The 57,671-nt window shown below is 36.5% G+C and carries 53 protein-coding genes and 1 tRNA gene (1 of these 54 cut by a window edge); 48 read left to right on the top strand and 6 right to left on the bottom strand.

Annotated features, from left to right (window positions below):
* The 29 genes from D612_RS0102075 to glnA all read left to right on the top strand — a co-directional run.
* A protein-coding gene (locus tag D612_RS0102075) for an ABC transporter permease (protein ID WP_017753820.1) crosses the window boundary here: on the top strand, positions 1 to 929 show its 3' portion. 115 nt of this gene lie to the left of the window's left edge; the window shows 929 of its 1,044 coding nt (coding positions 116–1,044); its start codon lies off the left edge, out of view; the stop codon is at positions 927 to 929.
* Positions 929 to 1,888: an ABC transporter permease gene (locus D612_RS0102080; protein ID WP_017753821.1), complete on the top strand. Its 960-nt coding sequence runs from the start codon at positions 929 to 931 to the stop codon at positions 1,886 to 1,888. The genes D612_RS0102075 and D612_RS0102080 overlap by 1 nt, the downstream gene beginning before the upstream one ends.
* A gap of 327 nt (positions 1,889 to 2,215) precedes the next feature.
* Entirely contained in the window at positions 2,216 to 3,499 is a 1,284-nt protein-coding gene (gene yfmF / locus D612_RS0102085) for an EF-P 5-aminopentanol modification-associated protein YfmF (protein WP_017753822.1), read from the top strand.
* A gap of 1 nt (position 3,500) precedes the next feature.
* Positions 3,501 to 4,784, top strand: coding sequence for an EF-P 5-aminopentanol modification-associated protein YfmH (gene yfmH / locus D612_RS0102090; RefSeq protein WP_017753823.1), 1,284 nt, complete (start codon positions 3,501 to 3,503; stop codon positions 4,782 to 4,784).
* 60 nt (positions 4,785 to 4,844) lie between these two features.
* Positions 4,845 to 5,561 (top strand): elongation factor P 5-aminopentanone reductase, encoded by a 717-nt coding sequence (ymfI, locus tag D612_RS0102095; RefSeq protein WP_017753824.1) that lies wholly within the window; start codon positions 4,845 to 4,847, stop codon positions 5,559 to 5,561.
* 60 nt (positions 5,562 to 5,621) lie between these two features.
* Positions 5,622 to 5,867, top strand: a complete 246-nt coding sequence (locus D612_RS0102100; protein ID WP_017753825.1) for a DUF3243 domain-containing protein — start codon at positions 5,622 to 5,624, stop codon at positions 5,865 to 5,867.
* 169 nt (positions 5,868 to 6,036) lie between these two features.
* Positions 6,037 to 6,834 carry a DUF3388 domain-containing protein gene (locus D612_RS0102105; protein ID WP_026092358.1) on the top strand — a complete coding sequence of 266 codons (798 nt, stop codon included), beginning with the start codon at positions 6,037 to 6,039 and terminating at the stop codon, positions 6,832 to 6,834.
* A gap of 15 nt (positions 6,835 to 6,849) precedes the next feature.
* Positions 6,850 to 7,785: a helix-turn-helix domain-containing protein gene (locus D612_RS0102110; protein WP_154649411.1), complete on the top strand. Its 936-nt coding sequence runs from the start codon at positions 6,850 to 6,852 to the stop codon at positions 7,783 to 7,785.
* Between the two features lie 74 nt (positions 7,786 to 7,859).
* The gene (gene pgsA, locus D612_RS0102115; RefSeq protein ID WP_017753828.1) at positions 7,860 to 8,438 is read left to right on the top strand and encodes a CDP-diacylglycerol--glycerol-3-phosphate 3-phosphatidyltransferase; all 579 of its coding nucleotides are present in this window, start codon (positions 7,860 to 7,862) and stop codon (positions 8,436 to 8,438) included.
* A gap of 14 nt (positions 8,439 to 8,452) precedes the next feature.
* A complete protein-coding gene (locus tag D612_RS0102120; RefSeq protein ID WP_017753829.1) occupies positions 8,453 to 9,697 on the top strand; it encodes a competence/damage-inducible protein A in 1,245 nt (414 codons plus the stop codon).
* A 178-nt stretch (positions 9,698 to 9,875) separates the two neighbouring features.
* On the top strand, positions 9,876 to 10,922 hold the full coding sequence (gene recA, locus D612_RS0102125; protein ID WP_017753830.1) for a recombinase RecA: 1,047 nt from the start codon (positions 9,876 to 9,878) through the stop codon (positions 10,920 to 10,922).
* 344 nt (positions 10,923 to 11,266) lie between these two features.
* The gene (gene rny, locus D612_RS0102130; protein WP_017753831.1) at positions 11,267 to 12,826 is read left to right on the top strand and encodes a ribonuclease Y; all 1,560 of its coding nucleotides are present in this window, start codon (positions 11,267 to 11,269) and stop codon (positions 12,824 to 12,826) included.
* Positions 12,827 to 13,169: 343 nt separating this feature from the next.
* Positions 13,170 to 13,964 (top strand): TIGR00282 family metallophosphoesterase, encoded by a 795-nt coding sequence (locus tag D612_RS0102135; protein ID WP_017753832.1) that lies wholly within the window; start codon positions 13,170 to 13,172, stop codon positions 13,962 to 13,964.
* Between the two features lie 117 nt (positions 13,965 to 14,081).
* Positions 14,082 to 14,342 carry a stage V sporulation protein SpoVS gene (spoVS, locus tag D612_RS0102140; protein WP_003211281.1) on the top strand — a complete coding sequence of 87 codons (261 nt, stop codon included), beginning with the start codon at positions 14,082 to 14,084 and terminating at the stop codon, positions 14,340 to 14,342.
* A 93-nt stretch (positions 14,343 to 14,435) separates the two neighbouring features.
* Positions 14,436 to 15,365, top strand: coding sequence for a dipeptidase (locus D612_RS0102145; protein ID WP_017753833.1), 930 nt, complete (start codon positions 14,436 to 14,438; stop codon positions 15,363 to 15,365).
* A gap of 194 nt (positions 15,366 to 15,559) precedes the next feature.
* A complete protein-coding gene (locus tag D612_RS0102150) occupies positions 15,560 to 17,299 on the top strand; it encodes a 2-oxoacid:acceptor oxidoreductase subunit alpha (protein WP_017753834.1) in 1,740 nt (579 codons plus the stop codon).
* A 1-nt stretch (position 17,300) separates the two neighbouring features.
* Complete coding sequence (locus tag D612_RS0102155; protein ID WP_017753835.1) at positions 17,301 to 18,167, top strand: 2-oxoacid:ferredoxin oxidoreductase subunit beta; 867 nt, start codon at positions 17,301 to 17,303, stop codon at positions 18,165 to 18,167.
* A gap of 202 nt (positions 18,168 to 18,369) precedes the next feature.
* A complete protein-coding gene (miaB, locus tag D612_RS0102160; protein WP_017753836.1) occupies positions 18,370 to 19,923 on the top strand; it encodes a tRNA (N6-isopentenyl adenosine(37)-C2)-methylthiotransferase MiaB in 1,554 nt (517 codons plus the stop codon).
* Positions 19,916 to 20,362, top strand: a complete 447-nt coding sequence (locus D612_RS0102165) for a RicAFT regulatory complex protein RicA family protein (RefSeq protein WP_017753837.1) — start codon at positions 19,916 to 19,918, stop codon at positions 20,360 to 20,362. Before miaB ends, D612_RS0102165 begins: the two co-directional genes overlap by 8 nt.
* A gap of 212 nt (positions 20,363 to 20,574) precedes the next feature.
* Positions 20,575 to 21,144, top strand: a complete 570-nt coding sequence (locus D612_RS0102170; protein WP_017753838.1) for an outer spore coat protein CotE — start codon at positions 20,575 to 20,577, stop codon at positions 21,142 to 21,144.
* Positions 21,145 to 21,247: 103 nt separating this feature from the next.
* Positions 21,248 to 23,854, top strand: coding sequence for a DNA mismatch repair protein MutS (mutS, locus tag D612_RS0102175; RefSeq protein WP_017753839.1), 2,607 nt, complete (start codon positions 21,248 to 21,250; stop codon positions 23,852 to 23,854).
* 10 nt (positions 23,855 to 23,864) lie between these two features.
* Positions 23,865 to 25,835, top strand: a complete 1,971-nt coding sequence (mutL, locus tag D612_RS0102180) for a DNA mismatch repair endonuclease MutL (protein ID WP_017753840.1) — start codon at positions 23,865 to 23,867, stop codon at positions 25,833 to 25,835.
* 101 nt (positions 25,836 to 25,936) lie between these two features.
* The gene (gene miaA / locus D612_RS0102185; protein ID WP_017753841.1) at positions 25,937 to 26,893 is read left to right on the top strand and encodes a tRNA (adenosine(37)-N6)-dimethylallyltransferase MiaA; all 957 of its coding nucleotides are present in this window, start codon (positions 25,937 to 25,939) and stop codon (positions 26,891 to 26,893) included.
* A gap of 31 nt (positions 26,894 to 26,924) precedes the next feature.
* A complete protein-coding gene (gene hfq / locus D612_RS0102190; RefSeq protein ID WP_017753842.1) occupies positions 26,925 to 27,149 on the top strand; it encodes an RNA chaperone Hfq in 225 nt (74 codons plus the stop codon).
* Positions 27,150 to 27,369: 220 nt separating this feature from the next.
* Positions 27,370 to 28,317, top strand: coding sequence for a stage V sporulation protein K (spoVK, locus tag D612_RS0102195; RefSeq protein WP_017753843.1), 948 nt, complete (start codon positions 27,370 to 27,372; stop codon positions 28,315 to 28,317).
* Positions 28,318 to 28,634: 317 nt separating this feature from the next.
* Complete coding sequence (gene hflX, locus D612_RS0102200) at positions 28,635 to 29,897, top strand: GTPase HflX (protein ID WP_017753844.1); 1,263 nt, start codon at positions 28,635 to 28,637, stop codon at positions 29,895 to 29,897.
* Between the two features lie 21 nt (positions 29,898 to 29,918).
* A complete protein-coding gene (locus D612_RS0102205) occupies positions 29,919 to 31,187 on the top strand; it encodes a methionine gamma-lyase family protein (protein WP_017753845.1) in 1,269 nt (422 codons plus the stop codon).
* Positions 31,188 to 31,374: 187 nt separating this feature from the next.
* Positions 31,375 to 31,770, top strand: a complete 396-nt coding sequence (locus tag D612_RS0102210) for a MerR family transcriptional regulator (RefSeq protein WP_017753846.1) — start codon at positions 31,375 to 31,377, stop codon at positions 31,768 to 31,770.
* Between the two features lie 48 nt (positions 31,771 to 31,818).
* Positions 31,819 to 33,153 carry a type I glutamate--ammonia ligase gene (gene glnA, locus D612_RS0102215; RefSeq protein ID WP_017753847.1) on the top strand — a complete coding sequence of 445 codons (1,335 nt, stop codon included), beginning with the start codon at positions 31,819 to 31,821 and terminating at the stop codon, positions 33,151 to 33,153.
* A 112-nt stretch (positions 33,154 to 33,265) separates the two neighbouring features.
* Here glnA and lexA read toward each other — a convergent pair whose 3' ends face one another.
* The gene (lexA, locus tag D612_RS0102220; protein ID WP_017753848.1) at positions 33,266 to 33,889 is read right to left on the bottom strand and encodes a transcriptional repressor LexA; all 624 of its coding nucleotides are present in this window, start codon (positions 33,887 to 33,889) and stop codon (positions 33,266 to 33,268) included.
* A gap of 165 nt (positions 33,890 to 34,054) precedes the next feature.
* Between lexA and D612_RS0102225 the strand changes: the two genes are divergently transcribed.
* The 8 genes from D612_RS0102225 (at position 34,055) to D612_RS0102260 (ending at position 40,555) form a co-directional block, all read left to right on the top strand.
* Positions 34,055 to 34,297 carry a DUF896 domain-containing protein gene (locus tag D612_RS0102225; protein ID WP_017753849.1) on the top strand — a complete coding sequence of 81 codons (243 nt, stop codon included), beginning with the start codon at positions 34,055 to 34,057 and terminating at the stop codon, positions 34,295 to 34,297.
* A gap of 125 nt (positions 34,298 to 34,422) precedes the next feature.
* Positions 34,423 to 36,429, top strand: a complete 2,007-nt coding sequence (gene tkt / locus D612_RS0102230) for a transketolase (protein WP_017753850.1) — start codon at positions 34,423 to 34,425, stop codon at positions 36,427 to 36,429.
* Between the two features lie 161 nt (positions 36,430 to 36,590).
* Entirely contained in the window at positions 36,591 to 37,034 is a 444-nt protein-coding gene (gene sirA, locus D612_RS0102235; RefSeq protein WP_017753851.1) for a sporulation inhibitor of replication protein SirA, read from the top strand.
* A gap of 88 nt (positions 37,035 to 37,122) precedes the next feature.
* Positions 37,123 to 37,335 carry a YneF family protein gene (locus D612_RS0102240; RefSeq protein ID WP_017753852.1) on the top strand — a complete coding sequence of 71 codons (213 nt, stop codon included), beginning with the start codon at positions 37,123 to 37,125 and terminating at the stop codon, positions 37,333 to 37,335.
* A gap of 138 nt (positions 37,336 to 37,473) precedes the next feature.
* The gene (mnmH, locus tag D612_RS0102245) at positions 37,474 to 38,544 is read left to right on the top strand and encodes a tRNA 2-selenouridine(34) synthase MnmH (RefSeq protein WP_017753853.1); all 1,071 of its coding nucleotides are present in this window, start codon (positions 37,474 to 37,476) and stop codon (positions 38,542 to 38,544) included.
* 184 nt (positions 38,545 to 38,728) lie between these two features.
* The gene (locus D612_RS0102250) at positions 38,729 to 39,436 is read left to right on the top strand and encodes a cytochrome c biogenesis CcdA family protein (RefSeq protein WP_017753854.1); all 708 of its coding nucleotides are present in this window, start codon (positions 38,729 to 38,731) and stop codon (positions 39,434 to 39,436) included.
* Between the two features lie 97 nt (positions 39,437 to 39,533).
* Positions 39,534 to 39,896: a response regulator gene (locus D612_RS0102255; RefSeq protein WP_017753855.1), complete on the top strand. Its 363-nt coding sequence runs from the start codon at positions 39,534 to 39,536 to the stop codon at positions 39,894 to 39,896.
* Positions 39,897 to 40,063: 167 nt separating this feature from the next.
* Entirely contained in the window at positions 40,064 to 40,555 is a 492-nt protein-coding gene (locus tag D612_RS0102260; RefSeq protein WP_017753856.1) for a CcdC family protein, read from the top strand.
* A gap of 94 nt (positions 40,556 to 40,649) precedes the next feature.
* On the opposite strand, the gene D612_RS19660 is transcribed toward D612_RS0102260, so the two are convergent.
* Positions 40,650 to 40,793 carry a hypothetical protein gene (locus D612_RS19660; protein ID WP_017753857.1) on the bottom strand — a complete coding sequence of 48 codons (144 nt, stop codon included), beginning with the start codon at positions 40,791 to 40,793 and terminating at the stop codon, positions 40,650 to 40,652.
* A 49-nt stretch (positions 40,794 to 40,842) separates the two neighbouring features.
* Positions 40,843 to 41,268 (bottom strand): DUF2621 domain-containing protein, encoded by a 426-nt coding sequence (locus D612_RS0102270; protein WP_017753858.1) that lies wholly within the window; start codon positions 41,266 to 41,268, stop codon positions 40,843 to 40,845.
* Positions 41,269 to 41,448: 180 nt separating this feature from the next.
* On the opposite strand from D612_RS0102270, the gene D612_RS19665 reads away from it, so the two are divergent.
* Positions 41,449 to 41,601, top strand: coding sequence for a hypothetical protein (locus D612_RS19665; protein WP_017753859.1), 153 nt, complete (start codon positions 41,449 to 41,451; stop codon positions 41,599 to 41,601).
* A 332-nt stretch (positions 41,602 to 41,933) separates the two neighbouring features.
* A tRNA-Sec gene (locus D612_RS19335) sits at positions 41,934 to 42,030 on the top strand.
* 191 nt (positions 42,031 to 42,221) lie between these two features.
* Here D612_RS19335 and D612_RS0102280 read toward each other — a convergent pair.
* Entirely contained in the window at positions 42,222 to 43,526 is a 1,305-nt protein-coding gene (locus D612_RS0102280) for an ABC1 kinase family protein (RefSeq protein ID WP_017753860.1), read from the bottom strand.
* A 656-nt stretch (positions 43,527 to 44,182) separates the two neighbouring features.
* Here D612_RS0102280 and D612_RS0102285 point away from each other — a divergent pair.
* The 8 genes from D612_RS0102285 to D612_RS0102320 all read left to right on the top strand — a co-directional run bounded on the left by D612_RS0102285 (position 44,183) and on the right by D612_RS0102320 (position 53,695).
* A complete protein-coding gene (locus D612_RS0102285; RefSeq protein ID WP_017753861.1) occupies positions 44,183 to 45,820 on the top strand; it encodes an N-6 DNA methylase in 1,638 nt (545 codons plus the stop codon).
* Positions 45,820 to 46,629: a site-specific DNA-methyltransferase gene (locus D612_RS0102290; RefSeq protein WP_026092359.1), complete on the top strand. Its 810-nt coding sequence runs from the start codon at positions 45,820 to 45,822 to the stop codon at positions 46,627 to 46,629. Before D612_RS0102285 ends, D612_RS0102290 begins: the two co-directional genes overlap by 1 nt.
* A 120-nt stretch (positions 46,630 to 46,749) precedes the next feature.
* Entirely contained in the window at positions 46,750 to 47,643 is an 894-nt protein-coding gene (locus D612_RS19670; protein ID WP_017753863.1) for a hypothetical protein, read from the top strand.
* A 15-nt stretch (positions 47,644 to 47,658) separates the two neighbouring features.
* Entirely contained in the window at positions 47,659 to 48,138 is a 480-nt protein-coding gene (locus tag D612_RS0102300; protein ID WP_017753864.1) for a hypothetical protein, read from the top strand.
* 208 nt (positions 48,139 to 48,346) lie between these two features.
* Positions 48,347 to 49,162: a pyruvate, water dikinase regulatory protein gene (locus D612_RS0102305; protein ID WP_017753865.1), complete on the top strand. Its 816-nt coding sequence runs from the start codon at positions 48,347 to 48,349 to the stop codon at positions 49,160 to 49,162.
* Positions 49,163 to 49,164: 2 nt separating this feature from the next.
* Positions 49,165 to 51,810: a pyruvate, phosphate dikinase gene (gene ppdK, locus D612_RS0102310; protein ID WP_017753866.1), complete on the top strand. Its 2,646-nt coding sequence runs from the start codon at positions 49,165 to 49,167 to the stop codon at positions 51,808 to 51,810.
* A 255-nt stretch (positions 51,811 to 52,065) separates the two neighbouring features.
* Complete coding sequence (locus D612_RS0102315; RefSeq protein WP_017753867.1) at positions 52,066 to 52,683, top strand: DUF47 domain-containing protein; 618 nt, start codon at positions 52,066 to 52,068, stop codon at positions 52,681 to 52,683.
* A 13-nt stretch (positions 52,684 to 52,696) separates the two neighbouring features.
* A complete protein-coding gene (locus D612_RS0102320) occupies positions 52,697 to 53,695 on the top strand; it encodes an inorganic phosphate transporter (protein WP_017753868.1) in 999 nt (332 codons plus the stop codon).
* A gap of 83 nt (positions 53,696 to 53,778) precedes the next feature.
* On the opposite strand, the gene D612_RS0102325 is transcribed toward D612_RS0102320, so the two are convergent.
* Positions 53,779 to 54,705, bottom strand: a complete 927-nt coding sequence (locus D612_RS0102325; protein WP_017753869.1) for a sulfite exporter TauE/SafE family protein — start codon at positions 54,703 to 54,705, stop codon at positions 53,779 to 53,781.
* A 405-nt stretch (positions 54,706 to 55,110) separates the two neighbouring features.
* Here D612_RS0102325 and D612_RS0102330 point away from each other — a divergent pair, with 405 nt between their 5' ends.
* The gene (locus D612_RS0102330; RefSeq protein WP_017753870.1) at positions 55,111 to 56,220 is read left to right on the top strand and encodes an HD-GYP domain-containing protein; all 1,110 of its coding nucleotides are present in this window, start codon (positions 55,111 to 55,113) and stop codon (positions 56,218 to 56,220) included.
* A gap of 151 nt (positions 56,221 to 56,371) precedes the next feature.
* On the opposite strand, the gene D612_RS17710 is transcribed toward D612_RS0102330, so the two are convergent.
* The gene (locus D612_RS17710; RefSeq protein ID WP_017753871.1) at positions 56,372 to 57,199 is read right to left on the bottom strand and encodes a GDSL-type esterase/lipase family protein; all 828 of its coding nucleotides are present in this window, start codon (positions 57,197 to 57,199) and stop codon (positions 56,372 to 56,374) included.
* Between the last annotated feature and the right edge of the window lie 472 nt (positions 57,200 to 57,671).

Consider the following 57,671-nt stretch of genomic DNA (forward strand, 5'->3'; position numbering starts at 1 on the left):
CATTACTATTTGGGTCATTTGGGGATTCCTATTATATTGGTGAGACGATTCGTCAAGTAACCCCTTATATATTAACAGGTTTAGCTGTTGCTTTTGCTTTTCGAACCGGACTTTTTAACATTGGTGTGGAAGGTCAATTATTAATGGGGTGGTTAGCTTCAGTTTGGGTTGGTTTAGTAGTTGAGCTTCCAAAAATTATTCATTTACCTTTAGCTATTTTAGCTGCAGCACTTGCTGGAGCCCTTTGGGGACTGGTTCCCGGATACCTAAAAGCTCGCTTTGGTGTGCATGAAGTAATTGTAACGATTATGATGAATTATATTGCTTTATCAGTGCTCAATGCAATAGTGGCATCATACCTTGCTGTTGATGGATTTCGAACGAATCGAATTTATGATTCAGCATCATTACGATCTGAATTTTTACAGGGGATAACCGATTATTCATCGTTACATTACGGGATCATAGTTGCACTCATTAGTGCTTTCATAATGTGGTTTATAATAGAAAAGACATCAGCAGGCTTTGAACTTCGCTCAGTTGGGTTTAATCAGCACGCATCAAAGTATGCCGGAATGAAGGTAGAAAGAAATATTATTTTAGCTATGGTCATTTCCGGAGCCTTTGCAGGGACTGCCGGTGCAATGGATGGGTTAGGAACGTTTGGAAGCTTAAATATAAAATCCGGTTTTACCGGGGCGGGCTTTGATGGAATTGCGGTAGCGCTATTAGGTGGTAATCAAGCGTTTGGGATCGTATTAGCTGCAATATTATTTGGTGCCCTAAAGGTTGGGGCGCTAGAAATGCCAATGGGTGCTGGTGTACCAACAGAGCTAGTCGATATTGTTATTGCCTTAATCATTTTTTTTGTAGCCTCTAGTTATTTAATTCAGCTTATTTTTAGGCGCTTTAAAAAGGGGGCAAATTGATGTCTGTCTTGCAAATGCTTGAAATCATTATTCCTTCTGCAATTTTTTTCTCGGCTCCCTTGATCTATACAGCATTAGGTGGCGTGTTTTGTGAACGTGCTGGAGTTGTCAATATTGGTTTAGAAGGATTAATGGTAGTTGGAGCTTTTACTTCAATTGTTTTTAATTTAACCTTTGCTCCTAGCTTTGGCGATTATACACCATGGCTAGCGATTATTGCTGCAATGTTCATTTCTGCACTTTTTTCCCTATTACATGCCGTTGCTTCAATTTCCTTTCGTGCTGACCAAGTTGTTAGCGGTGTTGCGATAAACTTTTTAGGATTAGGATTATCAATGTTTCTCGTTAAATTATGGTATGGAAAAGGTCAAACTGATCAAATTCGAGAAGGCTTCAATAAAATAGATTTGCCCATTTTAAGTAAGATTCCAATCGTTGGGGAATTGTTATTCTCTAATGGATATTATCCTGCCTATTGGTCATTTGTAATCGCTGTTTTAGCATGGTATGTCGTGTTCAAAACTCCGTTTGGCTTAAGGCTTAGAGCTGTTGGTGAACATCCGCTGGCAGCCGATACTATGGGTATTAATGTAACTAGAATGAGGTATATAGCAGTTTTTTTGAGCGGTGCATTAGCTGGAATTGGCGGAGCAGTTTTCGCCCAGGTTATCTCTAGGATTTTTACTCATACGACGATAAGTGGTCAAGGGTTTATCGCCTTAGCCGCGATGATATTTGGAAAGTGGCATCCTATAGGAGCGATGGGAGCAGCTTTGTTTTTTGGTTTTGCTCAAAGCTTAAGTATTGTAGGACAAACCATTCCATTTTTAAAAGGGATCCCTTCTGTATATTTTTATATTGCGCCATATGTGTTGACAATTTTAGCACTAACTGGTTTCATTGGTCGGGCTGAAGCGCCAAAGGCGTCAGGAACTCCTTATATAAAAGGAAGAAGATAAGGGGCTGTCAATAGTGGCAGCCTTTTTTTTAAGATAAGAAAGTATATAATTTTGCGCTTTGGAATCCAGCACGAGCGCCCAGCGACTAGTAAACTTCGCTCATCTCTTTTGCGATAAGTCAACATCGACTCGTCTCTCGACGTGTTTCCTTTATCTCAGTCGGTGCGCTCTTATTTTTACGTCGCTAATCAGGGCGCTTGCGCCTTTTTAACTTGAAATTATAAGTAACATAGAGTTATATTGGGAATACTTATAAGATTAAATTTGCAAAAATAGACAAAACTTACATATAGTAAACTAGATTGAACACATAGAGGAGGTATTTAAATGACTCTTGTAAAAGAGAAAAAATACTCGATAAATGGATTTAAACTTCATGGCATAGAGACATTAAAATATAAGACCAATACAATTGTCTTAAAATTGAAATCTCCATTACGGGAAGAGAATGTAACAACTAGAGCGCTCCTTCCGTATGTTTTGCAGAGTGGTACGGCTATGTATCCGTCAGCTCGAGAGCTGCGTACACAACTGGATGAACTTTATGGAGCTACCTTTAATGTTGATGTTTCAAAAAAGGGAGAATACCAAATCATTACATTCAGAATGGATATCGCAAACGAAAAATATTTATCCGACTCAACTCCTTTGCTTGAAAGTGGTTTAAAGCTAATGTCCGAAATATTATTGAAGCCAGCACTGAAGAATGACTCCTTTCGTGAAGATATTGTTGAGAAGGAAAAAAGAGGGTTAAGACAACGAATTCAAGCTATCTTTGATGATAAGATGCGTTATGCCAATATGCGGCTTGTTCAGGAAATGTGTAATGAGGAGCCTTATAGGCTAAATGCTTATGGAACAATTAATGATATTGAAAAAATAACTGCGAGATCCCTATATGAATATTATCAAACTGTACTTAGTAATGACGAGGTTGACCTTTACGTAGTTGGTGATCTTAACGTTGATCAAGTAAAAGATATCGTCGAAAAGTCCTTTTGTTTGCCAACTAATCGTTCCAATGAATATGAAAACTCTACTATAATTCAAAAGCGACCTGCGGAAATAAAAGAAATTTTTGAAAACCAAGATATTAAGCAGGGAAAGCTCCATATTGGTTGCCGTACAAATACAACATATCAGGATGAGGATTATTTTGCTTTACAAATGTTCAATGGAATTTTTGGTGGTTTTTCCCATTCGAAACTATTTATAAACGTCCGTGAAAAAGCCAGTCTAGCTTATTACGCGGCTTCACGATTTGAAAGTCATAAAGGATTATTAATGATCATGAGTGGAATTGAGTTTGGGAATTATGAACGTTGTGTTGCGATTATTAAAGAGCAGCTGAACCATATGAAAAACGGCAATTTTACTGACGAAGAGATTGAACAGACAAAAGCAGTTTTAAAAAATCAAATTTTAGAAACAATTGATACAGCATATGGGTTAGTTGAAATATTATATCATAACGTAGTTGCAGGTTTTGAGCGGCCGTTAGACGATTGGCTTACTAAAGTAGATGCGGTAACAAGGAAGGATATTCAAACTGCATCCCAAAAAGTGGAGCTCGATACTATTTACTTCCTTAAAGGATTGGAGGGAGCATAATATGGAGAAAATTACATTTGACCAATTAAAAGAACAGCTTTTTCATGAAAAGCTACCCAATGGTCTCGAGGTTTTTTTGTTACCCAAGGAGGGCTTCAATAAAACTTATGCAACATTTACCACGAAATACGGAAGTATTGATAATCGTTTTGTCCCGTTAGGACGAAGTGATGAACAACAAGTTCCGGATGGAATTGCCCATTTTTTAGAGCATAAATTGTTTGAAAAGGAAGATGGTGATGTATTTGCTGAGTTTAGTAAGCATGGAGCTTCGGCTAATGCGTTTACTTCATTTACGAGAACAGCTTACCTATTTTCTAGCACTTCAAATGTAAAGGAAAATTTAGAAATATTATTGGATTTCGTACAAAGTCCTTATTTTTCAGAGCAATCAGTTGAAAAAGAAAAAGGGATAATCGGTCAAGAAATTACAATGTATGATGACAATCCAGATTGGCGTGTGTATTACGGGCTAATTGAGAACATGTATAAGAATCATCCAGTAAAAATTGATATTGCAGGAACGATAGAGTCAATTTCAAACATTACTAAGGACCTATTATATACGTGCTATGAGACGTTCTATCATCCAAGCAATATGCTGTTATTTGTTGTAGGTCCTATTAATCCAGAGGAAATGATCCAACAAATACGGGATAATCAGGCTAAAAAGCAATTTGCACGAGCACCAGAGATAAAGCGCTTCTTTGATCCTGAACCACTTGAAGTTGCTGAAGCAAAACGTATTCTAGCAATGCCTGTACAAACTTCAAAATGCTTAGCAGGCTTTAAAACAAAAAATCCGACGCGCCAAGGGATAGAATTGCTTCAGCACGAATTAACTGTTAATGTTTTATTAGATTTATTGTTCGGTAAAAGCTCCTCTAATTATGAGAAATTATATGATGAGGGCTTAATAGATGATACGTTCTCATTTGATTATTCAGAGGAGTATGGATTTGGGTTTGCGATGATTGGGGGAGATACAGAAAATCCAGATGAGCTGTCAAAGCGTATTCAAACGATTACTCTTAACTTTGATGTAAACAGTATTTCTAAGGATTATTTATCGAGAATAAAAAAGAAAAAGATTGGTGCCTTCCTACGAGCATTAAATTCACCGGAATATATAGCGAATCAATTTACAAGGTATCAATTCAATGGCATGAATTTGTTCGATATCGTATCTGTATTAGAAGATATTGAAATGGCTAGGCTTGATGAAGTGGCAAAAGAAATATTTGATGAAAAATGTTTTACAGAATTTCAAGTTGTGCCAAAATAGAAAGTAACAATTTGCGCCCGAGCGGGCGCTTTTAGCTTTTTTACATATGGAGTGATAATCTTGGGTAAATGGGCACTGATTACAGGAGCTAGTGGGGGAATCGGCCAAGAAATTGCGAGAAGTTTGGCTGATGATGGATATAATCTTTATTTGCATTTTAATCAAAATCAGAAAGCAGTAGAAAATTTAGCAGCAGAACTTGATGTAAACTATGAACTTATCTGTGCCGATCTTTCTAATTCTAATGGTGTGTATGACATACTAGCGAAAATCTCTAATCCGTTAGAGGTGCTAATACTTAATGCGGGCACAAGCTATACAGGTTTAATGACAGACATGACGGACAAAGAAGTATTTGAAATGGTACAGCTTCATATTACAAGCCCATTTTTATTAACGAAGAATTTACTAGGATCAATGGTACACAATAAAAGGGGGAAAATAATTGTAATTTCCTCTATTTGGGGCTTAACGGGGGCATCATGCGAGGTTTTGTATTCAATGGTAAAGGGTGGACAAAATACTTTTGTGAAGGCACTAGCGAAGGAAGTTGCACCTTCCGGGATAAATGTAAACGGAATTGCTCCAGGTCCAATTGAAACTAGAATGATGAAAGCTATTTCTGATGAAGATAAACAAACTATTCTTGCCGAAATACCAATGGGACGGTTTGGTACGCCAGAAGAGGTAGCCCATGCAGTTTCTTTTTTAGTTTCAGATAAATCTAGTTATATTAACGGAGAAATAATCTCAATTAATGGAGCATGGTATACGTGAATATTTTTTTTATAAAGTGACATGATAAGAAATGATCATATTCTTAAGGAGAGTGATATCATGTCAGTTCTTGATAATTTTGAACAATGGAAAGACTTTTTAGAAGACAGATTAAATCAAGCAAAAAGCAATGGAATGGACCAAGATACTATTTCCAATATTGCAGTAGAAGTTGGAGACTACTTAGCTAAGCAGGTCGACCCGAAAAATGATGAAGAACGACTATTGGCTGAGCTTTGGAAAGTCGCGACCCCTGAAGAACAAAAATCAATTGCTAATATGATGGTAAAGCTCGTTCAAAAATAAAGGATTAGAGAGGTTCTATGTGACCTCTCTTTTAATTTTGTCGAGAATTGCCGATAAATCTTTTCTATTATTAGAAAATCATTTATTATAGTAGTAGTTGGAAAAAATATGATTGGTGAAGAATATCATTTTGACATAAATATATTTCTCGATGGAAGCAGGGATGCCGATGGAAAAACAAGAATGGTATCTTGAATATGAGATTGTTATAAATCGCCCAGGGCTTCTTGGTGATATTTCATCATTATTAGGTATGTTATCGATTAACATTGTTACAATAAATGGTGTAGAAGATAGTCGCCGTGGTTTGCTTATACTAAGCAAGGAAAACAAACAAATTGAACGACTTGAATCTATTTTAAATACAATTGATAATATAAAAATAAGAAAATTACGAAAACCACATCTGCGTGATCGTATCGCTGTCAAACACGGTCGATATATACATCGTGAAAAGGATGATAAAAAAACATTTCGATTTGTACGAAGAGAACTAGGGATATTGGTCGATTTTATGGCAGAGCTTTTTAAGAAAAATGAACATAAATTAATTGGTATTCGAGGAATGCCACGTGTTGGGAAGACCGAATCAATTGTAGCTGCCAGTGTTTGTGCAAACAAAAGATGGCTATTTGTGTCATCGACACTCTTAAAGCAGACGATTCGCAGCCAGTTAATTGAAGAAGAATATCAAAATGATCATTTATACATATTGGATGGAATTGTTTCTACGAAAAGAGCTTCTGAACGTCATTGGGAGTTAGTTCGCGAAATTATGCGGCTAGATGCTGTTAAGGTTGTGGAGCATCCTGATATTTTTGTTCAGTACTCAGAATATACACTAGATGACTTTGATTATATTATCGAGCTCAGAAATGATCAAGACGAAGAAATTTCATATGATATCGTTGAAAATCGAAAGTTTTCATCTGATTCTAGTTTTGGTTTTTCAGACTTTGATTTTTAATTTAAATATTGGACGGTGTTATCATTGACGGAACTCGGAAAACGGTTAGAGGAAGCTAGAAAACAAAAAAATCTTACCCTTGATGAATTGCAATCTATTACAAAAATTCAAAAGCGTTATTTAAAAGCAATTGAAGAAGGGAATTATGGGATTTTACCTGGAAAATTTTATGCGAGGGCATTTATTAGGCAATATGCAGAAGCTGTCGGCCTTGATTCAGAAAGGATTTTTGATGAATTTGTATCTGACATCCCAAAATCTGAAGTAGAGGCTCCAAGCGGTTTATCATCAAGAACCCAAACAAAGAGAACACCTGTGTCATCAACTTCCTCTGTCTTGTTTGCGATTTTGCCGAAGTTGCTAGTTTTTGTTCTTGTTGTCAGTGTAGCTGTATTTATTTGGTTGTATATGCAAAAACTAGATATTGCTAAAAATACTGATAACGACTCGGTTAATACAGTTGAAAGTCAAACCGATGAGAATATTACAATTGTTAATCAAGACGATGAAGAAGGAACGGAGAACCCTAACGAGGAAACTAATACAAATGATCAACAAACCGAAACACCAAATGACAATGCCCCAACTCAAGAACAACCAACTGAAGAAGATGATCAGCAATTACTTGAACTTGAAAAGCTGGATGGCCGGACGCCATATACGACGTATGAACTTAAGGGTACCGATCAATTTATAGTGGAGCTTTCCTCAACTGGAAGAAGTTATATCGGAATTATAAATGGTATCGGAAAGTCTTTTTATGGCGGGGAGCTAGGCAATGGTGAAAAGCTAAATTACGATTTTTCCGCTGAAGAAGAAATCGAATTTAATATAGGCCGTACTCTTGATGTGCAGTTGAAAATTAACGGACAACCTGTTAATTATCCATTTCCGCCAACTGAAAAGGTTCATCAAAAAGTAAAGATCATTTTTAATAAGGTAACACAATAGGGCTAAAGAGGTTAGAGTCATCATAGCTATTGATGACTCTTTTCATGCATACATTTTGATTGGGGGGATATACTTTGAATTTACCTAATAAAATAACGATTTTAAGAATAATATTGATACCTGTTTTTTTAATTTTCATGGTCGTGCCAATGCCATTTGGGGAACTATTTTTCTTTAATGATGTATTGCCTGTTTCTCATTTTATTGGTGCATTAATTTTCATTATAGCATCGGCAACGGATTGGATAGACGGCTATTTAGCTCGAAAACACAATTTAGTCACGAATTTAGGGAAATTCTTAGATCCTTTAGCTGATAAATTATTAGTTTCTGCTGCTTTAATTTCTTTAGTTGAACTTCAGCTTGCCCCTGCTTGGATGGTAGTTGTAATAATAAGCCGAGAATTTGCTGTCACTGGCTTGAGGTTAGTAGCTGCTGGTGAAGGAGAAGTAATGGCAGCTGGTCAGTTAGGGAAGATAAAAACGGTCACACAAATCATTGCGATTTCTGCATTATTGTTACATGATATTCCTTTTTCCGGTATAGGATTTCCGTTAGGTGATGTTTTCTTATGGATCGCCGTATTTTTTACTGTTATATCAGGTTGGGATTACTTTGCGAAAAATAAGCATGTATTTGTGAATTCTAAATAACGGGGAGGTTGTTGATGAACGCGGAAATCATTTCTGTTGGAACAGAGCTATTGTTAGGACAAATCGTAAATACAAATGCTCAATTCCTATCGAGAGAGTTAGCACAAATTGGTATTAATGTTTTTTATCATACAGCCGTTGGTGACAATTCCACTAGGCTTACGCAAGTACTTGCAAACGCTCAAAAACGATCAAATTTAATAATTATAACAGGCGGACTTGGCCCGACAAAGGATGACTTAACGAAGGAAACTGTTGCAGCATGTTTTAATAAAAACCTTTTTCGTGATGAGAAGTCATATGAAAAAATGTCTCGTTATTTTGCGAAAATATCTAAAAAGATGACTGAAAATAATATAAAACAGGCATTTGTTATTGAAGGTTCAAATGTTTTGCCAAATCATTTTGGAATGGCTCCAGGCATGGCTTTTTGTTATGAAGGTTGTATATATATGCTTTTACCTGGTCCACCATCTGAACTAATGCCGATGTTTGAATCTTATGGACGGGTATTTTTATTAGATCAGCTAGAGAATAAACAATACATTGAATCTCGAGTGCTGCGTTTTTTTGGAATTGGTGAATCCGAATTAGAAACAAAGATAGAAGATTTGATTGATTTACAAACGAATCCAACGATTGCCCCACTAGCAGTTGGAGATGGTGAAGTCACATTGCGATTAACAGCAAAGCATCCATCACTTGATCAGGCAATGGAAATGCTCGATCAGCTCGAAAAAAAGATACAACCACGTGTTGGCGAGTTTTTCTTTGGATATAATAATTCTAGCTTATATGAAGAAGTATTTTTGTTATTACAACAAAAAGGTTTAACCATATCTAGTGCCGAAAGTTTGACAGGGGGAGCGTTTGCTAAAGAGATTACGAACATAGCTGGATCGTCTGCTGTTTTTAATGGTAGTATTGTTTGTTATCAAACTGAAGTGAAGCGAAATGTATTAAATGTACCACAAGATGTTATCAATAAGCATGGTGTCGTAAGCTTTGAATGTGCTAAATATATGGCAGAAAACGTTCTGGAAATTCTTCATACTGATATTGGTATAAGCTTTACTGGTGTTGCGGGTCCTAGTGAGCAGGAAGGAAAACGAGTTGGAACGGTGTTTGTGGGGATAGCAGTCAAGGATAAGGAAACGAAAGTATATCCGTTAATCTTGTCTGGTAGTCGTAGTGCGATCCGAACGAGAACAGTGAAATATGGTTATTATTACTTATATAAATATTTACGTGAAAAATAAGAAATTAGTTTTTCAGAGGTTTTTTCCTCTGAATTTTTAATTTTCTCTTAAGGAATTTTCAATTTTCCGGGCTTATTTACCACTAAATTTTATCGAATAAATGTTCGTTAAAAAGTTGGCAAATTAGAAAAAAAGAGGTATGATATTGATAGTTTACAAGAAGGAGGAAGGTAATGTAATGAGTGATCGCAAAGCCGCTCTTGAGCAAGCGCTAAAACAAATAGAAAAGCAATTTGGTAAAGGTTCTATTATGAGATTGGGTGAACAGAGCGAACGAAAGCTAGCAACAATTTCAAGTGGCTCTTTGGCATTAGATATTGCACTAGGTATCGGTGGTTATCCTCGTGGAAGAATTATAGAGGTATATGGTCCAGAGTCGTCTGGTAAAACAACGGTAGCACTCCACGCTATTGCTGAAGTCCAAAAGCAAGGTGGTACAGCAGCATTTATTGATGCTGAACACGCATTGGATCCAATTTATGCAGAGAAATTAGGTGTTAATATTGACGAACTGCTATTATCCCAGCCGGATACAGGAGAACAGGCGTTAGAAATTGCTGAAGCCCTAGTTCGAAGTGGTGCAGTTGATATTGTTGTTGTTGACTCTGTCGCTGCTTTAGTACCAAAAGCTGAAATTGAAGGTGATATGGGGGAATCACATATGGGCTTACAAGCTCGCCTTATGTCACAAGCATTACGTAAGCTTTCTGGTGCGATTAATAAATCAAAAACTCTTGCCATTTTCATTAACCAAGTTCGTGAAAAAATTGGCGTTATGTTTGGGAATCCTGAAACAACTACAGGTGGACGAGCGCTTAAGTTTTACTCGTCGATTCGTTTAGAAGTACGACGTGCTGAAACAATAAAACAAGGTAATGAAATGGTTGGTAGCAGAACAAAAATTAAAGTTGTGAAAAATAAGGTAGCACCACCATTTAAAACAGCAGAAGTGGACATTATGTATGGTGAAGGTATTTCTATTGAGGGTGAAATCTTAGATATAGCCTCTGAACTTGATATTGTCCAAAAAAGTGGTGCATGGTACTCATATAAAGAAGAACGTCTAGGTCAAGGGCGAGAAAATGCAAAGCAATTTCTTAAAGAAAATCCAGATGTTAGTAAAGAAATTCAAATGCAAGTGCGTTCACATTATGGTTTAGATAATCCAGTTGGACTTGCTGAAGCTGAAAATGCAGCTGGACAGGACGATCTATTTACTGAATAATATTTTTTCTAAGGAGCGTTCAAATCTTGAACGCTTCTTAATTTTTTGCTGTGTTATAATGATATAGCGACGGGCAACGATTCCAGAGGGTCAACAATAACATATAACATAGCCAAACATTAAATAACTGTCCAAATGTTTACTTCCTTTCCGAGTTACTTGACAATGGAAATGTCCACCTTTACAATTAGAATGTATAATTTCACTATTTTTTGATAATGAAAATTATGAGAACATTGTGCTGTATGTTGAAACCTTAGATGTAGCAATGTACATGCCGACATCAAAACGAGAAAACTATTCATTAAGAGATGTACAAGTCGATAGCAAGAGGAGGTGAAGTGATGGATGCAATTCTAATCATCTCCATTTTGCTGGCCACACTTGTCGGTGCAGTTGTTGGATATTTTGGTCGAAAAACCATTGCAGAAGCGAAAATTTCTAGTGCAGAACATGCAGCGGAGCAGATTCTTGAGGATGCCAAACGTGAAGCGGAAGCATGTAAGAAAGAGGCGCTTCTTGAAGCAAAGGATGAAAATCATAAAATTCGTACAGAAGCGGAACGTGATATCCGTGAGCGAAGGAGCGAGTTACAGAAGCAAGAAAATCGATTAATGCAAAAAGAAGAGATTCTTGACCGTAAAGGTGAAACCTTAGATAAGCGTGAGTTAATGCTAGAAAGGAAGGAAGATTCTCTTACCCAAAGACAACAGCATATTGAAGAGTTGGAAAGCAAAATGGAAGAAATGGTTCGAAAGCAACAAGGAGAACTCGAACGCATTTCAGGTTTAACGCGAGAGGAAGCAAAAGCAATTTTACTTGATAATCTTGAAAAAGAGCTTTCACATGAAACAGCCGTTATGATTAAAGAGGTTGAAAATCGCGCCAAAGAAGAAGCTGATAAAAAAGCAAAGGAAATCCTTTCTTTAGCAATTCAGCGGTGTGCTGCTGACCATGTTGCAGAAACAACTGTTTCGGTCGTTAATTTACCTAACGATGAAATGAAAGGTCGGATCATCGGACGAGAAGGACGAAACATTCGTACGATTGAAACTCTGACAGGAATTGATTTAATCATTGACGATACACCAGAAGCAGTAATCCTATCAGGTTTTGACCCAATTCGTCGTGAGACTGCAAGGCTTGCGCTTGAAAAACTTGTTCAGGATGGTCGAATCCACCCAGCTAGAATTGAAGAAATGGTAGACAAATCTCGCAGGGAAGTGGATGAGTATATTCGTGAAGTTGGAGAGCAATCCACATTTGAAGTTGGGGTCCATGGTTTACATCCTGATCTAATTAAAATATTAGGTAGGTTAAAGTATCGGACAAGTTATGGGCAAAATGTGTTGAAGCATTCGATGGAAGTAGCGTATTTAGCCGGATTAATGGCATCAGAATTAGGTGAGGATGCAACTCTTGCGAAAAGAGCAGGTCTTCTCCATGATATTGGTAAAGCAATTGATCATGAAGTCGAAGGAAGTCACGTTGAGATTGGTGTTGAACTTGCAACGAAATATAAGGAGCATCCTATAGTCATTAACAGTATTGCTTCTCATCATGGTGATACAGAGCCAACATCAATTATTGCCGTTTTAGTAGCTGCAGCAGATGCACTTTCTGCCGCAAGACCTGGTTCAAGAAGTGAAACGTTGGAAAACTATATTCGCAGACTTGAAAAACTTGAAGAAATTTCTGAGTCCTATGAAGGTGTAGAGAAGTCATTTGCTATTCAAGCTGGTCGTGAAGTTCGAATTATGGTTAAGCCTGATTCGGTTGATGACTTGCAGGCACATAAACTGGCTAGAGAAATTCGCAAAAGAATTGAAAATGAATTAGACTATCCTGGTCATATAAAAGTGACCGTTATTCGTGAAACTCGAGCAGTCGAGTATGCTAAATAAACAAATACACAAAAAAGTGGTGATCATCACCACTTTTTTATTTTTGTTTAGGAAATTATAAAATTTGATCCTGTGGATAAATACTATAGCACAGAGAGTAGTCGTCCAGCGCAAGCGCCTTAGCGACTAGTAAACTTCGCTCATCTCTTTTGCGATAAGTCAACATCGACTCGTCCATCGACGTGTTTTGTTTATCTCAGTCGATGCGCTCTTAGTTTATACGTCGCTAATCAGGCCCCTAAAGCTTTTGTTCTGTCCAAAAAATGTGAACAGTGTTGCTTTGACAATATAAATACTGTATGTGAAACTAAACATATAAATTAGCAAAGATTGGAGTTTAACGATGAGAATATTATTTATCGGCGATGTTGTCGGGTCGCCAGGTCGTGATATGGTAAAGGATTACTTGCCTAAATTGCAGGCTAAATATAAGCCAAACGTAACAATTATCAATGGGGAAAACGCTGCAGCAGGGAAAGGGATAACTAATAAAATTTATCGATCATTTTTAGAACAGGGCGCACATGCAATTACGCTTGGCAACCATACTTGGGATAATAAAGATATCTTTGAATTTATTGACGATGCCAAATGCATAGTAAGACCTGCTAATTTTCCAGAGGGGACCCCTGGGTCGGGGGCATTATTGCTTAATATAAATGGGACAGAAATTGGCATTATTAACCTTCAAGGGAGAACTTTTTTACCGCCGCTCGATTGTCCCTTTAAAAAAGCAGATGAACTAATAACCGCCATGAAAAAACGAACAAAGATTATATTTGTAGACTTTCATGCTGAAGCTACAAGTGAGAAAATTGCAATGGGCTGGTATTTGGATGGTAAGGCTTCTGCAGTCGTTGGAACACATACTCATGTACAAACAGCTGATAACCGTATATTGCCGAATGGTACAGCATATATAACAGATGTTGGAATGACAGGACCATATGATGGAATACTCGGTATTGATAAAGATGTTGTACTGAAAAGATTTTTAACAAATCTTCCTGTTAGATTTGAAATTGCATCAGGTCGTGTCCAACTAAGTGGAGTTATAATTGAGATTGATTCAAAGACTGGGAAGGCTCAAAAAATAGATAGAATCCAGATAAATGAAGACCATTCCTTTTTTGAGTGAATTTTTTAAGTTTTTCGAAAAATTATCTTAAACTTAGCAGGAATAACAGCAAATTTCTGGAATATAGTAGAAGAGGAATTGATTTTTTGATTTATTCATTACGAGGAGGAACCAGGAATGGAAATATTAAAAGTTTCAGCAAAATCTAATCCTAATTCTGTAGCTGGAGCACTTGCGGGGGTTTTACGTGAACGTGGCGCTGCTGAAATTCAGGCAATTGGCGCAGGTGCACTAAATCAGGCCGTAAAGGCAGTCGCAATCGCACGAGGGTTTGTAGCACCGAGTGGAGTAGATTTAATATGTATTCCTGCTTTTACAGATATTTTAATTGACGGTGAAGAACGCACTGCGATAAAGTTAATTGTTGAGCCACGCTAAGTTAAATGAAAGTAAATAATAGGAATATTGGAAGAGGCTGTCCCGATAACTGTGGGATAGTCTCCTTTACTTTTATTGGAAGGGGGATTCCCGTTGAGAAAGATTTTTGATGCTCATTGTGATGTACTATATAAAATGTGGATGAATCCAAATATTTCCTTTGAGGATGGAGAAAGCTTACAAGTAAACAATAAATATTTAAAACAAGCCGGGAGCAAAATTCAGTGCTTTGCCATCTATGTTCCTGAGAGTGTAAGGGTAGCAGATCGTTTTAATGTAGCACTTGAAATGATTGATATTTTTTACGAAAAAATTATGAAAATCCACCCTAATCTGCAACTAATACTAGAAAAGGACGATATTCATAAGCTACAGGATGGTGAAATAGGCGCAATTCTTACTCTTGAAGGGTGCGACGCAATTGGTGCAGATATCGTTAAGTTAAAGACATTACATCGACTCGGAGTTCGTTCGGTTGGTTTAACATGGAACTTTGCGAATGCAGTTGCCGATGGGGCACTGGAAAAAAGAAATGCTGGTTTATCCAATTTTGGAATTGAAGTCGTGAACATAAACAATCAATTAAAAATTTGGACTGACCTATCACACTTAGGAGAAAAATCGTTTTGGGATACAATAGAAATTGCTAGGTTTCCGATCGCCTCGCATTCTAATGCGTACTCCTTATTTTCACATCCTAGGAATCTAAGAGATGAACAAATAGAAGCATTAATAGAGAAGGACGGTATTATTGGAATTACATTTGTGCCTTACTTTTTAAGTAAGAAAACGAGCGATGCAACTATTAACGATATAATAAGGCATATTGATCATATTTGTGCTTTAGGTGGAGAACGAAATGTCGGCTTAGGTTCAGACTTTGATGGAATCGAACATACTGTAAATGGATTGGAAAATTATTCATTTTATCCAAACCTTATAAATGAGCTTCAAAAATACTTTACGCAAGAGCAAATTAATGGAATTTGTTACCAAAATTTTGCTAATCATTTTCCCGATTAAAATTGCTCGTTTTTTTATACACAATTTTGTCAAAAATAAGCGTTTAGGGGTTGATTTTTTCATGCTATAAGTCTAGAATTGAAAGCGTTTAGTACACTCTCTATATTAAAATTAGTATAATTTTAATATTTAAAGGTACTACAATATAATTGTTTAACATATGATAAATGCTACATTCAAAAGGGGTGTAAGAGATGATCAATCAACTTTCGTGGAAAGTTGGAGGACAGCAAGGGGAAGGTATTGAAAGTACAGGGGAAATTTTCTCAATTGCGCTTAATCGTTTAGGCTACTATTTATACGGTTATCGCCACTTTTCCTCACGTATTAAAGGTGGTCACACAAACAACAAAATTCGTGTAAGTACAAGTCAAGTTCGCTCTATTTCTGATGATTTAGATGTTTTAGTAGCGTTTGACCAAGAAACAATTGATGTGAATTTTCATGAATTACGAGAAGGCGGCGTAGTTATTGCTGATTCAAAATTCGACCCGAAAATTCCTGACGGATCAAAAGTAACTTTTTACGCAGTTCCATTTACCGATATTGCAACTGAGCTCGGTACATCATTAATGAAAAACATGGTGGCAGTTGGTGCATCAAGTGCTGTTTTAAACTTAGATGTTGCTGCATATCAAGAGGTTGTTGAAGAGATTTTTGGACGTAAAGGTGAACAAGTTGTAGCCAAGAATATGGAAGCAATCCAAAAAGGCTATGAATATATTAAAAATCAAGCTGGAGATTCACTATCTACAATGGAGCTTGAAAAAGCTGACGGAAAAAAACGGTTGTTTATGATTGGGAATGACGCGATTGCTTTAGGATTCATCGCTGGTGGTTGTCGGTTTATGTCAGCGTATCCTATAACACCAGCTTCTGAAATTATGGAATATTTAATTAAGAAGCTTCCAGAATTTGGTGGAGCAGTCATTCAAACTGAAGATGAAATTGCAGCGGCAACAATGGCAATCGGTGCTAACTACGCAGGTGTTCGTACAATAACTGCATCATCAGGACCAGGATTATCTCTAATGATGGAAGCTATTGGTTTAGCAGGCATGACAGAAACTCCAGTAGTTATTGTGAATACACAACGTGGTGGTCCAAGTACAGGGTTACCAACAAAGGTTGAACAATCTGATTTAATGGCAATGATTTATGGTACACACGGTGATATTCCAAAGGTGGTTCTTGCACCTAGTACCGTTCAAGAAGCATTTTATGATGCGATTGAAGCTTTAAATATTGCAGAAGAATTCCAATGCCCGGTGATACTATTAACTGATCTACAAATTTCTTTAGGGAAACAAACAGTTGAGCCTTTAGATTATTCAAGCATTGAAATCCGTCGTGGAAAATTAGATATAAATGCTGAGTTACCTGATCCAGGTGAAGCAGAAAACTATAAACGTTATCTTGTAACTGAAGATGGTATTTCACCACGTGTTATTCCAGGTATGAAAAATGGGTTGCACCATGTTACTGGTGTCGAGCATAGTGAAATTGGTAGACCATCTGAGGTTGCTAAAAACCGCCAAGCACAAATGGACAAGCGTTTACGTAAGCTAAAGAATTTAAATCTTGCTAATGCTGTTCATAAAAATGTAAAACATGATGATGCTGATGTATTACTAGTTGGTTTTAACTCAACGAGGGGTGGAATTGAGGAAGCAACGGCTCGTCTTGAAAAAGATGGAATCAAAGCTAATCATGCTCATATTCGCTTAATACATCCATTCCCAACTGAAGAAATATTACCATTAGTAAACTCAGCAAAGAAAGTGGTTGTTGTTGAGCATAACGGCACAGCACAGTTAGCAAACATCCTTAAAATGAACGTAGGAAATCACGATAAGGTGGAAAGCATCTTAAAGTATGATGGAAATCCATTCTTGCCAAGTGAAATTTACAACAGAGTTAAGGAGTTGTTATAAGATGGCAACATTTAAAGATTTTCGTAATAGTGTGAAACCTAACTGGTGCCCTGGTTGCGGTGATTTCTCCGTTCAAGCTGCCATTCAACGTGCTGTTGCAAATGTTGGAGTAGAGCCGCATGAATTAGCACTAATTTCTGGTATTGGTTGTTCAGGTCGTATTTCAGGTTACGTAAACGCGTACGGTGTTCATGGGATTCATGGCCGTGCATTACCAATTGCTCAAGGTGTTAAAATGGCTAACCGTGATCTTACTGTTATTGCTGCCGGTGGAGATGGAGATGGATTTGCAATTGGTACTGGTCATACGGTCCATGCAATTCGTCGTAACATTGATATCACCTATATTGTAATGGACAATCATATTTACGGCTTAACAAAAGGTCAAACATCACCGCGTAGTGAACGTGGTTTTAAAACAAAAAGTACACCGAAGGGGTCTATTGAGCCATCGATTTCAGCGATGGAAATGGCACTTACTGTTGGTGCAACTTTTGTCGCACAAAGCTTCTCTAGTGATTTAAAAGAATTAACCTCTTTAATTGAAGCAGGTATTAATCATAAAGGATTCTCATTAATAAACGTTTTCAGTCCTTGTGTTACGTACAATAAAGTCAACACTTATGATTGGTATAAAGAAAATTTAAAGAGATTATCTGACATTGATGGTTATGATCCGTCAAATCGCATTCAAGCAATGCAAACATTAATGGAAAACGACGGTCTCGTTACAGGTTTAATTTATCAAAATAAAGATCAAAAATCTTACCAAGAGCAACTCTTTGGATATAGTGAAAAGCCGCTTGTCCAATCTGATTTAACAATTAGTGAAGACAAATTTGATGAACTAGTAAAAGAATTTATGTAAAATGATAAACCCTGTCTGAATAACTTCAGACGGGGTTTGTTCCGCTTTCAGGTGCTGTCACTCTATGGTGTATTCTAGTTCCAGCATCGAGTCGCTGTCACTTTATGGTGTGATGTGTGCTATTGTTAATTTGCGCTTAAACATTTATACTATTTAATTGGTGTGTTTTATATTCTTATTTTTTATAGGAAGGAGATTTTTTATGAACGAAAAACAACGAAAAGAGCATACCGCCCAAATTAAAGCTGCTACTAATCCTGCGGACAGAAAATCCGATAAGGATTATGCGAAATATTTTGAAACAACGTATCAACCACCATCGTTGAAGGACGCAAAAAAACGCGGGAAAGAAGACGTCAAAGTTCACCGCGGTTATGATATCCCTGAAGACATGGTTGGTATTGGAAAGAATAAGAAATTTTATATTCGTACGTATGGGTGTCAAATGAATGAACATGACACAGAGGTTATGGCTGGAATTCTTTCAGAGATGGGCTTTGAAAATACGGACTCGACTAATGAAGCTGATATTATCCTATTAAATACTTGTGCAGTTCGTGAAAATGCAGAAAATAAAGTGTTTGGAGAAATAGGACATTTGAAGGTGTTAAAAAGAGATAAGCCTGATCTAATTTTAGGAGTATGTGGCTGTATGTCTCAAGAAGAAGGCGTCGTAAATAGACTTCTTCAAAAACATCAGCAAGTAGACTTGATTTTCGGTACTCATAATATTCATCGCCTACCGCAGTTACTAAGAGAAGCAATGTTTGGTAAAGAAAGAGTCGTTGAGGTTTGGTCAAAAGAAGGCGACATTATCGAAAACCTTCCGAAAATTAGAAGTGGTAACATAAAAGGTTGGGTAAATATTATGTACGGCTGTGATAAGTTTTGCACGTATTGCATCGTTCCATATACAAGGGGAAAAGAACGAAGCCGCCGTCCTGAAGATATTATTGAGGAAGTTCGCCATTTAGCACGACAAGGCTATAAAGAGATTACATTATTAGGACAAAACGTAAATGCCTATGGTAAAGATTTTGACGATATGAAGTATGGCTTAGGCGATTTAATGGATGAAATTCGAAAAATTGACATTCCACGTATTCGCTTTACAACTAGTCATCCGCGTGATTTCGATGATCATTTAATTGAAGTGCTTGCCAAAGGCGGAAACCTGATGGATCATATTCATTTACCAGTCCAATCTGGAAGCACTGAAATGCTTAAAATCATGTCACGTAAGTATACGAGGGAGCAATATTTGGAACTTGTTCGAAAAATAAAAGCTGCTATTCCAAATGTAGCATTAACAACTGATATAATTGTTGGATTCCCTAATGAAACGGAAGAACAATTCGAAGAAACTTTATCGCTTTATCGTGAGGTCGAATATGATAGTGCTTATACATTTGTTTATTCCCCTCGTGAAGGCACACCAGCAGCTGATATGGTCGATAATGTGCCACTTGAAGTGAAGAAAGAACGTCTGCAACGCTTAAATGCATTAGTAAATGAATTTTCTGCTAAGAAAAACAAACAAATTGAAGGTCAAGTTGTTGAAGTTCTTGTTGAAGGTGAAAGTAAGAACAATCCGGAAATTTTAGCCGGCTATACAAGTAAGAATAAACTTGTTAACTTTAGAGGTCCTAAGTCAGTTATTGGAGAAATAGTGAAGGTGAGAATCACAAGTGCTAAGACATGGACATTAGATGGTGAAATGATAAAGGATGAAGAGGGGGTAACGAATAATGGCTAAATACACAAAATCAGAAGTAGTTGAAAAGGCTGCTGAATTAGCAAAACTTATTGCGGAAACAGAGGAAGTTGAGTTTTTTAAACGTGCTGAGGAGGCTATTAATAAGAACGATAAGGTTTATCGATTAATGGAGGATATTAAGCATTATCAAAAACAAGCGGTGAACTTTAAACATTATAATAAACCCGAAGCGCTTAAAAAAGTGGAAGATAAAATCGATGCATTAATGGCTGAATTAGATGAAATTCCTGTTGTTGAAGAGTTTAAAAGATCTCAAGTCGTAGTAAATGATCTTCTACAGCTTGTTTCAAGTACTATTTCACAAACTGTTACAAATGAAATTATTGTTTCAACTGGCGGGGATTTATTACAGGGTAAAACAGGTTCAAAGCCCGGATGTCACCAAGAAGGCGGCTGCGAGCATGAACATCAACATTAAAAATGAATATATGAGCTATCTAGAGGTTGACTTAGCGGTCAACTTCTTTTTTTATCTCTCCAAAAATATAAATTATTGGGCACATATCTCGGTTTTCATGCATAGAATGAAGTAAAGGTCCGAGTAATGATTGATATTGATTTATTTGCACACTGGTCATTTGCCCTGCATAGGATAGAATGGAACATCGAAAATGAGGAGGTAGTGCTCACATGTCAAGAAGAGAGCATGAACATCAATTTAGAGAGATAATTACTAAAGCAGTTTGCGGTAAAGGTCGTAAGTTTACACAATGTACGCATACAATCTCACCTTCTCACAGACCAACTAGTATACTTGGTTGTTGGATCATCAACCATGAATACGAGGCTAAAAAGGCTGGAGACTGTGTAGAAGTGGAGGGCTGCTATGACATTAATGTATGGTATTCTTATAGTGACAATACAAAGACAGAGGTTGCCACGGAAACCGTACATTACAAGGATGTTGTTCGGTTATCATCAAAAGATGAAAATTGCTTGAACGATGACTTAGAGGTAATTGCCAGGGTCGTACAACAACCAAATTGTTTGGAATGCTCAATCTCACCGAACGGCAACAAAGTAGTAGTGCAGGTAGAAAGGGAGTTCATCGCAGAAGTAATAGGGGAAACAAAAGTATGCGTTCAAGTCTTCCCTGGTGTTTGCGAGGAAGACATTGAAGAATTAAGTGACGAAGATATTGTTGATAAGGAATTTGAAGATTTAAATCCAGACTTTTTAGTTGCTGGTGAGGAGGAATAACAACTAGGAGGATACTCTCTTCCTAGTTTTTTTGTGCTATAATTTGTTATAGATGAACATGAAAATTGAACAATTTGATGCATTTATATATTGGAGGATTTATATGACTCAATATACGCCGATGATACAACAATACTTATCTGTAAAGGCACAGTATAAAGATGCCTTTTTATTTTTTCGACTTGGTGATTTTTATGAAATGTTTTTCGACGATGCAATCCAAGCTTCGCAAGAGCTGGAGATTACACTTACAGGCCGAGATGGTGGGGTAGAGGAACGAATTCCGATGTGCGGAGTGCCTTATCATGCAGCGACAAGTTACATTAACCAACTAGTCGAAAAAGGATACAAGGTAGCTATTTGTGAACAGGTTGAAGACCCGAAGGAAGCAAAAGGAGTTGTACGTCGTGAAGTTGTACAGTTAATTACTCCTGGAACAGTAATGCAAGGTAAAGTTTTGGATGAAAAGGAAAATAACTTTATTGCAACAGTTACAGACTTTAAAGATGGAACCTTTGGATTTGCTTATGTAGATTTAACGACAGGTGAGGGACAAATAACTTTAATAAAAGGTGACTGGATTGATGTTTGCGGAGAAATTTACGGAGTGGGAGCAAAAGAGGTTGTTTTAGCTTCAAATACTCAGGAAGATCGTATACTAACGTTAATAGATCGTATGAGCATTGCCATATCACAAGAGGACGATGCTTCTGTTCCTGAAGCTTTAGCACAGACTACAAAAAATCTTACAAGTAAGGAGCTATCCGATACAATCGGCAGGCTACTAAATTATTTATTAAAAACACAAAAACGATCCCTTGATCATCTTCAACCCATTCAATACTATGAAACAGATCAATATATGAAACTAGATATTCACTCGAAGCGCAATCTCGAATTAGTAGAGACAATTCGAACAAAGTCTAAGAAAGGATCATTTTTGTGGTTGCTTGATTCAACCGTTACAGCAATGGGCGCGAGAAGGCTTAAACAGTGGATTGAACGTCCTTTGCTTTCGGAAACTGCGATAGAAAATCGTCTAAATATGGTAGAGACGTTGTTAAAACAATACTTTATAAGACAAGATTTGCGCGAGGCTTTAAAACCAATCTATGATTTAGAACGTTTATCGGGACGTGTTGCCTATGGAAATTTGAATGCTCGGGACTTAATTCAGTTGAAAAAATCACTTTCGCACGTTCCAGTGATGCTTTCTTTAATTAACCAACTCGATAATAGCTATGCGACAAAGCTAGTCGAAAATATTGACCCTTGTGAATTACTTACGGAACTATTAGAAAATGGATTAAAAGAAAATCCACCGTTATCTATTAAAGATGGAGACATCATAAAAGACGGTTATAATGATCGACTAGATACGTACCGAGATGCTGTATTAAATGGGAAGCGTTGGATTGCTGAATTAGAATCCAAAGAGAAGCAGGAAACCGGAATTAAGTCATTAAAGGTCGGCTATAATCGGGTATTTGGTTATTACATTGAAGTGACGAAGGCGAATCTTCACCTTTTACCCGAGGGGCGTTATGAACGGAAACAAACGTTGACAAATGCCGAACGTTATATCACGCCAGAACTTAAGGAAAAAGAAGCAATCATCTTAGAAGCAGAAGAAAAAATCATAGACTTAGAGTATGATTTATTTTTAGAAATACGTGAACAGGTGAAAACATTTATTCCACGGTTGCAGCAGTTAGCTAAAGCGATAAGCGAGATAGATGTACTGCAAAGCTTTGCAGAAGTTAGTGAACAATATCAGTATACAAAACCGGAATTCTCCAAAAATCGTAAAATTGTGATTGAACAAGGTCGTCATCCTGTAGTAGAGAAAGTTTTAAATTCTCAGGAATATGTAGCGAATGATTGTTACATGGACCCGGACAGGGAAATGCTATTAATTACAGGACCAAATATGTCTGGTAAAAGTACGTTTATGCGGCAAATAGCACTGACATCAATATTAGCTCAAATTGGCTGTTTCGTTCCTGCCAAAAGAGCAATTTTACCAATTTTTGATCAAGTGTTTACGAGAATTGGTGCTGCAGACGATTTAGTATCCGGACAAAGCACATTTATGGTAGAGATGCTAGAAGCGAAAAATGCAATAACAAAAGCTACAAAAAATAGCTTGATATTATTAGATGAAATTGGTCGCGGTACATCTACCTATGATGGCATGGCATTAGCCCAAGCGATTATTGAATACATTCATGATAGAATCGGTGCAAAAACATTATTTTCAACCCATTATCATGAATTAACTAGGCTTGAACAATCCTTATCAAAGCTTAAAAATGTCCATGTTAGTGCAATTGAAGAAAATGGAAAGGTTGTATTCCTTCATAAACTCTTGGATGGTGCTGCAGACAAAAGCTATGGGATTCATGTTGCCCAATTGGCTGAATTGCCATTATCTTTAATTAAGAGGGCGAAGGAAATTTTGGACGAGCTTGAAACTGAACAAACATTTCATACAACAAATCAGGTGGAAGCTCCCGTTATTGTAGAAGATGTTGAACAGTTATCTTTTTTTGCTTCAGAAAAAGCTGAACAGCATCCAGCTTCATCTATGACAAAGGCTGAAAAGGAAGCAATCGATAAAATATGTACTCTTAATCTATTAGAAATGACACCATTAGATACTATGAATGAGCTATACAAAATTCAAAAATTATTGAAGTCTAAGAAGTAAAGGTGATAATGTGGGGAAAATTAGACAGTTATCTGACCAATTATCAAACAAAATTGCAGCTGGAGAAGTAATAGAAAGACCTGCATCAGTTGTTAAGGAGCTAGTTGAAAACGCAATTGATGCTAAGAGTACAAGAATTGAAGTGCATGTGAAGGAGGCTGGGCTTGCGGAGATCCGCGTCATTGATAACGGTGATGGGATTGAGCCTAATGATGCAATTCTAGCATTTGAACGTCATGCAACTAGTAAAATTAAAGATGAACATGACCTTTTTCGTATTCGCACATTAGGTTTCCGAGGCGAGGCGCTTCCAAGCATTGCATCGGTATCAGAGCTTGAGATGAGAACTTGTACTGGAGAAGGAGCGGGAACTTATATCCGTCTTAGTGGGGGCAAGGTAATCACACATGAGGCAACTAATAGTCGAAAAGGGACGGATATTACTGTTACTAATCTTTTTTTTAATACACCTGCACGGTTAAAATATTTAAAGACTGTTCATACGGAATTAGGGAATATTACTGATTACTTAAATCGCATTGCCCTCGCTCATCCGGAAATTTCTTTACAGTTAACACATAACGGGAAACGCGTCTTTTTTACAAGTGGGAATGGAGATGTTTTACAAGTTTTAGCTTCAATTTATGGTGTCTCTATTGCAAAACAAATGATTCCTTTACAACTTTCTACGATTGATTATGAGATTAATGGATTCATCGCGAGGCCGGAGGTAACAAGAGCATCGAGAAATTATATGTCAACCATTATAAATGGTAGATTTATTAAAAACTATTCAATCGCAAAAGCAATTCAAGAGGGATATCATACTTTATTACCGATTGGAAGATTTCCAATTGCTCTTATTAATATTGTTATGGACCCTTTATTAGTAGACGTGAATGTTCATCCATCGAAGCTAGAAGTCCGCTTAAGTAAAGAAGCTGAGTTAAGCGAGCTTATAAAAGAAGGAATTCGTACTTGTTTCAGAAGGGAAACATTAATTCCTGAAGTAACAAAACAAGATAAAAAGATGAAGGTTGACAGTGAACAGCAAGCATTAACCTTTGAGCATTCATCAAATTATCATAGTTTTAACGATGATCCCATTGAAGCAAATCCTCAGCAACGTGAAATCGTAAAAGGTGATGACAGGAGTGAATTTAGTAGTCATACGCCTGATACAGAAAGGGTTAGGATGGCTACGGATATTCTAGGACTACCTCGTGCGAATTCAAGCTTTAAGGAAATGGTGAAGGATGAACAACACGAGATGGTTAATGCTTTCATTCCAACAACTGAAAAGGATACTGTTATACTAGACACTAAGGAAATTTCTCCTCTTGATGCCAATTCAGTTGCTGATAACAATCGAAAACAAAAGCATCCTAGCGAAGGTGAGCGAATTCCAACGCTTTATCCGATCGGACAAATGCATGGAACATATATACTCGCCCAAAATGAAATTGGATTATATATAATTGATCAACATGCTGCACAAGAACGAATAAAATATGAATACTATAAAGAAAAAGTAGCAGAGGTTGAACCAGAGGTCCAAGAAATGCTTCTTCCGATTACGCTTGATTATCCTAAAAATGAAATGCTCATTATCGAAGAACATTTAGAGCAGTTAAGCGCTGTGGGTATATTCCTAGAGCATTTTGGAGCGCAAGGATATATTGTCCGCTCCCATCCACAATGGTTTCCTTCAGGTAGTGAAAAGGATTACATTGAGGAAATGATTCAGCAGGTTATCACAAATAAAAGGATCAGCATAAAAGAGCTAAGGGAGGAAGCGGCGATTATGATGTCTTGCAAAGCTTCTATAAAAGCAAATCATCATTTGCGAAATGATGAAATATTTTCACTTCTGCAAGCATTAAGGAATACGACTGACCCGTTTACATGCCCGCATGGCCGTCCAATTATTATTCATTTTTCAACTTATGAAATGGAAAAGATGTTTAAAAGGGTGATGTAAATAAAACTTTTCGGTGAAATGGTGAATGAAAATTTGTATTCATGACTACAATTGTTTATGATGTATAGGAAACCAAATGTATGTTATAGGTGACCGATACAATGAAAAAAAAAGTAATTGCAATTATTGGACCAACAGCTGTAGGGAAAACGAAAATAGGTATTGAGCTAGCAAAGGCACTGAACGGTGAGATTATCAGCGGTGACTCGATGCAGATTTATCAGGGTATGGATATTGGAACTGCAAAGGTAACAGTTCAGGAGATGCAAGGAGTTCCACACCATTTGCTTGATATTAAACAACCAACTGAAACGTTTTCTGTTGCTGAATTTCAAACACTTGTAAGTCAATTAATTGATGAGATCACAAAAAGAGAAAAAGTTCCGATTATTGTAGGTGGTACTGGTCTATATATTCAATCTGTTCTTTATAATTATAATTTTTCAGACGCTTCTTCAAATCTTGAATATCGAACTCAGCTTGAACAAAGAGTTGAAGAAGAGGGGATAGATGCTATCTACCAAGAGCTTTTGCAGATTGATCCTTTATGTGGTGAACGAATTCATCCTAATAATATTAGACGTGTTATTCGCGCCCTTGAAGTATTTCATGAAACAGGCTTAACAATGTCTGAATATCTTGCAGAGCAGGATCCTGAACCTCTTTATCACCATATCATCATTGGTTTAACGATGGATAGAGGCCTACTTTATGAACGGATCAATCAACGTGTGGATTTGATGATTGAGCAAGGCTTGCTAGCTGAAGTGAAGAGGTTGTATGATGCGGGTGTAAAGGATTGTCAATCAATTCAAGCAATTGGTTATAAGGAACTATATGAATACTTTGAGGATAAGATCACATTGAATTCCGCTATTGAGCTATTAAAACGAAACTCACGTCGTTATGCAAAAAGACAGCTAACATGGTTTCGTAATAAAATGGACGTTGAGTGGTTCGATATGACCGGAGCGGTTGCAGATGAAAATGCCTTTAGGCAAAAGTTTACAGAAATTTTAAATAAAATAGCAGGAAAGCTTGAGCTTAAAGCGAAATAGAATATAAAGAGAAAAAGAGGAGGACTGTTCAATGAAGCAATCCATCAATATTCAAGATCAATTTTTAAATCAGCTTCGTAAAGAAAATATTTTTGTTACAGTATTTTTACTAAATGGTTTTCAACTACGTGGTTTAGTTAAGGCGTTTGATAATTTTACTGTTTTGTTAGAGACTGATGGAAAACAACAAATGATTTATAAGCATGCGATTTCCACATTCTCTCCGCAGAAAACAGTTCAAATTGATATGGAATAAATTTGGATAATGAGGCTAATTCCTACTTGGAATTAGTCTTATTTTTATTGTTCCTTTATCTCAGTCGATGCGCTCTTAGTTTATACGTCGCTAATCAGGGCGCCGATAGCTTTTGTTCTTTTAAAGATGGTTAAATCAGCGCTTCCGTTTTTTTTATGGGCGTTTGTCACAAAATTAGCGCCTCTCACGTATACTAAACATGAAATGAGAGGTGACTCATATGGAGCAACCAGTAACGCTGAAAAAGAATGGCCAAATTAATATTGTTTTAAATGGAGAGAAAAAGAAGGTAAAAGTATCACGTTCAATACCGATCGATCAAAATCAAGGTTATATCCACAGTAAGCATGAACCATTAAAAAAAATTGAAGAAGAGATGAGCGCCCTTGTTGGCATGGAAGAAATGAAAAAGATAGTAAAGGAAATATATGCATGGATTTATATTAATAAGATTCGCGAGGAGCAAGGATTAAAAGCAGGTGGTCAAGTTCTACACATGATGTTTAAAGGAAATCCTGGAACTGGCAAAACAACAGTTGCCAGACTTCTAGGGACTTTATTTAAAGAAATGAATGCATTATCGAAAGGACACTTAATCGAAGCAGAGCGCGCAGACCTAGTTGGAGAATATATTGGCCATACTGCTCAAAAAACGAGAGATCTGATAAAAAAAGCTTTAGGTGGCATATTATTTGTAGATGAAGCATATTCATTGGCACGCGGTGGCGAAAAGGATTTTGGAAAAGAAGCAATTGATACATTGGTGAAGCATATGGAGGATAAAGGGAATGACTTCATCCTAATATTAGCTGGGTATGAGAAGGAAATGAATCATTTTCTTTCAATAAATCCAGGTCTACGTTCCCGTTTCCCGATTGTCATAAATTTCCCCGATTATACAGTTAGTCAGTTAATGGAAATTGCCAACAAAATGTTATTAGAACGACAATACGTGTTAGCGAAGGAAGCAGAATGGAAGCTAAGGGATCATCTCCAAAAAATTAAATATACACGTTCAGGGACAGTATTTAGTAATGGTCGCTATATTCGAAATGTAATTGAAAAATCAGTTCGTGCCCAAGCGATGAGGCTGTTATTGAATGATCACTTCGAAAAAGACGAATTACAAACAATTCAAAGCGAAGATTTATTATTCCCAGAAGAATAAGAACAAAAGCTATAGGCGCCCTGATTAGCGACGTATTAACTAAGAGCGCATCGACTGAGATAAACAAAACACGTCGAGGGACGAGTCGATGTTGACTTATCGCAAAAGAGATGAGCGAAGTTTACTAGTCGCTAAGGTGCTGGAGCTGGACGACTTCTCTCTGTGCTAAAGTATTTATCCACAGGATCAAATATTACAATTTCCTAAACCATGATAAAGTGGTATACATAAAGATATACCACTTCTTCTTTTCCTTTGATATAGTTTAAAGAAGAAAAGTTGATGTACTAACAATTTTATAAAGGTAGGGACAAACTTTGATTGAAAATCAAACAATAAAAGAACGTGCATTACTTGTTGGCTGTCAATTACCTCATATTGATGATGAACGATTTTTATACTCAATGGATGAATTAGCTTCACTTACAGCTACGGCGAACGGAGAAGTATTGATGAGCCTTTCGCAAAAGCGGGAGCGCGTCCATTCAGCCACATATATTGGCAAAGGGAAAATCGAAGAAATAGCCCTTTTAGAAGAAGAATTAGCGGTTGATGTTATTATCTTTAATGATGAGTTATCGCCATCACAAATGCGTAATCTAGCTGAGAAGTTTAACGCAAGAGTCATCGATCGAACCCAATTAATTCTTGATATTTTTGCTTCTAGAGCTAAGTCTAAGGAAGGAAAATTACAGGTGGAGCTCGCTCAATATGAGTACTTATTACCTCGACTTGGCGGCCAAGGACTTGCTTTATCAAGACTTGGAGGTGGTATAGGTACAAGAGGGCCTGGTGAAACAAAGCTCGAAGCAGATCGACGGCATATTAGACGGCGAATTACGGAAATTAAAGAACAGTTGCAAACAATCGTTGAGCATCGCAATCGCTATCGCGATCGAAGAAAAAAGAATCAAACATTCCAAATTTCGCTAGTCGGTTATACGAATGCCGGGAAATCAACGATCTTTAATCGTTTAACGGAATCAGCAGCATTTGAAGAGAATTTACTATTTGCTACACTTGATCCGGTGACGAGAAGATTTATTTTGCCGTCTGGATTAACAACATTATTAACAGACACTGTAGGTTTTATTGAGGATTTACCAACATCATTAATTGCAGCATTCCGTTCAACCCTTGAGGAAGTGAAAGAAGCAGATTTAATTTTGCATGTCGTTGATTCCTCGAATCCAGATTATTTTAATCATGAAAAAACTGTTTATCATATTTTAGAAGAGCTAGAGGTCAACCATATTCCAATATTAACGATCTACAATAAAAAAGATCTCGTATCTATACATTTTGTACCATCGGAAAATGAGATGTTATTTATAAGTGCTTATGAAAAAGAGGATATCGAAAAGCTTCAGAAAAAAATTGAAGAAAAAGTTATCAGCCAAATGGAATTTTATCATTTTTACGTTTCAGGTGAAAATGGTAAGCTTTTAGCTAAATTAAAATCAGATACAGTATTGTTAGAACAACAGTTTATTGAAGAAAAAGAAATGTATGAATGTAAAGGATACATCAATCCTAATATTTCTTTATATCAGCAAATACATCACCTAAACGAACAGTAAATGATAGGGGTATGGGTACTAATGTATGAAAATTTTCGCTATGGTAATTCGATAGAAAAAACTGTCAAGAAAATTGAAGAAAAGATTAAACTTATTCATCAAGAAATAGATTATAAGGTAGAAAAAAATCAACTGAAGGTACTAACTGCTTTTCGTCATAACCAAGTAAGTGATTTCCATTTTAATCCATCAACTGGTTATGGATATGATGACAGTGGGAGAGATACACTTGAAAAAGTGTATGCAGAAGTGTTTGGTGGTGAAGCATGTATTGTCCGTCCACAAATCATTTCGGGTACTCATGCGATTACCTTGTCTCTTTTCGGTGTACTGCGTCCAGGAGATGAATTACTTTATATTACTGGCAGGCCTTATGATACGTTAGAGGAAATTGTAGGAGTACGTGGTAAGCAGAACGGCTCCCTAAAGGATTTTAATATTTCATATCAATCGATCCCATTAACAGATGAGGGACACGTTGATTTTCCAAGAGTTGCTAAAGCAATAAAGCATAACACGAAGGTTATTGGAATCCAGCGTTCAAAAGGATATGCGACAAGACCGTCGTTTATGATTTCGCAAATTAAAGAAATGATCGAGTTTGTGAAGGATTGTAAACAGGATGTAATCGTGTTTGTAGATAATTGTTATGGAGAATTTGTGGAGGAACTTGAACCGTGTGACGTTGGGGCAGACTTAGTTGCAGGCTCCTTAATAAAAAATCCAGGTGGAGGACTAGCGAAAACTGGTGGTTATATTGTTGGCAAAGCAGATTTGATTGAGCAATGTGCTTATCGGGTAACAGCACCAGGATTAGGAAGAGAAGCAGGCGCTTCGCTATATAGTCTTCATGAAATGTATCAAGGTTTTTTCTTAGCGCCTCATATTGTTGGACAAGCATTAAAAGGGGCTGTTTTTACATCGGCACTGTTAGAAGAATATGGTCTACATACATATCCAAAATGGAATCAAAAACGCACAGATCTTATCCAGTCCGTTCAATTTAATGACCGAGAAATGATGATTGCCTTTTGCCAGGCTATCCAATTCGCATCTCCTGTAAATGCCCATGTTTTGCCAATGCCAAGCTACATGCCGGGATATGAGGATGATGTTATTATGGCAGCAGGTACATTTATACAAGGTGCTAGTATTGAATTGACTGCTGACGGTCCGATGCGCCCTCCTTTTGAAGCATATGTGCAGGGAGGATTAACGTATGAACACGTAAAAATTGCCATCATTACGGCAATCAATCAATTGCTTGAAAAAGAATTAATTAACATATAAGTAATTGAACAATTGCGCTCTGGGTTAAGATTCTTAATGGTGATTTTGTTTGACATTCAATAGAAACATCCATATCTATAAATAACATGTAAGAAAACCTAACATAGGATTGACAACTTATCTAACATTATATAAAATTATCACCATGAATTATGTGAAGTAGAAATATCATTAAGGAGGATTGCGAATGAGTGATAACATTCGTCGTTCAATGCCGCTTTTCCCAATCGGTATTGTAATGGAATTGACAGAGTTATCTGCGAGGCAAATCCGTTATTATGAGGAACATGGATTGGTTCATCCGGCAAGAACAGATGGAAATCGTCGAATGTTTTCCTTTAATGATGTTGATCGCTTATTAGAAATAAAAAAGTTAATCGAACAAGGTGTGAATTTAGCTGGAATTAAACAATTATTTGAGGTTAAGGAAGTGGATAGAACGACTAAAACTGAAAAGTTCGAACAGGTTAACCAAGAATTGTCAAACTCTGAGTTAAGACGTTTTTTACGTAAAGAACTAATCCAAGCTGGTCGCTTTCATAAAAGTACGCATCACAATGGAGATGCAAGATTTCTCCAGTAACGAAGAAGTAAGTAAAAATTATAGACAATATTTCGGGAGGAACAAGGTATGGCAAAATACACAAAAGAAGATATACAACAATTGGCACAAGAACAAAACGTAAGATTTATTCGACTACAATTTACTGATATGCTGGGGATTATAAAAAACGTTGAAATTCCAGTTGGACAACTTGAAAAAGCGCTTAATAATCAAATGATGTTTGATGGCTCTTCAATTGAAGGATTTGTAAGGATCGAAGAATCAGACATGTATTTATATCCAGATTATGATACATGGATGGTTTTTCCTTGGACGGCAGAAAAAGGAAAAGTTGCTCGACTTATTTGTGATATTTATAATACAGACGGTACTCCTTTTGCTGGTGATCCACGTGGTAATTTAAAACGCCAGCTTAGACGGATGGAGGAACTAGGTTTTACTTCATTTAATATTGGACCAGAACCTGAGTTTTATTTATTTAAGCTAGATGAAAAAGGGGAACCGACATTAGAGTTAAATGATAAAGGTGGCTATTTTGATTTAGCTCCAACAGATTTAGGAGAAAATTGTCGTCGTGATATCGTGTTAGAGCTAGAGGAAATGGGTTTTGATATTGAGGCTTCACATCATGAATGCGGTCCAGGTCAGCATGAAATTGACTTTAAATATGCAGATGCAGTGAAAGCCTGTGACGACATACAAACATTTAAATTAGTCGTAAAAACCATTGCAAGAAAGCATGGCTTACATGCAACCTTTATGCCAAAGCCTATATTTGGAATTGCAGGCTCTGGTATGCATTGTAACGTCTCTTTGTTTAAAGGAAATGAGAATGTATTTTTTGATGAGGCAGGACCATTGCAATTAAGTGAAACAGCCTATCAATTTATCGCAGGTACAATGAAGCACGCTGAAGCATTTACTGCAATTTGTAATCCGACTGTTAACTCATATAAGCGTTTAGTACCTGGTTATGAGGCTCCTTGTTATGTAGCATGGTCTGCAAAGAATCGCAGCCCTTTAATTCGAATTCCATCAGCGCGAGGAATGAGTACGCGGATTGAAGTAAGGAGTGCAGATCCTTCAGCGAATCCTTATCTAGCAATGACTGTCATTTTGGCGGCTGGGCTTGATGGAATTGAAAATAAATTACAAGCTCCGAACGCAGTTGACCGCAACATCTATGTGATGGATAAAGAGGAGCGTTTGGAACATGGTATTATTGATTTGCCAGGTACACTTGCAGATGCCTTAGAAAAGCTTAAAGCTGATGAAGTTATGATGGACGCTTTAGGTTCTCATATTGCAGAGCATTTTATCGAGGCGAAGGAAATCGAGTGGGATATGTTCCGGTCGACTGTGCATCAGTGGGAACGTGAGCATTATATGTCTGTATATTAAAATAAAACTACCCCATGATTTTTGAAATCATGGGGTTTTAACTGTTGATATGTAAAACTAATGGTAATTCGCACAATCCGTTCCCTTTGGGTCGGACAAATTTACTATAAATTTATTGTATCGTTCGATAAAGTCCGATTACCTTTCCTAATATCGTTACGTCATCGACGATGATTGGCTCCATTGTCTCGTTTTCAGGCTGAAGTCGAATATGATCCTTTTCTTTGAAAAAACGTTTGACAGTCGCTTCGTCATCAGTTGTCATCGCAACAACAATTTCACCGTTTACTGCGGTTTGCTGCTGGCGAACAATGACTAAATCACCATCATGAATTCCTGCATCAATCATACTTTCTCCTTCGACGACAAGAATGAAGAGATTTCCTTCAGCTGGAACTAATCGTTCAGGCAATGGAATATAGTCTTCAATATTTTCAATAGCAGTTATCGGTAACCCTGCAGTAACTTTACCTATAATAGGTACATTTACTATATCATTTTTTGGAAGCATGTCTGTTTCTTCGTTCGTTAAAATTTCAATAGCCCGCGGTTTTGTTGGATCCCTTCGAATAAATCCCTTTTTTTCAAGTCTATCTAAATGACCATGAACAGTTGAACTTGAAGCAAGGCCGACTGCTTCACCAATTTCTCTAACTGAAGGCGGATACCCTTTTGTTTTCACTTGTTGTTTAATAAACTGTAAGATATCTTGCTGTCGCTTTGAGATTTTTACCATAATTTACACCTCATTCGCTCCATATATTAATAGAATTATAACAAACTTACCAACAAATTACAAACATAAGTTCGAGGGTTTTAAGAATATTAGTAATGGATCACTAGACTTTCGTTCAGTAATATAGTAAAAATAGTGAATAGAAAACTGCAGGGAGGATTTCATTTGATTTCACAGGAAAAAATCAAGCGGATCAACGAATTAGCTAATAAAGCTAAAACAACTGGTTTAACAGAAACCGAAAGAATCGAACAGAAAAAGCTACGTGAGGAATATATTAAAAGCTTTCGGAAATCTCTAGACAATACACTTCACTCTGTCAAAATAATAGATCCGGATGGAAAGAATGTTACCCCAAAAAAATTACGTGAGAGTCAAAAAAGGAGAAATAATCCGTTTTTTCATTAAATCATCTATTTTCTAGCTTAATACGAAATGAAAAAGGTATAATAGGTAATGGAAAATGGTTGTACAATTGGATATAAACGTTATATGATGAAAAGCGGAGAAAAAATAGAGGAAGGATGAAAGACATGTCAGTATCAATAGAACAGTTATCGATAAGTGCGATTCGGACATTATCAATCGATGCCATTGAAAAAGCCAATTCAGGACATCCAGGTATGCCAATGGGAGCGGCGCCGATGGCTTACAAACTTTGGACAAAGTTTATGAAGCATAATCCAAATAATCCAAAATGGTTTGATCGTGATCGTTTTGTACTATCAGCAGGTCATGGTTCAATGCTTTTATATAGCTTACTTCATTTGTGTGGATATGATGTTTCCATTGATGACTTGAAAAACTTCCGCCAATGGGGCAGTAAAACACCTGGTCACCCTGAATTTGGTCATACACCTGGTGTTGAAGCAACAACTGGACCGCTCGGACAAGGCGTGGCAACTGCGGTGGGGATGGCTATGGCTGAGCGTCATTTAGCGGCAAAATACAATAAAGAAAATTATGAAATTATTAATCACTTTACATACAGTATTTGTGGTGATGGAGATCTCATGGAAGGGGTTTCTGGAGAATCTGCGTCATTAGCAGGTCATTTAAAGCTAGGACGATTAGTAATATTATATGATTCAAATGATATATCCCTTGATGGAGATTTAGATCGGTCGTTTTCTGAAAATGTAATGCAACGCTATGAATCATATGGGTGGCAAGTGTTACGAGTTGGGGATGGTAATAATTTAGATGAAATTGAAAAGGCTTTAGAGGAAGCAAGAACAGATCTAAATCGTCCAACTTTGATAGAAGTAAAAACAACCATTGGATATGGGTCTCCAAATAAAGCTGGAAAGTCAGCTTCGCATGGTTCTCCACTTGGGCAAGATGAAGCAAAGCTTACAAAGGAATCTTATAAGTGGACGTTTTCTGAAGATTTTTATGTACCGGAAGAGGTATATCAACATTTTAATCAAATCGTTAATGAGCAAGGGAAACAAGCTGAAAAAGCATGGAATAAATTATTTGCTGAATATAAAGAGCAACACCCAGAGTTAGCGCAGGAGCTAGAATTAGCTATCGATGGGAAATTACCAAAGGGATGGGAGCAAGCTCTTCCTAAGTATGAAGCTGGCAAAGATAAGCCTGCTAGCCGTGATTCATCGGGTCAGGCAATTAATGCAATTGCAAAGGCAGTTCCGCAATTATTTGGAGGTTCAGCAGACTTAGCGAGCTCAAACAAAACGGCAATGAAGGACCAAGGGGATTTCGCTGCTACTAATTACAGCGGTCGCAACATTTGGTTTGGTGTCCGTGAATTTGCAATGGGGGCAGCTTTAAACGGAATGGCCCTTCATGGCGGAGTCAAAGTCTTCGGCAGTACATTCTTTGTATTTTCTGATTATTTACGTCCGGCCATTCGCTTAGCTGCACTTATGAAATTGCCGGTAACTTATGTATTTACACATGATAGTATTGCTGTTGGTGAGGATGGACCAACACATGAGCCGATTGAACATTTAGCTGCTTTTAGGGCAATGCCTAATTTATCTACGATTCGTCCAGCAGACGGAAACGAAACAGCAGCTGCATGGCGGGTCGCTCTTGAAAGTGAGACGAGGCCAACCATTCTAGTCCTTTCACGTCAAGGTTTACCGACAATTGAGGGAACAGTAGAAAATGCTTTTGAAGGTGTAAAAAAAGGTGCGTATGTTATTAGCAAAGCAGATAAGGAACTACCGGATGCATTACTGTTAGCAAGCGGCTCAGAAGTGAATTTGGCGATTGAAGCACAAAAGGCACTTGCACAAGAGGGTATTTCAGTTTCAGTAGTGAGCATGCCTGCATGGGACCGTTTTGACGAGCAACCAGATGATTATAAGCAATCAGTGCTACCAAAAAATGTAAAAAAACGTTTAGCAATAGAGATGGGATCTTCCTTTGGATGGGATCGCTATACAGGTGATGAAGGTGATATTCTAGCGATTGATCAATTTGGCGCATCTGCTCCGGGTGGAAGGTTAATTGAAGAATATGGCTTTACTGTTTCTAACGTAGTTGCTAAAGTAAAGGCTTTACTAAAATAGTGATTGGATAGGAAGCTGACCAATATAGGTCGGCTTCTTTATTCGACAAAACTAGTGTATTCTTTCACCACTAGATGACAATCATTTCCTGAAATTTCAGCTATACTTTTATTATTAAAGCTCCACCGCATTTTCTAGTAAAAGTTAGTAGGGGGAATTTTATGAGGAATTATCAAATCTATCTGCTGAGAGAAGATGTTGCTTACGATTATTTTGGAAAAGAAAGACTAATATATAACCTTTTTGTAGAAAAACTTCATGCAAAATCTCGTGAACAATTAAATTTAATAGAGAAACAAATTAATTATATAACAAAGCCGTTATCAGTTATTGAAATTAATCGATTTATTGAAAAAAATTTTAAAGAAATTTCCTATGAACATAATCTTCAGTTTTTATATAAAGTCGAAACAAATAAAGTGTATTCGACAGCAAGACTTGGATTAAAGAATCGCTACATACTATTAGAAGCTGATGGGACTTTTGATGCTGAAACTACTTTTTTTGAGGTGCTGCGGAAATATAATTCATGCTTTTTAGCGATGGATTTCGAAAATAACCATTTTGGCTGGTTAAATCCAATTAAGCAAAAACGATACGTTTAATTATTCATTTGTTGTAAAAAATATTGTATAATATGATCCGTTCTAGTACACTTTATAGTAGGACAACTATTAGGAGGAAAGAGTTTTTATGTGGCTTAATATTACGATTGGTTTAGTTGCTTTACTCGCAGGGATTGCGATCGGCTTTTTTATTGCTAGAAAATATATGGAAAATTATTTAAAAAAGAACCCACCTATTAATGAGCAAATGTTAAAGGTTATGATGACACAAATGGGTCAAAAACCTTCTCAAAAGAAGATAAATCAAATGATGTCACAAATGAACAAGCTTCAAAAATAAATTTTAACGGGGACGGTCTATTGCTTCAATTATTGACGTTGGGAGCAAAAGAACCGTCCTTTTGCCTCCTTGATAGTGAATTTCTTGAAGAATATAATAGGTATATGATGAAATACATTTTACAAAGGATGTCATGTTATGCTTGTTTCAATACCAACGATTTCTATTACAGAAGCTTTAAAAGAAAATTCCTTTTTTATAGATGTTCGTTCACCTGCAGAATATGAAGAGTTTCATATTGACGGTGCGATTAATATTCCGTTGTTTTCAAATGATGAGCGAGCCCAGATCGGCACAATCTATAAACAAGTGGGCCAGGAAGAGGCGAAGGAATTAGGTGTGAAATTTCTAGCTTCAAAGCTTTCTGAATTATATGCCGCTTATAAGGACTGTGTAAAACAACAACATCATAAAAAAATTATTGTCTATTGCTGGCGTGGCGGTATGAGAAGCGGGAGTATCGTTACATTTATGGCAATGATGAATCTACCCCTAATTCAGCTTGAAGGAGGAATTCGCAGCTTTCGTAAGCTGATACAATCGGAATTAGAATCATTTGCGGCCATTAAACGGGATTATATTGTTCTTGAAGGGAATACTGGAACTCATAAAACAGACATTTTACAAGCTTTACAAAAGGAAGGGTATCCAGTTTTAGATTTGGAAGGTTTAGCTGGCCACCGTGGTTCAACATTTGGCGGTATTGGTTTAAAACCAAAATCACAAAAAGAATTTGAGCGTGATTTATGGAAGCGATTATGGGAATTGAAGAATTCACGATATTTTATTGTTGAAGCAGAAAGTAAGAGAATCGGCAGAATTGTACTTCCGCAATTTATAGTTGAAGGTAAAGAAGCTGGAGCAAGGATTCATCTTCATGCCCCGATTGAAAGTAGGATAAAGGCTATTTGTGAAACGTACCAATTCCAAAACTATCATGAGGAATTTGAGCGGGCATTGGAAATAATAAAAAAACGGATGAAACCTGATGTATACTTGTTAATTAAAGAAAGTCTAGCTACTAAAGACTATGAAACATTTGTTAGGTTACTGCTAGAAGAATATTATGATCCCCGCTACACATATGCTTCAAATCAATATGACACTCCAAGCTATGAACTAGTAATTGAACATACCGTAGATGGTATCAGTAAGGTTAGAGAACAAATTAATAATATTGTTGAAAATAATAGGCTGCTAACAACTTAATGTTAGAAGTCTTTTTTGTTCTTTTTATAGGGGTATTGGTATATAATGAAATTAGCTTGTATTTTAAAAAGTTAGCTTGCATTTAAAAGACACAAAACTGTTAAATTTAATTATTATTATTTTTTTGTATCATTTGATAGAATTAAGTGAAATATGTATTTTCTAACGTCTAGGAGTTGTTATTATGGCTGATGTAAATATATTCCTTGCATTTGGAGCTGGATTTCTTTCATTTATTTCGCCTTGTTGTTTACCACTATATCCAGCGTTTTTATCTTATATTACGGGTGTTTCGGTTGCAGATTTGAAGGAAGAAAATGCAATGATGCAGCGCAGAGCAATGTTGCACACCTTATTTTTTTTGCTAGGCTTTTCAAGTATTTTCATAATGTTAGGAATGTCAACATCGTTTATTGGAAAGTTCTTTTTACAGTATAACGACTTAATTAGACAAATCGGTGCAATCTTTATTGTCTTCTTTGGATTTGTGATTGTGGGTCTCTTAAAGCCTGAATTTTTAATGAAGGATCATAAAATAAACTTTAAAAATAGGCCGTCTGGATTTATTGGTTCAATTGTAATCGGCATGGGATTTGCAGCTGGTTGGACACCATGTACGGGTCCGATCTTGGCAGCAGTGATTGCTCTTAGTGTTTCAAATCCTGGATCAGGTCTTTTGTATATGGTAGCGTACACACTTGGTTTTGCAATTCCATTTTTTATCCTTTCGTTTTTCCTTGGCAAAATGCAGTGGATTAAAAAGCATAGCGTGAAAATTATAAAAATTGGTGGTTATGTCATGATTGTCATGGGTATTTTTCTATTCTTCGATTGGATGACAAAAATTACAACATATTTTATTCGCATTTTTGGTGGCTTTACTGGCTTTTAAATATAGAATTATCCTATTGTTTATACTATAATTATAAGTTGTTAGAATTAAGTTTTATGTTTGTTGCAATGCATTTTTGTAAGGGGGATTAAGTTACATGGCTAAAATACTAATCGTTGATGATGCAAAATTTATGAGAATGACTCTTACAAATATTTTGCAAAAAGGCGGGCATGAGGTTGTAGGTGAGGCTGAAAATGGCCGTCGTGGAGTAGAGCTTTACAAGGAATTACAGCCAGAGTTAGTAACAATGGATATTACAATGCCTGAAATGACCGGAATTGAATCCGTTAAGCAAATAAAAGCATATGATCCAAATGCGAAAATCATTATGTGTTCTGCAATGGGTCAGCAAAAGCTTGTTGTTGAAGCGATTGAGTCCGGTGCGAAGGATTTTATTGTAAAACCATTTGAAGAAAGTCGTGTTCTTGAAGCGATATCACGCGTTTTAGAAAAATAATGGTATAAGTCAAAAATAAAGCCACTTCATGGTCTAATTGGAAGATCTAAAGTGGTTTTCCTTATATAGTCTCTTTTTGTCATTAAATACTGATAGTATATGTAAGTGCACTAGTTTTCGTTATTTTGTTAGGGGTGTGTCTTATTATATAGAAAGAGTGATACATCATGATCGTAGTAGCTAGCTCAATTGGAGCCTTATTAATGGCTATCTTTGCAAATTATGTGCGGATGAAGGTTGCTAAAAAACCAGCAACTGTCAAAAAAATAATATTACCACCTGTTTTTATGAGTACAGGAGCTTTTATGTTTGTTTTTCCAATGTTTCGCGTAACATGGATAGAAGCCGTTGAAGCGTTTGCTGTTGGAGCAATTTTTTCGATACTGCTTATTAAAACATCAAATTTTGAGATTCGTAATAATGAAATTTTTTTAAAACGATCAAAAGCCTTTATTATTATTTTATTTGGACTGCTATTTGTTAGAATAATAATGAAGTCTGTTTTAGGCCAGTATATTTCTTTTGGAGAAACAAGTGGAATGTTTTTTATCCTTGCATTTGGTATGATACTCCCATGGCGAATAGCTATGTATGTGTCCTATAAGCGTCTAAAAGAAAAATTAGATATACAGCTTCAAACTGATCCGAGTTCATTGTAAATAATAGAAGCAAAAATGAGGTACCCATTATGACGGGGTACCTCATTTACAGTTGAATGCAAATTTACTTTCGATTATCGTCATGAAAAATGACTTACCAGCGATTTGCTGATAATAAATCGGTTTTATCGTCATGAAAAATGACTTTTTTACGATTTGCTGATAATAAATCGGTTTTATCGTCATCAAAAATGACTTTTTTACGATTTGCTGATAATAAATCACTGTAATCTTTCATACATATTGATTCGCTCGCCACTTGTCCTAGATAACGTGGTTTTGTCTTTTTAAAAAAGATGTTCATATGGTTGAATATCGATATTTTTCCGCTCAAGTGTTTTTCGTAAAAATTTATGATCTCGTTTCGGTGTTGCTTCAATATAACCTTTGATGATGAGGCTCTCTGTTATTTTATTTGAATTTTCCGCTAAGGCAATTTCTCCGATTTTTGCTGCGATTTTTTGTCTCGCAACATCACGAAACAACTCAGGAACAGGTTTCACTAATTCTTCTAATAAGGCTTTTTCCTCATCTGCCCAAAGATGTCTTGTTTCATTTAAATAGTGCTCTTCCCAATCCATAATCGATTTTCCATCTTCCTTCGGAAGCCTTTTTAAAAACTTTCGAAACATGAAATATCCACCAATAAATAGCATAACAACCATAAAAATTGTCCATAACAAAATGAACAATTGTGTCCAATTACTAAACATTTTTCCACCTCAATTAATACTAGAAATGAGTCAATACTAATTCTATCAATAATTCAATTATAGTCCAATAAAAATGTTACGATGCATAAATTCAGCCGAAACTAGAGAACCTATAAAAATGTAATGAAACACTTGTAAAAAGTCGAAGTGCCTTACGATAGGAAAGGAGTGATCTATGTCATGACTAATCACAAGAAACGAACCAATCCAAAGAGTGGTAGCCAAAAAGGAAAACCATTTAGTGACGCGATGACTGCTGCAGATAATGTGATGTCCGCTGAAGAAATGGAAAAAGCAATTCATCCAACACGAGGGAAAATGAGTGATGGCTAATGAGTTCAAACGAAGAAGAGTTCTTTAACGCAGTAAAGCTGTAGCTACATACTTACTCTATATAACATCAACTGTTTAATGATACTATAGCTCTAGACTAACTTAAGCCCTATAATGATTATAGGGCTTGTCTCTATTTGTAAAACAATATTGTTGTAGTCAACAAATCACACCAGAAACAGGAATAGTTGTTTATAATAAACCACTTGAAAGTTATAGTAAAATATATCATAATTAAGACCATGCGTAATATGTAATATCGATTTTGTAACATGTTGATTTTTTCATGATTACATCAATATTGTTTACTATCGAATACAAATTTCTAACTTGGGGTCGGATGGGGTACTGGTGTCCTCCGCGGTCTTCAAAACCGTCTGTGACCTGCGTGCCAGGTCAGGTGAGTTCGATTCTCACACGGTCCCGCCAAACTGATTTATGAGTAATTTGCTAAATAACGAGTATTTTGCGGATAAAAAGTAAGTTTACATACAAAAAATTTTGATTTCATAACAAAAGGTACACTTCATCATGTACCTTTTATTATGACTAGGAACGTGGTGTAGTTATTGATATTCTAAAGTCCTTAGACTTACCTTTTACAAAATTAGCCGTTAAATTTAAGCCTGAACCGGCGTATTAAACACAGATGGACCAATCCGGTATAGGATTTCAAACCAGTCAGTTCGGGGGGCTAATATTGACAAAACAGTAATTAATATTCCGATACATCGTATGAGAAACATATATTTTGCTTGGAGTTGGAGTGGGCTGTTTTTTATAAAATGTCGAAGTCCAGCAACGACATGTTTGAATTCAGGTTTTGATTGCTGTGAGCCGCTGTTATGTAATCGTTCAAGTACTTGCGAAAGCGTTGGCTGCAAGTCTTTTCGATTTGCATCGGCAGGAAGGAACCCCAATTCCTCAAATGTAGATAGAATACCATCCAAATTACCAAGCATGATACTTTGAACAAGCCAACGTATCGTTTTAACTTCTTCTGCCGTCAGCTCATCAACCATGCCAAAATCCAAGAAGCAGAGACGATTATCGGGAAGAATTAATAAATTCCCTGGATGAGGATCTAGATGAATATATCCAAAAACAAGAATCTGTCTAAAATAAGCATCAAGTAACGTTTCTGCAATCGATGCAGGATCAATTCCCCATTTTGAAAGTGTTTCATAATCTGTTACGCGAGCACCTTCTACATGCTCCATTACTAAAACGCGCTGAGTGCTAAAATTTTCGTAAACCTTAGGAATCTTGATGCGCTGATTGCTAGCAAACATTTCTTCAAATCGCTTCATTTGCTTTATTTCTTGAAGGCAATCTAACTCCCTTGAAATCGTGTCTGTAAATTCCTGATGCATTTGTATAAAATTCATTTTACGGCTTAAGGAAGGTATTCGCTGAATAACCTTTGTAACAAGACCTATTGTTGCTAAATCAATCCGTGCCAGCTTTTCTATTCCAGGTCTAATAACTTTGACTGCAACCTCGGTACCATCAAAAAGAAATGCTTTATGTACTTGTGCAAGCGATGCAGCGGCAATAGCATCCTCTTCAAAATGCTTAAAAATAGGGGTGTTAAAATTTTTAAGTTCATTTTCAAGCAAGCGCTTTATAGCTGGAAGTGGAGCAGTAGGCAATTCATCCTGAAGACCAGCTAGCTCCAATGTGAAAGCTTTCGGTAAAATGTCTTGGCGCATACTTAAAAATTGCCCAATTTTCACAATAACCCCTTTAAGGCGAAAGGCAGTTTTCCTCATCCGTATTCCAGCACTTGTATAGATTTGGTTCACGGCTGCTTCCCGTTCTTCACCTTGAAGTCGCCTATCAATTCTACAAATCTTCCAATAATCTACTACAAGGGAGAGTGCTAATCGTATAATCAATAGTCGTCGCAGTATTTTATGTATCATTTCGGTTAACCTCCTAATCCCTTTTCCGTATTTAAAACGTAAATGAAAATCCAGATATTTTTTTGGGATAATTTTACAAAATCAAAATTCAAGCATGTTTATACTGTTATTAATCATATCTTAATTCAATAATCATTGGCAATCAAAAGTACCTTTCTACTCGGATTATATTTCGCTATAGTATAATTGTGAAGAAGTCATTTGATAGGAACATCGATAGATTGTCAAATTACCGTATACTTGTAAATTAATAAATGGACGTGTCCCACAAACTAGAACGAATGTGCTACAATTAAGGTTACTGTCGAATAATGAACATAATTGTTTGCGTGATATTGTGTGTAGGTCTATCCGAATAAAGGTAGTGTTGCTACCGAAGGATGAACACAGGTTTTGGAGCGATAATCCGTGCAAGGTGATTCGATTAACTAGCAGGGTGACTGTCGCAGTATGAACATACTTTTTCCAGCTATGATAAGGCGCAAAGTTCAATTAAAAGGTAGGGTGACTGTCACAGTATGAACATACCTTTTGCAGCACCATATGTCCAAGTCAATTCGATTAAAATGGCAGTGTTAGTGTGAAATTTTCACCAGCGGATACTGTTTCCAAGTTGATGATTACTGTTGAAATACGAAAGTTAGGTGTATGCAGCAATGCCAAGTACATATTCAATTGAAAGCATCGATCAACTAATGATTAGTAAAAATACTAAAGCTTTTATTAAAGAGTGTCTTGAAAACAATATCCCGATTGATCAGATAGGATTTGAATTCGAGAAAACAAAGCTCTCTGAACAGGATCAAAAAAAGAAAAAAGGTCAGTTTTATACACCTGACCATATTGTTGACTATATAATTAAATATTTAGCACTTGATCATACAATGAAAATTATTGATCCGTCATGTGGTACTGGTTCATTTATACTACCAATCGTAAAAAAGCTATTTCAAGGAGAACCTATTGAGTCAGTATATGGAATTGATATCGATCACGAAGCGTTGGAAGTCTTAAAGGCATTGATCTTTTTACATAAAATGAACATATATGAATCAAACCTAATCCATGGAAATACGATTGTTTCCAATAAAAAAATTTCTAGTTTAGCCTTGAATTTGCAGGAGATTTCCCAAAAGGGAGGTTTTGATGTTGTCATCGGTAATCCACCTTATGTAACTTTGAAAAAAGATGTGGATTATGACTCAAGCGATCAAGATTACTCCAAACTGCTAAACGGTCAAGTAAATGCAGCAACGCTAATGATTGCCAAGGGCCTGAGTATATTAAAGCCAAATGGGATCCTTGCGTTTGTTTTACCGAAAAACATTTTACATGTTGGCTCCTATTCAAAGCTACGTGATTATTTACTGAAAGAAACAACCATTATACATATTGCCGATTTACGTTCAAGCTTTAAAAATGTTAGAGGAGAACAGATCATTCTTTTTGTTCAAAAGAAAAAACCTTCTGAAGCTCATGAAATTGAGTTTAAAATTTTACAAAATAAAAGTGGTGACTGCTCAAAAGCTTCGGTTTTTGTAAAGCAAAGTGCGTTTGTCAAAAATAATAAGCTCTATGTATTCGAACGAGTTGAGGACTATGAACTAATCGATCAATTAACGAATACCGGCAGTCCTTTAAAAAAACTAGTCCAAGATGAAATTTTTCGAGGTATATCGATTCCTTCAAAATTACAATTCGATTTTGCGGATGAACACAGCCAAACCTGCGTCCCATATGTTCGCGGGAAAAATATTCAAAAGTTTACGTTAATAATAGAGAAATGTATAAATCGAGATAAGATGATTTCGTTGACCAATCCAAAAATAGAAAGAATCTTAAATAAAAAAATAATCATCCAAAATATTTTTTCTTCAGAATCGGGATTAATATGCGCATTTGATCAGCGTGGATTGTTCACGAATGAAACAGTTACGAATGTTTTGATTGAAGATGTAACTATAGGGTATTATCTCCTTGGTCTTTTAAATTCTAAAGTGGCAAACTATTATTTAATCTATGCTTGCTATAATTGTTCAAAAATGACCATGCATACTGATAAAGAATATTTAGGTGCTATACCAGTTATAGTAACAAGTGAAAAAGAACAGTATGACCGCATTATTACGATTGTAAGAGAACTATCAGACAAAAATCATGATATTGAAAGTTTGAGCAAGTCAAGGCAAGAGCTTGATCAATGCTTTTATAGCATTTATGGGTTACAACAAAAAGACATTCAAGTAATTGAAACAGGACTTGATTTATTTTTATCAAAGAAAAGCAGGTGGTAATGGTGGTAGCAGAAGATAAACGCTTAAACGAATTAACAGGGAAGGAATGGTTACAGCATTCTTTTAGTATTTGGCGTGATATAAAAAAGACAGCAGAGGAAAAAAAGCTTAAGCACCCAGCGATGTTTCCTCAACAATTAACAGAGCGTATTATAAAAATTTTCACAAAATCAAATATGACGGTTTTAGACCCATTTATGGGGACGGGAAGCACGGTTTTATCAGCTACTCTAAATAATCGAAAAGGGATCGGTTTTGAGCTATCTGAGGAATTTTTTACAATTGCCCAAAGTCGAATCGAGGAGCTACAGCTTTCCATTTTTGATGAAGGGCAGGAATTTATTGAACCGCTCTTATTTAATAAAGATTGTCGCTTGCTTAAGGAGCATATTGAACCAAATACGGTTGATTTAGTCGTGACGTCTCCACCTTATTGGGATATTTTAAATATGAAAAGAACATCAGATCATAAAGATATCGTCAATTATAGTGATTCTGATGTTGATTTAGGAAATATTGATGATTACGCTCAATTTTTAAATGAGCTTAAAGCAGTATTCGAACAAGTTTATGATGTTATAAAGCCCGGTGGTTACTGTGTAGTCGTTGTTATGGATATTCGTAAGAAGAGCACGTTTTATCCGTTTCATTCAGATTTAGCTACAAAAATGCAGGAACTAGGTTTTAAATTTGAGGATATTGTGATTTGGGATCGCCAGCATGAATACAACAATATGAGACCGCTCGGTTATCCTTATAAATATCGAATTAACAAGGTCCATGAATATGTATTAATTTTTAGTAAATAAGGAAAAGAGGGGAAAGGTAAAACCGGACAGGGGACAACTTTCCCCATTATTTTTGGTAAAATGGTGGTAGTAGAAAGTTTATTAAAATGAACTTCCACTTTACTTAGAGGAGGCACGTTTATGAATAATCCAGAGCTAGCTTATTTATTAGGAATGATTGTTGGAAAAGGCTACAAAATTCAAGGGGTAGATGAAACCGAGTACAGAATTGAAATTCCGCACAAGCTGATGAAGGTTGAAGGGATGGATGCAATTCTCTCCGTAAAAGCTTCCTTATTAGATATTAAACAAAGACTCGATCCGCTTATCGATACGAAAATTAATGTTACGAGCGATAGTAAAAGTGTGACGTTGCTTTCATTTAAGCTAAATAACTCGGCTTATTTAGCAAGAGAACTTAACAGAATGTTAACATACAACAACTATAAGGATTTTCGAATTCCAACCGAAGTGTTTAATGCGGCACACGACATTAAACTAGAGTTTTTGAGAGGTCTTGCTGATGTTACTGCGCATGCAAGAAAAAGCAATTTAGCGTTTGGTGATCCAGCAGGACATCGGGTATATATTGAAATACCAGATAATTGGTATCTTGTCGTTGATATTTGTAACTTGCTGAAAGATGTTGACACACCTGTACAAACGATTAACTGGGGTCATCCGAATTTTCGCGATCCTAACTTGAAGGATTACAAGCAAGGAAAAGAACATGCCTGGGCGAGAGAGCATCAAATTAAAATATATGCCGATGTATTTGAAGCCGTTGGTTTTAATATTGAACATAAAAAGCGGGCGCTAGAACTATTAGCAAACACAAATCGCCAAAACTGGGCCGGCAAGCGAACGAAAATTGAACAATCACATCATAAGTTTTATTGGGAGAAGCCAGAAAGATCGAAAAAGGCTAAACCGGTTCATCCGATGATACACGATCACTCCATCCCTGCAGAAATAAGAGGTCAAAACTTTAATTCATGGATTGAAGTTGCCAAAATCATGGGTTACCAACCATAAAGAAGGTGAAGCAATATGTCAGAGATTGATTTATACCCAGATATTATGAAATGGTTTACTCAATATTTAAAAGATCGCTACAAAAAATATGAAATCGAATCAACGTTCATCACATCAAGGCGGTATTTAGATGATGTACTTCGCGACAAGGGAATTCTTATTCCTGAGGCAGTCGGTTTAAAAATAAAGGTCGACATTGTCGGCTTTTTAACGGCAAAAAACAGAGAGCCGCAGCTTGCTTTTGTGGAAGTTAAAGATGAAAACTTAACCTTAAAGGACTTAGGGCAGTTGTGGGGGTATACGAAGCTGATTAATCCGGTTGAATCGTTTTTAGTTTCTTCAACAGGGATTGGTGCACTGGAAGCGATCGTTAAGCAATATCGCCGCCATGATATTCTTCAATACGGTCACAAAAATGAACGGATGATGAAAATCGCAAAATGGGATATTCAAAGAAAATCGATCGACTATTCGACGCTTTTACCCAAATTGTAAGGAGTTTTTTTCTGTCATTAAAATTTTATAATTATAATATCAAAACAAACGGAAATATAATATACTATTATTTAAATAGTGTTACAATATTTCTGTTTTGTTGTTCAATGTGTTACATAATTTATTGAACTCTTTACGTAGGAATCTCATCAATTCAGTCGTGAAAGATTCAATCAATAGAAGCACAAATGAATAGGAGTGTGGCGATTTGATTGAAAAAGAAATTGTTTATGTAGTATCGGATTCAATCGGAGAAACAGCTGAATTAGTTGTAAAAGCAGTTGCAACACAATTTAATGGTGGATATGTTGAGATCAAACGCCATGCGCATGTCGAAGATTTTGAAGATATTGAGAGAATAGTAGAATTAGCCCGTAATAGTCGTTCAATTATTGCGTATACGATTGTAATTCCATCATTAAAAGAGCATCTTGATAAACGAGCAAAGGAAGCGGGATTAATTGCGGTTGATTTGTTACATCCACTAATGGATGCCTTTGTGTTTAAATATAATAAGAGTCCGAACCATCAACCAAAGCTAATGCGGCAGTTAGATGATGACTATTTTCAAAGAATAGCAGCTGTTGAATTTGCAGTAAAATATGATGATGGTCGTGATCCACGGGGGATTCTTCGGGCGGATATTGTCTTAGTTGGAGTTTCTCGAACATCAAAAACACCGCTATCGATGTATTTAGCTCATAAACGCTATAAAGTGGCTAACGTACCGCTAGTCCCTGAGGTACCACCACCTAAAGAGTTATTTGAAATACCTAGAAATAAATGTGTTGGACTTATTATAACGCCAGATAAACTAAACTTAATCCGTAAGCAGCGTTTAAAGAATCTTGGTTTAACATCCAATGCGAACTATGCAAGCTTTGAGCGAATTCTAGAGGAATTAGAATTTGCGGAAAAGATTATGAAACGGATTGGTTGTCCAATCATTAATGTTTCCGATAAGGCTGTCGAAGAAACAGCCGATTATATTTTAGAAGTATTAAAAAGAGAGAGGAGTTCTTAACAATGAAGAAATTTGTATATCTCTTTAATGAAGGAAATAGCGGTATGAAAGACCTTCTAGGTGGTAAAGGTGCAAATTTAGCTGAAATGACCAAAATTGGATTACCCGTTCCTTATGGCTTTACGATTTCTACAGAAGCATGTAATGCGTATTATGAAGCGGAAAAGGCAATTTCACCTGAAGTTCACGATCAAATATTACAAGCATTGACGGCACTTGAAGAAAAAACAGGAAAACGCCTTGGGGATCCGAATAATCCATTACTCGTGTCTGTTCGTTCAGGGGCTGTTTTCTCAATGCCTGGAATGATGGATACGATTCTAAATCTTGGAATGAACGATCAGACAGTTGAGGGAATGGCTAGATTAACGAATAATCCCCGTTTTGCTTATGACTCTTATCGCCGCTTTATTCAAATGTTTGCTGATGTCGTGCTAGAAGTGGACATTTTCTTTTTTGAACAGTTATTAGAAGAATATAGAGAACAAAAGGGATATAATTCAGATCCAGAACTAACAGCTGAGGATTGGCAAGAGGTTATTCAAGGTTACAAAAATATCGTGAGAAAGAGAACGAAAAAGGAATTTCCACAAGATCCAAAAGAACAGCTATTTCTCTCTATTAATTCCGTGTTTGATTCATGGAATAATCAACGGGCGATTGTTTATCGCCGCTTGCATAAAATACCGCAGCACCTCGGTACGGCTGTTAACATTCAAACGATGGTATTTGGGAATATGGGCGACGATTCCGGTACGGGAGTTGCGTTTACTCGTAATCCATCGACTGGGGAGCCACTGCTTTATGGCGAATATTTAATCAACGCACAGGGAGAGGATGTTGTTGCCGGAATAAGGACCCCTTTGCCTATCCATACATTACAAAGGGAAATGCCTGAAATATACAAACAATTTTCAGAAACGTGTCAGCGTCTTGAACACCATTACCTCGACATGCAGGATATTGAGTTTACAGTTGAACGAGGTAAGCTATTTATACTACAAACAAGAACTGGCAAACGAACAGCACAAGCAGCAATCCGGATTGCTGTTGACATGGTAGAAGAAGGACTTATCGATAAAAAAACAGCTATACTTCGAATTGACCCTGACCAATTGAATCAGCTTTTGCATCGACGTATTGATGATACAATCGAACGAAAACAGCTTACAAAGGGATTACCTGCATCACCTGGAGCGGCTACTGGCCAAGTTGTGTTTGATGCAGATGAAGCTGAAGCACTAGGAAATGAAGGTAAAAAGGTTATCCTCGTTCGTCCTGAAACAACACCGGATGATATTCATGGAATAGTTGCATCCCAAGGTGTAGTAACAAGTCGAGGTGGTATGACCAGCCATGCTGCGGTCGTTGCAAGGGGAATGGGAAAGCCATGTATTTGTGGTTGTGAAGAGGTAAAGATAGATTTAAATGCATTGCAATTTAGTATTGGTGAAACTGTAATAAATCAAGGTGATACGATTACAATTGATGGAAGTACGGGTGAAATCATGTATGGTGAAATACCGATGGTGGACCCGCAGCTTTCAGATGAATTTCAATTGCTGCTAAAATGGGCTGATGAGGAAAGAAAACTTGGCGTTCGCGCGAATGCAGATAACCCTATAGATGCACAAAAAGCATTTGAATTTGGGGCAGGTGGAATTGGACTGTGTCGGACAGAGCATATGTTTATGGATAGCAAGCGAATTCCGATCGTTCAAAGGATGATTCTTGCAGAAAACGATGCGGAACGAAGTGAAGCGTTGGCACAGCTGTTACCTATGCAACAAAGTGACTTCGAAGGAATTTTTGAAGCGATGCAAGGTTTACCGGTTACGATTCGATTATTGGACCCGCCTTTACATGAGTTTTTACCTAACAAGGATGAGCTTTTAGTCGAAGTTACAAAGCTTCAAATCACAGATCCTACTTCACGGCAATTACTTGAGAAAGAAAAACTTCTCAAAAAAGTACGTCAGCTTGAGGAGTTTAACCCAATGCTTGGGCTTCGAGGCTGTCGTTTAGGTATAATTTATCCAGAAATTTATGAAATGCAGGCAAAAGCAATATTCTTTGCCATTGCGAAGCTAGATAAAAAAGGAATTGATGTCAATCCAGAAATTATGATCCCACTTGTAGGCCATGTAAATGAATTAAAAGAAATGCGCGAGCTAGTCATTAATGCTAGTCTCCAAGTTCAGGAGATTACAGGAATCAACTTTAATTATTTAATTGGAACAATGATTGAGATTCCACGGGCTGCGCTTACAGCAGACGAAATTGCCAAGGAGGCTGATTTCTTTTCATTTGGAACAAATGACTTAACACAAACGACGTTTGGCTTTAGTCGCGATGATGCGGAAGGGAAGTTCCTTCAAACGTACATTGAGAAGAAAGTACTTCCGGATAACCCATTTGCTGTTCTTGATAGAGAAGGTGTCGGGAAGCTTGTTGAGACAGGGGTCAATTTAGGACGGCAAACTAAACCAAATTTGAAAACGGGTATATGCGGTGAACATGGTGGAGAAAAGCAATCAATCAAGTTTTGCTATAACGCTGGTTTAGATTATGTAAGCTGCTCACCATATCGTGTTCCATTAGCAAGGCTTGCTGCTGCACAAGCAACTATTCTCAAGGAACAAGTATGAAATTAGAAATATATAAGCTATGCTACTATAACAGTAGTATGGCTTTCTTTTTTGGCTTAAATGCTGGGTTATAATTAAAACCAGGTTATCATTTTTCATAATTTTTCATTATAACTCTAATTATATTAATTAATAAAGGCTGTCAATGTTAAGATTTTGTAAATTTTCAACTAAAATCTTTCCTTAATCGACATATTTCGTATACAATTAAAAAGTTAGATGTATTTTTTGAATTTAATAGGGGGTAAAGTGAGAATGGTTTTTAAAAAGACAGATAAATTCATGACATTATTAATGAAAATATCCACAAATCTTAAAGAAAGTGCAGATTTTTTTGCTGACTATAAGATAAAAAATATCAGTGATTTGAAAATTTTCTTTGATACGATTAAGAAATATGAAAACGCAGGTGACGAGTACATTCATGAAGTAATTGTCGAACTTAATAAAGCCTTTATCACCCCAATTGAGCGTGAAGATATCCTGCAACTATCAATGAGTTTAGATGATGTTTTAGATGGTTTTGAACATTGCGCAGCCTTATTTGAAATGTATTCGATGACACAAGCTGATGAATATATGATTAAATTCGTTGAAGCAATTCGTGGCTGTGCTATTGAAATTGAAAAGGCAGTTGAGCTTTTGTCAACGAAAAAGCTCCTCGACATACGTGATCATGCTATTAAGATCAAGGACTATGAATCAAAATGTGACGGCATATTACGGCAATCGATCAAAAATCTCTTTGCAGTAGAGAAAGATCCGATCCGCATTATTCAGTATAAGGAAATTTATGAAGGACTGGAGATTATCGCTGATGATTGTCAGGAAGTTGCCAATACATTAGAGAGTATTATTATGAAAAACGCATAAGGAGCCTACAATTATGGATGGATTTTTTTTGATTACAGTATTAATTGTCATCGGAGCCTTAGCGTTTGATTTTATTAATGGATTTCATGATACTGCTAATGCGATTGCTACAAGCGTGTCGACAAAGGCCTTAAAGCCAAGGCATGCGATATTATTAGCAGCTACAATGAACTTTGTTGGTGCGATGACATTTACCGGTGTTGCTAAAACAATTACAAAGGATATTGTTGACCCGTTTACATTACAAAATGGCTCATTAGTTATTTTAGCGGCCCTTATTTCTGCAATTGCATGGAACTTAATTACTTGGTACTACGGAATTCCATCGAGTTCATCTCATGCCATTATCGGCTCAATTGCAGGTGCGGCAATAGCGGCTGCTGGTTTTACTGCTCTTAATTACACTGGTTTTTTGAAAATTATCCAAGCTTTAATATTCTCACCAATTTTGGCGTTCACGGTTGGATTTGTTGTATATAGTATATTTAAAATAGTATTTAAAAATAATAACTTAACAAAAACGAACCGTAATTTTCGCATATTCCAGATTTTTACCGCCGCTTTGCAATCGTATACACATGGGACAAATGATGCGCAAAAAGCAATGGGTATCATTACAATGGCACTAATTGCAAACAATTACGTCAAATCAGCCGAAATTCCTTTTTGGGTACAATTCTCTTGTGCTTTAGCTATGGGTCTTGGGACATCTATCGGTGGTTGGAAGATTATCAAAACTGTTGGTGGTAAAATTATGAAAATCCGGCCGGTTAACGGTGTTGCAGCCGATTTAACAGGTGCAGCTATCATTTTTGGAGCGACGTTTATTCATTTGCCGGTCAGTACAACGCATGTCATTTCTTCATCAATTTTAGGGGTCGGCTCTGCTCATCGTTTAAAAGGTGTGAAGTGGGGGACTGCACAACGAATGGTTGTCACTTGGTTTATTACATTGCCAATCTCAGCTTTATTAGCTGGAATTATTTTCATAATATTAAATTCAATTTTTTAAAGGATACATAAATAAAAATTTGACCTCATCGAGGTCTTTTTTTAGATCTTAAGGGATACCAACTTATTAAATGATGAATTAACCTATCCTCTTGCTTTTGAGGGTAAGTATTTCCGTGCTTCTCTTGTTATTTCGACCTTTTTAGTGAACTCATTATTTTTAAACTTCCAGGTTACTTTTGCAATTGCACCAAGCCAAAGTATGACTAGTGCTAAATACGTCAACACGCTAGTTAAAGGTGATGCGTTGAAAGCTCCCAAAATTGTTCTCATATTTGTGATGATAATAACACCACCAACTAAAGTACCCAATATAGTTGTAGGGATTCTTTTTACTAACCAAGCAGCTATTGGAGCGGCAATTATTCCACCGATCATTAAAGCAAGCACCCATTGAATATGGATTTGCGACCATCCTAGTGTTAACATGAATCCTAATGTTGACGCGACAGCTATTGCAAATTCACTTGTATCAACAGAACCAATTGCTTTACGGGGTTCCATTTTGTTACTTGTTAAAAGTACAGGTGTAGCAATAGGCCCCCAACCGCCGCCACCAGTTGCGTCACAGAATCCTGCTAAAAATCCTAATGGAACAAATTGCTTTTTAGTTAGTTTCATTTCTTTTGCTTTTTTTGCAGGACCAAATCTAAACATAAAACGAAAAAGAACGTAACAGCCTAATAGTAAAAGAAAGAAAGATACATAAGGCTTAATAATATGACCAGGAATACTACCTAAAAAACACGCACCTAGAAAAGCTCCAATTGATCCTGGGATTATTAAACGATAAACTACGTGTTTATCGACATTTCCAAAGCGGATGTGTGCGATGCCAGATGCTGCTGTTGTTACAACTTCTGCCATATGGACTGATGCCGAGACTACAGCTGGTGCTAGACCAAACATAAGTAAAAGTGATGTGGAAGTAACACCATATGCCATACCTAAAGAGCCGTCTACTAATTGTGCGACCAAACCTATTAAAGCAAGAATGATTAGTCTCCTCAAACGTACCCCTCCTTGTTGAAAAAAATATTTAGAAAACCTCCTTTGAGGTTATTTTCAGTTATGAAGCAAGAGAGTTCTTCTTTGTTGCTCCAAAATTGAACTTTATTAGGCCAAACGGAACAATCAGGATTTTAACCTAGAATATGAAAACCCCTAATAATGGGTTCTTGACCTTACTAAAAATGGGCTTATAATGGGCTTATTATAAAGTTCAGTACAGTTTTTCCAAATCGCTTCGTTCTATTAGGCGTTTACCATTTTTAAGATGGTTGAGTATATGAGAGACATTTAATTATTCAAATAAAGGTAGATTGCCGAAATTACTAGATTAGCAGTATACTGAGATTAGTTATCTTACTATTTTTAATAGTTTCTTATATTGAAAGTCCGGAGAGGAGAAAGAACATGAGACTTATAGCGTTAGAAGGTTGCCAAGAAGGCACGATTTTAGGTAAATCAATTTATAATGATCAGGGCAAAGTTCTTCTATCCGAGGGTACTGAATTAACAGACACATTGATAGAAAAGCTAAAAAAATATAATGTTGTGACTATTTACATAGAGGATGAAGAATCAGAAGGGATTGAAATTGTAGAGTCGATTCCAGAGGAGCTACGGTTTGAGGCAATTAACACAATTACAGAAGGATTTCAAACTATTGCTGAATTAAATTCAAGTAAGTCACAGCATATCCAAGGAATGCTAAAATCAGGGCGGGCGATTCGTAGCTTTCAAAAAATATTTCGGGATATTTTAACTTGTTTGATGGAGAACAAAGGTGCTTTAAATTTGTTAGCAACAACAAAAATTCTTGAAAACTATGTTTATTCACATAGTGTAAATGTATCAATCTATGCCTGTCAGCTTGCGATAGAGAACGGACTTCCTTTAAAAAATATTGAAGAAATTGGCTTAGGTGCGATGCTTCACGATTTGGGAAAGCTTTATATTCCTTCAGAAATATTAAATAAACCTGGGAAATTAACTGAAGAAGAATATGATCAAGTAAAGAAGCATTGTGATCTAGGCTTTGATACACTTAGAAAAATTCACGAGATCCCACTGCCGGTGGCCCATTGTGCTTTACAGCATCATGAAAGGTTAGATGGATTAGGATACCCACGTGGATTAGTAGACGAGGAAATTCACAAATATGCAAAAATATTAAGTGTTGCTGATGTGTTCGATGCAGTGACAAGTGCTAGGGTTTATCGGCAGCTGATGCTACCACATAAAGGATTGGAATTACTTTATACAGGCGCCGGGACGCAATTTGAAATGAAGCAAGTAGAGTTGTTTAAAGGGTGTATTGCTATTTATCCACAGGGATTAACCGTAAAAATTAATGATGGTAGAACCGGAATTGTCTCAAACTACAATTTTAATGCAGCTGGTCGACCTGTAGTCCGAATCATTAAAGATGAATATAACCAATCTATTGATCCATATGAGCTTGACCTATCTGCAATCGAGAATTTAACACTTGAAATTATCGAAGCAGATATGCTGTTATAGAGGAAATTTTATTATTATATAGGCTGTGTTAAAGCTTATTTGCTTGGCGCGAGCCCGTTAAAAGCGAAGTGGCTGGAACGAAATTCAACAAGCAAGTTTAACAGAGCGATTAGAGTAAGCAAGAAAGCGTGGGAGTGATAAACTCCCACGTTTAAAACTTAAGGTACCTTCCTTCATCACTTTGGTTTTGTGTGATGTTTTCGGTTGAGCTCAGTTGTTCATTGCTGTTTTTATTTTCTCTATTAGTAGTATCATCTACAGATTGATCTAGGAATAAAGTCTCCGAGTTAGCAAGAATCTTTGAAATTTCTGCCCCCCATATTTCGTAGGCATTTCCTAATAAATGAACACCATCAATTGTATATTTGCTATTCATCCACGTACCATTTGCTAATTTGCTATTTAAGTCAATATAATCAATTTCTTGATCGGCGGCCAACTGCTTTAACAAACTGTTTAATTTGTCGACTTTAGCATTAATACTTTTATAATTATTCAACGATGAAGATACATATAATGTTGAAGTGATCACCGGTTTAATATTTTGCTTTTTAAGTTTTTCAATGATTAATTTTTGGTTTTTTGTAATTTTTTCTGGAGTTGCGTAATCTGACATGATATCGTTAATTCCACCCATTAAAAATACAATTTTTGGTTTTACTTTAAAAACATAATAAAGTCGATTTAACATTCCTTCTGTGACATCACCGCCAATTCCTCGGTTGACGATATCCTGTCTTCCTAATAATTCATGCCAATCCACTCCGTATGTAATTGAATCCCCAAGCATTACGATATTTGCTTGTTTTGTTTTAAAAACATCATAGTTACTTGTTTTCATCGTATATGTTTGATTTTTATAATAGAATGGTGTATTTGCGCTTACCCCTTCCCTCATATTTGATTTCATAACAAAAAAAATCAATAGTAGATTGAATGCTAATGAAACAAAAAAAAGTTTTTTAATCGTGTTTTTCATGATAGTAGTCCCTTCTTAATTAAATAGTGGTTTGCCTATTATTTATTGTAGATTTAAAATAGAAGGCTGACAAGTAGTGGTAATTTTACGAAGCCTTTAAATAACTGGGAAAATAATATTAAATTTTTTGTTAAAAAATCTGTTCAGATTAGCCGATAATAATAATATGAACAACGGAATCCCTAGCGGTTGTTGTTCGCAGTAATGCAATTCCTCTATATTTAGCTCACCTTCTTAGAAGGTGAGTTTTTTTTGTTTAGGAAATTATAAAATTTGATTCTGTGGATAAATACTATAGCACAGAGTAGTCGTCCAGCTCCAGCGCCCAGCGACTAGTAAACTTCGCTCATCTCTTTTGCGATAAGTTAACATCGACTCGTCCCTCGACGTGTTTTGTTTATCTCAGTCGATGCGCTCTTAGTTTATACGTCGCTAATCAGGGCGCCTAAAGCTTTTGTCCTTAGAAATCAAC

This window comes from Calidifontibacillus oryziterrae (assembly GCF_000331575.1).
GTDB lineage: Bacteria > Bacillota > Bacilli > Bacillales > Bacillaceae_J > Calidifontibacillus_A > Calidifontibacillus_A oryziterrae.

Excerpts from the sequence above, each read along its gene's own strand:
- D612_RS0102105 (WP_026092358.1), top strand. The coding sequence starts at position 6,037 with ATGGAAAAACAAGAATGGTATCTTGAATATGAGATTGTTATAAATCGC.
- D612_RS0102280 (WP_017753860.1), bottom strand. The coding sequence starts at position 43,526 with ATGATACATAAAATACTGCGACGACTATTGATTATACGATTAGCACTC.
- rny (WP_017753831.1), top strand. The coding sequence starts at position 11,267 with ATGGATGCAATTCTAATCATCTCCATTTTGCTGGCCACACTTGTCGGT.
- glnA (WP_017753847.1), top strand. The coding sequence starts at position 31,819 with ATGGCAAAATACACAAAAGAAGATATACAACAATTGGCACAAGAACAA.
- D612_RS0102330 (WP_017753870.1), top strand. The coding sequence starts at position 55,111 with ATGAGACTTATAGCGTTAGAAGGTTGCCAAGAAGGCACGATTTTAGGT.
- D612_RS0102135 (WP_017753832.1), top strand. The coding sequence starts at position 13,170 with ATGAGAATATTATTTATCGGCGATGTTGTCGGGTCGCCAGGTCGTGAT.
- D612_RS0102170 (WP_017753838.1), top strand. The coding sequence starts at position 20,575 with ATGTCAAGAAGAGAGCATGAACATCAATTTAGAGAGATAATTACTAAA.
- miaB (WP_017753836.1), top strand. The coding sequence starts at position 18,370 with ATGAACGAAAAACAACGAAAAGAGCATACCGCCCAAATTAAAGCTGCT.
- mutS (WP_017753839.1), top strand. The coding sequence starts at position 21,248 with ATGACTCAATATACGCCGATGATACAACAATACTTATCTGTAAAGGCA.
- D612_RS0102240 (WP_017753852.1), top strand. The coding sequence starts at position 37,123 with ATGTGGCTTAATATTACGATTGGTTTAGTTGCTTTACTCGCAGGGATT.
- D612_RS0102320 (WP_017753868.1), top strand. The coding sequence starts at position 52,697 with ATGGATGGATTTTTTTTGATTACAGTATTAATTGTCATCGGAGCCTTA.
- D612_RS0102205 (WP_017753845.1), top strand. The coding sequence starts at position 29,919 with ATGTATGAAAATTTTCGCTATGGTAATTCGATAGAAAAAACTGTCAAG.
- recA (WP_017753830.1), top strand. The coding sequence starts at position 9,876 with ATGAGTGATCGCAAAGCCGCTCTTGAGCAAGCGCTAAAACAAATAGAA.
- mnmH (WP_017753853.1), top strand. The coding sequence starts at position 37,474 with ATGCTTGTTTCAATACCAACGATTTCTATTACAGAAGCTTTAAAAGAA.
- D612_RS0102250 (WP_017753854.1), top strand. The coding sequence starts at position 38,729 with ATGGCTGATGTAAATATATTCCTTGCATTTGGAGCTGGATTTCTTTCA.
- D612_RS0102300 (WP_017753864.1), top strand. The coding sequence starts at position 47,659 with ATGTCAGAGATTGATTTATACCCAGATATTATGAAATGGTTTACTCAA.
- D612_RS19665 (WP_017753859.1), top strand. The coding sequence starts at position 41,449 with ATGACTAATCACAAGAAACGAACCAATCCAAAGAGTGGTAGCCAAAAA.
- miaA (WP_017753841.1), top strand. The coding sequence starts at position 25,937 with ATGAAAAAAAAAGTAATTGCAATTATTGGACCAACAGCTGTAGGGAAA.
- D612_RS0102285 (WP_017753861.1), top strand. The coding sequence starts at position 44,183 with ATGCCAAGTACATATTCAATTGAAAGCATCGATCAACTAATGATTAGT.
- yfmH (WP_017753823.1), top strand. The coding sequence starts at position 3,501 with ATGGAGAAAATTACATTTGACCAATTAAAAGAACAGCTTTTTCATGAA.
- D612_RS0102315 (WP_017753867.1), top strand. The coding sequence starts at position 52,066 with ATGGTTTTTAAAAAGACAGATAAATTCATGACATTATTAATGAAAATA.
- ppdK (WP_017753866.1), top strand. The coding sequence starts at position 49,165 with ATGAAGAAATTTGTATATCTCTTTAATGAAGGAAATAGCGGTATGAAA.
- yfmF (WP_017753822.1), top strand. The coding sequence starts at position 2,216 with ATGACTCTTGTAAAAGAGAAAAAATACTCGATAAATGGATTTAAACTT.
- D612_RS19670 (WP_017753863.1), top strand. The coding sequence starts at position 46,750 with ATGAATAATCCAGAGCTAGCTTATTTATTAGGAATGATTGTTGGAAAA.
- tkt (WP_017753850.1), top strand. The coding sequence starts at position 34,423 with ATGTCAGTATCAATAGAACAGTTATCGATAAGTGCGATTCGGACATTA.
- spoVS (WP_003211281.1), top strand. The coding sequence starts at position 14,082 with ATGGAAATATTAAAAGTTTCAGCAAAATCTAATCCTAATTCTGTAGCT.
- D612_RS0102100 (WP_017753825.1), top strand. The coding sequence starts at position 5,622 with ATGTCAGTTCTTGATAATTTTGAACAATGGAAAGACTTTTTAGAAGAC.
- lexA (WP_017753848.1), bottom strand. The coding sequence starts at position 33,889 with ATGGTAAAAATCTCAAAGCGACAGCAAGATATCTTACAGTTTATTAAA.
- D612_RS0102155 (WP_017753835.1), top strand. The coding sequence starts at position 17,301 with ATGGCAACATTTAAAGATTTTCGTAATAGTGTGAAACCTAACTGGTGC.
- D612_RS0102260 (WP_017753856.1), top strand. The coding sequence starts at position 40,064 with ATGATCGTAGTAGCTAGCTCAATTGGAGCCTTATTAATGGCTATCTTT.
- D612_RS0102080 (WP_017753821.1), top strand. The coding sequence starts at position 929 with ATGTCTGTCTTGCAAATGCTTGAAATCATTATTCCTTCTGCAATTTTT.
- D612_RS19660 (WP_017753857.1), bottom strand. The coding sequence starts at position 40,793 with ATGAAAGATTACAGTGATTTATTATCAGCAAATCGTAAAAAAGTCATT.
- D612_RS0102270 (WP_017753858.1), bottom strand. The coding sequence starts at position 41,268 with ATGTTTAGTAATTGGACACAATTGTTCATTTTGTTATGGACAATTTTT.
- D612_RS0102120 (WP_017753829.1), top strand. The coding sequence starts at position 8,453 with ATGAACGCGGAAATCATTTCTGTTGGAACAGAGCTATTGTTAGGACAA.
- spoVK (WP_017753843.1), top strand. The coding sequence starts at position 27,370 with ATGGAGCAACCAGTAACGCTGAAAAAGAATGGCCAAATTAATATTGTT.
- D612_RS0102210 (WP_017753846.1), top strand. The coding sequence starts at position 31,375 with ATGAGTGATAACATTCGTCGTTCAATGCCGCTTTTCCCAATCGGTATT.
- hfq (WP_017753842.1), top strand. The coding sequence starts at position 26,925 with ATGAAGCAATCCATCAATATTCAAGATCAATTTTTAAATCAGCTTCGT.
- sirA (WP_017753851.1), top strand. The coding sequence starts at position 36,591 with ATGAGGAATTATCAAATCTATCTGCTGAGAGAAGATGTTGCTTACGAT.
- D612_RS0102290 (WP_026092359.1), top strand. The coding sequence starts at position 45,820 with ATGGTGGTAGCAGAAGATAAACGCTTAAACGAATTAACAGGGAAGGAA.
- D612_RS0102165 (WP_017753837.1), top strand. The coding sequence starts at position 19,916 with ATGGCTAAATACACAAAATCAGAAGTAGTTGAAAAGGCTGCTGAATTA.
- D612_RS0102255 (WP_017753855.1), top strand. The coding sequence starts at position 39,534 with ATGGCTAAAATACTAATCGTTGATGATGCAAAATTTATGAGAATGACT.
- D612_RS0102150 (WP_017753834.1), top strand. The coding sequence starts at position 15,560 with ATGATCAATCAACTTTCGTGGAAAGTTGGAGGACAGCAAGGGGAAGGT.
- D612_RS17710 (WP_017753871.1), bottom strand. The coding sequence starts at position 57,199 with ATGAAAAACACGATTAAAAAACTTTTTTTTGTTTCATTAGCATTCAAT.